Here is a 55,341-nt window from a genome sequence, read left to right as displayed (position 1 = left end):
AGCCGTTCCGGATGCTGGCGCACAATGGTGAGATCAACACGCTGAAGGGCAACGTCAACTGGATGAAGAGCCACGAGATCCGGATGGCGTCGAACAACTTTGGCGAGGCGGCGGAGGACATCAAGCCGATCATTCCGGGGGGGACGTCGGACAGTGGCGCGCTGGATGCGGTGTTCGAGGTGCTGGTGCGCTCGGGGCGGTCGGCTCCGATGGCCAAGACGATGCTGGTCCCGGAAGCCTGGTCGAAGCAGACGGTGAACATGCCGAAGGCCTGGGCGGACATGTATTCCTACTGCAACTCGGTCATAGAGCCCTGGGACGGTCCGGCGGCGCTGGCGATGACCGACGGGCGCTGGGTCTGCGGCGGGCTGGACCGGAACGGGCTGCGGCCGATGCGCTATGTGGTGACGGGCGACGGGATGCTGATCGCGGGGTCGGAAGCCGGGATGGTGCCGGTCGACGAAAGCACGATCCGCGAGAAGGGCGCGCTCGGGCCGGGGCAGATGATCGCCGTCGATATGGCCGAGGGCAAGCTTTACCACGACACCGAGATGAAGAACAAACTCAGCCAGGCCCATCCCTATGGCGAGTGGATCGAGAAGGTCGTCGACCTGAACAGCCTGCTGCGCGACGTGCCCGAGACGCAGACCTTCACAGGGGGTGAGCTGCGCAAGCGCCAGATCGCGGCGGGGTTCACGGTCGAGGAGCTGGAGCAGGTCCTGGCGCCGATGGCCGAGGACGGCAAGGAAATGGTCGCCTCGATGGGCGACGACACGCCGCCGGCTGTGCTGTCCTCGGTCTACCGGCCCTTGTCACATTACTTCCGGCAGAACTTCAGCCAGGTGACGAACCCGCCCATCGACAGCTTGCGCGAAGGTCGGGTGATGAGCCTCAAGACGCGCTTCGGCAATCTGCGGAACGTGCTGGACGAGAACAACAGCCAGACGGAAATCCTGGTGCTGGAAAGCCCCTTTGTCGCCAACCGCGAGTTCGAGGTGATGGTGGAACGCTTCGGCGATCAGGTGGCGTTCATCGACTGCACCTTCCCGGTGGGCGAGGGGCTGGACGATCTGCGCACCGGACTGGAGCGTATCCGGGCCGAAGCCGAGGATGCGGTGCGGTCGGGCGCCGGGCAGCTTGTCCTGACGGATGAGCATCAGGGGCCGGAGGCGGTGGGGATGCCGATGATCCTGGCCACCAGCGCGGTGCACAGCTGGCTGACGCGCAAAGGGCTGCGGACCTTCTGCTCGATCAATGTGCGGTCGGCGGAATGCATCGACCCGCATTATTTCGCGGTGCTGATCGGGTCGGGCGCGACGACGGTGAACCCCTATCTGGCGCAGGATTCCATTGCGGATCGGATCGACCGGGGGCTTCTGGATGGGTCCATCACTGACGCCATGCGGCGGTATCGGGATGCCATCGACGCGGGTCTTCTGAAGATCATGTCGAAGATGGGGATTTCGGTGATCTCCTCCTATCGCGGGGGTCTGAACTTCGAGGCGGTGGGCCTCAGCCGTGCCATGGTGGCGGAATATTTCCCGGGGATGCAGTCGCGTATCTCGGGCATCGGCCTGACGGGGGTGGAGCAGAAGCTGGAGGAGGTCCACCGCAAGGGCTGGCTGGGCGGGGCGGATGTGCTGCCCATCGGCGGCTTCTACAAGGCGCGGCGGTCGGGCGAGAAGCACGCCTGGGAAGCGCAGACGATGCACATGCTGCAATCGGCCTGTGACCGGGCGTCGTATGACATCTGGAAGCAATATTCCGCCGCGATGCGGGCCAACCCGCCGATCCACCTGCGGGATTTGCTGGACATCAAGGCGTTGGGCAAGCCGGTGCCCATCGAGGAGGTCGAGTCGATCACCTCGATCCGCAAGCGCTTCGTGACGCCGGGCATGTCGCTGGGGGCGCTGTCTCCGGAAGCGCACAAGACGCTGAACGTGGCGATGAACCGGATCGGGGCGAAGTCGGACAGCGGCGAAGGCGGTGAAGACCCGGCGCATTTCCTGCCGGAGCCGAACGGGGACAACCCGTCCGCCAAGATCAAGCAGGTCGCCAGTGGCCGGTTCGGCGTGACGGCGGAATACCTGAACGCCTGCGAGGAACTGGAGATCAAGGTCGCGCAGGGGGCGAAGCCGGGTGAAGGCGGGCAGTTGCCGGGAATGAAGGTCACGGCGCTGATCGCGCGCCTGCGGCATTCGACGCCGGGGGTGACGCTGATTTCCCCGCCGCCGCACCACGATATCTACTCCATCGAGGACCTCGCGCAGCTGATCTATGACCTGAAGCAGATCAATCCGCGCGCCAAGGTGACGGTGAAGCTGGTGTCGTCGTCGGGCGTGGGCACCATCGCGGCTGGGGTCGCGAAGGCCAAGGCCGACGTGATCCTGATTTCGGGCCACAACGGCGGGACGGGGGCTTCTCCGGCCACCTCCATCAAATACGCGGGGCTGCCGTGGGAGATGGGCCTGACCGAGGCGCATCAGGTGCTGGCGATGAACAACCTGCGCGAGCGGGTGACGCTGCGCACCGATGGTGGCCTGCGGACGGGCCGGGATATCGTGATGGCGGCGATGATGGGGGCCGAGGAATACGGCATCGGCACCGCCGCGCTGATCGCCATGGGCTGCATCATGGTGCGGCAGTGCCAGTCGAACACCTGCCCGGTGGGCGTCTGCACGCAGGACGAGAAGCTGCGGGCGAAGTTCACCGGCAGCGCCGACAAGGTGGTGAACCTGATCACCTTCTACGCGCAGGAAGTGCGGGAAATCCTCGCCCAGATCGGCGCGCGGTCGCTGGACGAGATCATCGGCCGGGCGGACCTGCTGACGCAGGTGTCGCGCGGGGCGGCGAACCTGGATGATCTGGACCTGAACCCGATGCTGATTTCGGTCGATGGCGCGCGGTCGATCACCTATGACCGGACGAAGCCGCGGAACGCCGTGCCGGACACGCTGGACGCCGAGATCATCAAGGACGGGCATCGCTTCTTCGAGGACGGCGAGAAGATGCAGCTGTCCTATGCGGTCAGGAACACGCTGCGCACCATCGGGACGCGGGCGTCGAGCCATATCGTGAAGAAGTTCGGGATGCGGAATGCGTTGCAGCCCGACCATCTGACGGTGAAGCTGACCGGCTCTTGCGGGCAGTCGCTGGGGGCGTTCAGCGTCCGGGGGCTGAAGCTGGAAGTGCAGGGCGACGCCAACGACTACGTCGGCAAGGGCCTCTCGGGCGGCACGATCACCGTGCGGCCGCTGATGTCCTCGCCCTTGAAGGCAGAGGAGAACACGATCATCGGCAATACCGTGCTGTACGGGGCTACCGACGGTTTCCTGTTCGCCTCCGGCCGGGCCGGGGAGCGGTTCGGGGTACGGAACTCCGGCGCTTCGGTGGTGGTCGAGGGCTGCGGGTCGAACGGCTGCGAATACATGACCGGCGGCGTCGCGGTGATCCTGGGACGGATCGGCGCGAACTTCGGCGCCGGGATGACGGGCGGGATGGCCTATGTCTACGACCCGAATGACGTGGCCGAGGACATGATGAACCTGGAGTCCATCCTGACCTGCGCTGTCGGGCATCCGCATTGGGAGATGCAGTTGAAGGGCCTGATCGCGCGGCATCTGGAGGAAACCGGCAGCCGGATCGCGGAGCGTATCCTGTCGAACTGGGACCGCGAGCGGCTGAACTTCCTGCAGGTCTGCCCGAAGGAGATGGTGGATCGCCTGCCCTATCCGCTGTCCGACGAGGTGGCGAAGGTTCCGGCGGAATGAGAGGAGCGCCCCGGGTTTGATCCCGGGGCCTTCATCGACATGCGAGGCCCCGGATCAAGTCCGGGGTGAGGTCTCGGTCAATCCTCCGACGAATTGGCCCAGAGGTTGATGGCCTTCTCCTCGGAAATGGCGTCGATCTGCGCCAGTTCTTCGGCGGTGAAGTCCAGCTTGTCCAACGCGCCGACGCAATCGACGACCTGCTCGGGCTTCGACGCGCCGATCAGCGCCGAGGTGATGCCGCCGTTCCGCAGCACCCAGGCCAGTGCCATCTGCGCCAGGGTCTGTCCCCTTGCGGCGGCCATGTCGTTGAGCTTCCTCACCGAGGACAGGGCCTTTTCCACCACGGACGGGTGCAGCGACTTGTCCTGCGATGCACGGCTGCCCGCCGGGATGCCGTTCAGGTACTTGCTGGTCAGGATGCCCTGTGCCAGCGGCACGAAGGCGATGGAACCGATGCCAAGCTCGGCCAGCGTGTCCTTCAGCCCGTCGGTTTCCACCCAGCGGTTCAGGATGTTGTAGCTGGGCTGGTGGATGAGCAGCGGCGTCCCCAGATCCTTCAGGATCGCCACCGCCTCGCGCGTGCGCTGGCTGTTGTAGCTGGAGATGCCGACATATTGCGCCCGGCCCGAACGGACGATGTGGTCGAGCGCACCCATGGTTTCCTCAAGCGGGGTGTCGGGGTCGAAGCGGTGGGAATAGAAGATGTCGACATAGTCGAGACCCATCCGCTTGAGGCTTTGGTCGCAGGAGGCGATGACATATTTCCGGCTGCCCCATTCGCCGTAGGGGCCGCCCCACATCTCGTAGCCGGCCTTGGACGAGATGATCAGCTCGTCGCGCAGGGAGCGGAAGTCGGTTCTCAGGAGTTCCCCGAAGGCCTCTTCGGCGCTGCCGGGGGGCGGGCCGTAGTTGTTGGCGAGGTCGAAATGGGTGATGCCAAGGTCGAAGGCGGTGCGGCAGATCGCCTGCTTGGTGGCATGCGGCGTGTCGTGGCCGAAGTTGTGCCAGAGGCCGAGGCTGATCGCCGGAAGCTTCAGGCCCGAGACGCCGCAGCGGTTGTAGGTCATGTGCTCATAGCGGTCGGCGGCGGGGGTATAGGTCATGGCGTCCTCCTGTTGGCGCTACCATTCCACGCGGGGCATCCGGCTTCAAGTTGCGTCGCGCGGCAATCCGGGGGATGCTTGGGCGCATGAGGCTGGTGCGGCAGGTCTGGGAGTTTCTGGTATGCGTCTGGCTGCGGGTGGGCGACGGGCATTTCGGCCTGATCGCCGCCGGCGTGGCCTTCTTTGCAATGTTTGCGGTCTTTCCCGGCTTGGCCGCCGCCGTGGCGGTCTGGGGCATGTTCGCCGATCCCGGCGTGATCCAGGGCTATCTCGCGGTGGCCGAACGCTTCCTGCCGCCCGAGGCGCGCACCCTCATCCATGACCAGGTGATGGGGCTGATCACCGCGCCTCGCGGGGCCTTGCAATGGACGACCGTGCTGTCGTTGCTGATCGCTCTGTACTCGGCGCGGGCCGGGGTCTCGGCGCTGGTGCAGGGGCTGGACGTGGTGCACCGCTCGCAGCCCCGAGGCTGGCTGAAGGGTTGGGCGGTGGATTTCGTCCTGACCGGCGCGCTGATCGGGGCGTTGTTCGTCGCGCTGGTGACCGTCGTGGTGGTGCCGGTGCTGCTGTCCTATGTCCCGTTCGACACATTCGAGGCCTGGCTGACCAAGGTCCTGCCCTGGGGGGCGATGTTCCTGCTGGTCGTCACATGCCTGTCGATCCTCTACCGCTTCGGGCCGAACGTGCCGGGCGGGTTTCGGTCGCCCTGGATCACGGTTGGCGTGCTCGTCGCGGCCCTGGCCTGGGCGGGGGTGTCGATCGGGTTTTCGGTCTATCTGGCGAATTTCAACAGCTACAACGCGATCTACGGTTCGATCGGGGCGGTGATCATCCTGATGATGTGGCTGTACCTGTCGGTCTGGGCCGTGCTTCTGGGCGGGGCGATCAACGCGGAACTGGACGCGCGGATGCGGGCTCGTCGGTAACTTCGTTCCCCCTTGGGGGGCCTTCTTGCGACGAGAAGACGAAGTCGAACGAGGAGCGTCAGAACGCGCGTCGGGCAAGCCGCAGAACGGGTCGACCGGGCTTTTCCCCTGGAATTCGGCGCGGCCCATCAGGCAGTCGACCGTTGCCCGCTGCATCGTGTCCATCGTGGCATAGGCGTTGACCACGCAGGGTATCCGTGGCGCGTCGTAGAGGTAATAGGGATAGCCGCCGGATCTTCGTTGCCCGATCCATCCCGGCGAGCGTCGTCCGCACCCAGTCGCGGGCGGCTGCATCAAGGCTGAACGGCGCGGCGGAAAGGATGCGGTCGATCTGGTCCATGGAGGTTGCCTATTGTGCGGCGATTTCACGCGCTGCCGGAGAGAGGATCGCCTCGGTCACTTCCGAGAGCGCCAGCGCTGCGGCACCATGCGCCCAGAGCAGATCGCCCCAGGCGTGAATCTCGATCGGAGGGCGCGGGCGGCCGGTGTTGATCGCCAGGTTGTCCATCTCGGACAGGGTTTCGGCGGCGTAGAGGTAGTCGTACCGCATCCGCTCGCCCGACAGGATGATCAGCGAGGGGTCGAAGAGGTTGATCACGTTGGACAGACCAACGGCCAGATAGCGTCCGGCCCGGCGGAAGATCGATTTGGCGGTCGCGTTTCCGGCCTTGGCATGGTCGTACAGGCTTTCCAGCAGCACATTGATCGGCTGGCTTTCCTTGTGCCCCCAGTTCAGCGCCGTCGTCGCCTCGCGGGCGAGGGCATAATCAGCGACATAAGCTTCCAGGCAGCCGCGCTGGCCGCAGCGGCACAGCGCGCCGTCGAGCTGCACCTTCATGTGGCCCAGTTCCATCCCCAGTCGCTGTGCACCGCGATAGATGCGGTGGTTCATCACGAAGCCCATGCCGACGCCGTGTTCGATGGTGACGACAGCGAAATCAGACAGGCTGCGCCCTGCGCCGAACCACAGCTCGGCCAGGGCCACGAGGTTCGCGTCGTTGTCGACATAGACCGGAAGCCCCAACCGCGCGGTTGCGGCTTCGGCGAGGGGCACCGTCCGTTCGGCCAGAATCGAGGACCAGAAGACGATACCCTCGGCGCAGTCGACAAAGCCCGGCAGGCCGATGCCCACTGCGGCCAGGTCGGTGCGTTCGACTCCTGCCTTTGCGCAGACCCGGGCGAGCAGCGTCGCGATGGTTTCCAGGATTTCGGGCAGCGACATCGGGCCGGGGCGGCGGGGGATGGCCTCGTCGGCGATCAGCTTGCCGGCAAAGTCCACGATCACCGCAGTATGCTCGCGGTCGGAAAGCTTCATGCCCGCGACCCGGTGCGCCTGCGCGCGGACACCCAACGCCACGGCGGGGCGACCGCGCCCGGCGTCGTTGTCGCGGGGGGCGGCGACCTCCTCGATCAGGCCGGCCTCGATCAGTTCGGACGATAGGGTGGTGACGCTGGCCGGGCTGACGCCGAGGTCCTTCGCCAGTTGCACCCTTGGAATCAGCCCAGCGGCGCGGACCAGTTCGAACACCTGTTGGCGCAAAGGGCGCTGGGTTTCGGTCAGCGGTGGAATCAGCGGGCCGACGCCCTTGCGCCCTTCGCTGCTGGACGACCGAGTGAGCTTCGGTGCCATTTATTTGCTCTCCGAAGTAAAAATCCCGCCCTTTGTCGAGTTTGCGCCTGCAGAATACCGAGTGACAGCAAAATCCGGCTTCGAACGCGGGCATTTCCAGAATTATCCAGCAAAATTATTTTGACAACTGAAATTATGCCGGTCAATTTCGGGTGGTTCCGCCGATTCTGTCGGTTCGCCGACAACAGACAGAGGCGACGGATCGAAACTGCAAGGTTTATTGCGGGAAATCAAAATTGACAACTGACGCGGATATGCGTCAGATCAGTGCAGGCGATGGTCGCCAAGTCGGGCACAAGCCCGGCGATTCCATGGGAGGAACAGGAATGAAGAAGTCTCTTCTGCTCGCATCTGTCGCGGTTGCGGGCCTGGCGTCGACGGTTTCGGCGCAGGATCTGAAGGTCTGCGTGAGCTGGTCGAACTTCCGCGAAGAGCGCTGGAAGACCGACGAAGCCGCGATCAAGGGCGCGCTGGATGCCGCTGGTGCCGAATACATCTCGGCCGACGCGCAGACATCGGCCTCGAAACAACTTGCCGACATCGAGGGGATGATCACCCAGGGCTGCTCAGCGCTGATCATCCTGGCACAGGATTCGGCTTCCATCGGCCCGGCGCTGGATGCCGCCGCCGATGCGGGCGTGCCGGTTGTGGGCTATGACCGGATGATCGACGACCCGCGCGCCTTCTACCTGACCTTCGACAACGTCGAAGTGGGCCGGATGCAGGCTGCCGAAGTGCTGAAAGTGGCGCCGAAGGGCCGCTACGTCATGATCAAGGGCTCGCCGGTCGACCCGAACGCCGACTTCCTGCGCGGCGGTCAGCAGGAAGTGCTGCAGGCGGCAATCGACGCCGGTGACATCACCATCGTCGGCGAGGCCTATACCGACGACTGGCAGCCGGCCAACGCCCAGAAGAACATGGAGCAGATCCTGACCGAGACCGACAACGGCGTCGATGCCGTGGTCGCCTCGAACGACGGCACCGCCGGTGGCGTGGTCGCGGCGCTGACGGCGCAGGGCATGGCCGGGATCCCGGTTTCGGGCCAGGACGGCGACATGGCGGCGCTGAACCGCGTGGCGCTCGGCACGCAGACCGTGTCGGTCTGGAAGGACAGCCGGGCGCTGGGCAAGGCAGCGGGCGAGATTGCCGTGGCGCTGGCCTCGGGCACCGCGATGGCCGACGTGCCGGGCGCGGCGGTCTTCAAGTCGCCGGGCGGCAAGGACCTGACCTCGGTGCTGCTGAAGCCGGTTCCGGTGACGAAGGACAACCTGAACGTCGTCCTCGACGCGGGCTGGATCACCAAGGACGTACTCTGCGCCGGGGTTTCGGGCGTGGCCGTCTGCGAATGATCTGAAAGCGGGAAACGCCCCGGTCCGGTCACGGGCCGGGGCGCTTTCTTCGGGGGAAAGGGTGCCGCAAGGCAACCCGTGAGGGAGGAATTCACATGACGGATCAGGGGCTTGCCACCCAAGGATCGGGGCCGCGTCGCAGCGTGATCGACACGCTGGAGATCGACGTGCGGCTTCTGGGGATGCTGATGGCCTTCGCCGCGGTGGCGCTGGTCTTCACGATCTGGACCGGGGGCACCTTCGTGGGTCCGCGCAACGTGTTCAACATCGCGGTGCAGACAGTTCCGGTGGCGATCATGGCCTGCGGCATGGTCTTCGTGATCGTGGCGCGGCACATCGACCTCTCAGTCGGCTCGATGCTGGCGATGTGTTCCGCCGTGATGGCAATGAGCCAGGCACAATGGCTGCCAAAGCTCTTCGGCCTGGCCTATGGCAACCCCGTGATCCTGGTGGCAACGATCCTGATCGGGCTTGTCGTGGGCACCGCCATGGGGGCCCTGACGGGCTGGCTGGTCGGCTACCAGCGCATTCCCTCGTTCATCGTCACCCTGGGGGGCCTTTTCGTCTGGCGCAACGTCAACTGGTTCACCACCAACGGCCAATCGGTAAGCCTGACCGACCCGAACCTCCTGATGTTCGGCGGGACGGAAGGCGTTCTTGGCGCCACGGCAAGCTGGGTGCTGGGGCTGATCGCCGCCGCTGTCGCGGTCTGGGCCATCATCGCAGCACGGCGCACCAAGCAGCGCCACGGCTTCATGGTCAAGCCGGTCTGGGCCGAGACGGTGATGGCGGGCCTGATCGTCGGTGCGATCCTGTTCTTCGTAGGATGGCTGTCGCGCTATCCGATCCCCGCAGCCAAGCTGAAGCGCCTGTTCGAGGCGCGGGGCGAGGTGATGCCGGAAGGCTATACCGCGATGCACGGCCTGCCGATTTCCGTCCTGATCCTGATCCTGGTCGCGGTGGCGATGACGGTCACGGCGAAGAAGACCACCTTCGGGCGCTACATCTTCGCGATGGGCGGTAATCCGGATGCGGCTGAACTTTCGGGGATCAACACCCGCCTGCTGACGGTAAAGATCTTCGCGCTGATGGGCTTCCTCTGCGCGCTGGCCGGCCTGATCGCCCAGGCCCGGCTGCAGAGCCATGGCAACGACATCGGCATGTTGGAAGAACTGCGGGTGATCGCCGCTGCGGTGATCGGCGGCACGGCCCTGGCCGGTGGCGTCGGTACGATCTACGGCGCGGTGCTGGGGGCGCTGATCATGCAGTCGCTGCAATCGGGGATGGCGATGGTCGGCGTCGACACGCCGTTCCAGAACATCGTCGTGGGCCTGGTGCTGGTCATCGCTGTCTGGGTCGACATCCTCTATCGCAAACGTCTGGGGCTGACCAAATGAACCAGTCTGCACGCACTCCCCTGGTCGAGATGCGCGACATCTCGATCTCGTTCGGCGGGATCAAGGCCGTCGACCATGTCTCGATCGACCTCTATCCCGGCGAAGTCGTGGGCCTTCTCGGCCACAACGGCGCGGGGAAATCGACGCTGATCAAGTGCCTCTCGGGCGCCTATCAGAAGGACGCGGGGCAAATCCTGATCAACGGCGAGGAGGTCGCGATCAACAACCCCCGCGACGCCCGCGCCCAGAACATCGAGACGATCTACCAGACGCTCGCGCTGGCCGACAATCTCGACGCCGCCTCGAACCTGTTCCTCGGTCGCGAGATCAAGCGGAACGGACTGGTCGACGACGCGAAGATGGAGGCCGAGACGCGGAAGATCATGGGGCGGCTCAACCCCAACTTCCGCAAGTTCAACGTGCCGGTTTCGGCCCTTTCGGGTGGGCAGCGCCAGTCGGTGGCCATCGCCCGGGCGGTCTACTTCAACGCCAAGATCCTGATCATGGACGAACCCACCGCCGCGCTTGGCCCGCACGAGACACAGATGGTCGCGGAACTGATCCAGGAGCTGAAGGCGCAGGGCCTGGGCATCTTCCTGATCGAGCATGACATCCACAACGTCATGAAGCTCTGCGACCGGGCCAGTGTGATGAAGAACGGCCAGCTTGTTGGCACGGTGAACGTGAACGAAGTCACGGACGACGACATCCTGGGCATGATCATCCTCGGGAAACGCCCGGCGCATCTGGCGGCGTGATGTATATCGGGCTTGATCTCGGCACCTCCGGGTTGAAGGGGGTTCTGATCGGCGAGGACCAGACGGTCCTTGCCGAGGCCACCGCGCCGCTGACGGTCCAGCGCCCGGCAGAGGGGTGGAGCGAACAGGCCCCGTCCGACTGGATCCACGCGGCCGAGACGGTGTTCGACAGGCTGGCGGCGCAGAAACCGCTGGGGCAGGTGCGGGGGATCGGACTCTCGGGCCATATGCACGGCGCGACCCTGCTGGACGCGCGGGACGAGGTGCTGCGGCCCTGCATCCTGTGGAACGACACGCGCAGCCACGCGGAAGCCGCCGAGCTGGACGGCGACCCGATGTTCCGGCGGTTGACCGGGAACATCGTGTTCCCCGGCTTCACCGCGCCGAAGCTCGTGTGGGTCGCCCGCCACAAACCCGCGATCCGCGACCGGGTGGCCAAGGTGCTGCTGCCGAAAGACTACCTGCGGCTCTGGCTGACGGGGGAGCATGTCGGCGAGATGTCGGATGCCGCCGGGACGTCCTGGCTGGACACCGGCAAACGGGACTGGTCGGACGAGCTGCTGGCGGCGACTGGTCTGGACCGCAGTCACATGCCGGGCCTTGTCGAGGGGTCGCAGGTCTCGGGCACTCTGCGCGAGGCGCTGGCGACGCGCTGGGGACTGCCGAAGAGCGTGGTCGTGGCGGGCGGTGGCGGCGACAATGCCGCCTCCGGCGTGGGCGTGGGCGTGGTGCGGGCGGGGGAGGCCTTCGTCAGCCTCGGCACCTCGGGCGTGCTGTTCGCCGCAAACGACGGCTATCAGCCGGACCCGGACACTGCCGTCCACACCTTCTGCCACGCGCTGCCGGAGACCTGGCACCAGATGGGCGTGATCCTGGCGGCGACCGATGCGCTGAACTGGTACGCAAAACTGATCGGCACCGATGCCGCCCGGCTGACCGGAGAGCTTGGCGAATTGCAGGCCCCCGGCAAGACCCTGTTCCTGCCCTATCTCGGCGGCGAGCGGACGCCCCTCAACTCCGCCACCGTGCGCGGGGCCTTCACCGGGCTGGAACACGCCACCGACCGCAAGGCCGCCACCCGCGCGGTGCTGGAGGGCGTGACCTTCGCCATCCGCGACAGCCGCGATGCGCTGGCGGCCACCGGAACGCGGCTGGAGAACCTGCTTGCGGTCGGCGGCGGCTCGCGGTCGGACTACTGGCTGCGACTGATCGCCACCGTGCTCGACTGCCCCGTCCAGCTTCCGGTCGCGGGGGATTTCGGCGGCGCCTTCGGGGCGGCGCGCCTTGGCCTTATGGCTGCGACCGGAGCCGGGGCCGAGATTGCCACCCTGCCGCCCATCGCCCGGGTTATCGAGCCCGACCCGTCCCTCACCGACGCCTTCGACGCCGGAGCCGCAAGGTTCCGCGCCGCCCAATCCGCCATCAAGGACCTGACATGACCGATTTCTTCAAAGGCATCCCGCAGATCAAATACGAAGGCCCGGCCTCGTCGAACGAATTCGCCTTCCGCCACTATGACGCGAACGAGGTGATCCTCGGCAAGCGGATGGAGGACCACCTGCGCTTTGCGGTGGCCTATTGGCACAGCTTCGCCTGGCCCGGCGGCGACCCGTTCGGCGGGCAGACCTTCGAGCGGCCCTGGTTCGGCGACGGGATGAAGCTGGCGAAGCTCAAGGCCGACGTGGCTTTCGAGATGTTCGATATCCTGGGCGTCCCGTTTTACTGCTTCCACGATGCAGATGCCCGGCCAGAAGGCGCGACCTTTGCGGAAAGCCTGAAGAACCTGAACGAGATCGCCGATTACCTTGGCGAGAAGCAGGGCAGGCACAAGGCCAAGCTCCTCTGGGGCACATCCAACCTGTTCAGCCACCGCCGCTGGATGTCCGGCGCGGCGACGAACCCCGACCCGGATGTCTACGCCTATGCCGCCGCGACGGTGAAGGCCAACATGGACGTGACGCACCGGCTGGGCGGGCAGAACTACGTCCTCTGGGGCGGGCGCGAGGGCTATGAGACGCTGCTCAACACCGACCTGAAGGCCGAGCGCGCCCATGCCGGGCGGTTCCTGCAGCAGGTCGTCGAGTACAAGCACAGGATCGGCTTCAAGGGCACGATCCTGATCGAGCCGAAGCCGCAGGAGCCATCGAAGCACCAGTACGACTATGATGTGGCCACCGTTTACGGCTTCCTCAAGGAGTTCGGGTTGGAGGGCGAGGTCAAGACCAACATCGAGCAGGGCCACGCCATCCTCGCCGGGCATTCCTTCGAGCATGAGATCGCGCTGGCCGCCGCTTTGGGCATCTTCGGCTCGATCGACATGAACCGGAACGATTACCAGTCCGGCTGGGACACCGACCAGTTCCCGAACAACCACGCCGAAAAGGCGGTGGCCTTCTACGAGATCCTCAAGGCGGGAGGCTTCACCACCGGCGGCGTCAACTTCGACGCCAAGATCCGGCGGCAGAGCCTTGATCCCGAGGACCTGATCCTGGCCCATGTCGGCGGAATGGACACCTGCGCCCGCGCGCTGAAAGCCGCTGCGGCGCTGCTGGAGTCGGGCGAGATGGAGGCTGCGGTCAAGGCGCGCTATGCCGGGTGGAACGACCCGAAGGCACAGGAGATGCTGAAGGGCTCGCTGGAACAGGCCGCTGCGCGGGTGATCAACGAGAAGCTGGAGCCACAGCCCCGGTCCGGGCGGCAGGAACGGCTGGAGAACCTCTGGAACCGTTACGTCTGACGCCCTCCTCGTGCGCCTTCGGCTTCTCGTCGCTTGGCGAGGAGCGCCGAAGGCGACGACGAGCGGTTCAGTCGCCCCCCGCCAGCAGCGCCGCCAAACCCTGCGGGTAGTCGGGGTAGAGGAGCCTCACCCCAAGCTCGTCCTTGATCCGGTCGTTCCGCACCTTCTTCGATTCGTTGTAGAATCCCCGCGCCATCGGGGTCATCGTCGGTTCCACTTCGGCGAAGGGCACGGCGGGCGGTTCCGGCATCCCCAGCAGCCGCGCGGCATAACCGATCACCTCGTCCGGCGGGCAGGGGTTGTCGTCGCAGACGTTGTAGGCGGCATCCGGATTGGGCTGGCGGATCGAGGCTTCCAGCACCTGCGCGATGTCCTCGACATGGATGCGGCTGAACACCTGCCCCGGCTTGATGATCCGCCGCGCGGTCCCGTCGCGGACCTTCTCGAACGGTCCTCGGCCCGGACCATAGATGCCCGCCAGCCGGAAGATATGCAGCGGCAGGCCGGTCGCCCGCCACTGGCTTTCGGCGACCACCCGCTGCCGTCCCCGGTCGGATTGCGGGGTCAGCGGCGTCGCCTCGTCCACCCAGCCGCCGTCATGGTCGCCATAGACGCCAGTGGTCGACAGATATCCCACCCAGACCGCCTTCGCTCCGGCGATCCCAGGAACCGCCCGCAGGAACGGGTCGCCCTGCGCGTCCGGTGCGGCGGAGCAGAGGATATGCGTCGCCTCCTCCAGCGCAGGCCCAAGGTGTCCGGGCCAAATCAAGGGCTCCACCCCTTCGGCGCGGAAGGCCTCGGCCTTCTCCGGTTTGCGGGTGGTGCCGATCACCCGCCAGCCCTGCGGAACCAGGCGGCGGGCAAGGGCGCGGGCGGAATAGCCGTGGCCAAGGGAGAGAAGCGTGGACATGGGCCGGACTATCGGGGCGCGGGCGGGGGGAGGCAAGGGCTTGCGGCAAGGGGTCGCGCATTCCATGCTGGCAGGCGGGAGGTGGCGCATGGACAACGGCAAGGATGGGGGATTGAAAGGCGCGCTCGCCCTGACCGGACCAGAGGCCTGCCTCGCCTATTACCGCGACTGGGCTGCAAGCTACGACCAGGGCTTCGCGACCGAGATGCAATACCTACTGCCCGCTCATGTCGCGGCGGCCTTCATGGGCGCGCGGGGGCAAGGCCCGGTGCTGGACGTCGGCGCGGGCACCGGCCTTCTGGCCGAGGCCTTGTGGCAAATGGGCTTTGCCGATCCCATCGACGCGGTGGATTTCTCGGTCGAGATGCTGGAACGCGCGGCAGAAAAGCGTATCTACGCCGGGCTCTTCCAGGCCGACATTACCAGGCCCCTTTCCCTGCCGCGTCGATACAGCGGGATCGTCTCCTCCGGCACCTTCACCGCCGGCCATGTCGGGCCCGAAGCCTTGCCGAACCTCCTCGCTGTCGCCGCCCCACAGGCGCAGTTCGCCCTCTCGATCAACCGCCGGGTCTGGACCTCTGCGGGCTTCGACCTGGCGCTGGACGCGCTGGCCACGCAAAGCCGCATCACCGGCCTGCAACTCATTGAGGTCGAGGTCTATGGCGCCGCCGCTACCCGGATCGACAGCGAACATGCAGCCGACCGGGCCATGATCGCGCTTTTCCGCGCCGCCTGACCTGTCGCACGAGCTTCACTTGCGGAACAGCGCCGGTTTCGGCTTATATGCCGGATCACATTTCAGGACCCGCGATGCTGGAAGACGCCCACTCCATCCTTACCCCCGACGCCCCGCCCGCAGAGAGCTTTACCAGCGCCGCCGCTGCCGTGGACAGGCTTGAGGTGCTTTATTCCCAGGCCACCCGTTTCCTGTCCGACCAGTTCCTGCGCACTGTCGCCAAAGGCAATCCGGGCCGCCGCATCCGCGCCTTCTACCCGGAGATTCGCATCACCATCACCAGCTTCGACAAGGTCGATACCCGACTGGCCTTCGGCCATGTCTCGGCCCCCGGCACCTATGCCACCACGGTCACGCGGCCCGACCTGTTCCGCAACTACCTGATCCAGCAGATCGAGCTTCTGATCCGCAATCACGGGGTTTCGGTCGACGTGGGCCTGTCGGACACGCCGATGCCCGTCCATTTCGCGGTCTCGGGCAGCACCGTCGCCATTCCCCAGGAAGGGGTGATGGACTTCTCGCTTCGCGACGTGTTCGACGTGCCGGACCTCGTCACCACCAACGACGACATCGTCAATGGCGTGATGACGCGCTATGACGACGGCTCGGCCCCGCTTGCCCCCTTCACGGCGCAGCGGGTGGATTATTCGCTGGCCCGGCTGGCGCATTACACCGCGACCGACCCGACGCATTTCCAGAACCACGTCCTCTTCACCAACTACCAGTTCTACGTCGACGAGTTCGAGGCCTATGCCCGCGCGATGCTCGGCGATCCGGCTTCGGGCTACACCGCCTTCGTCGCGACCGGCAACCAGTTGATCACCACGCCCGACGGCGCGATCCTGCCTTTCGACAAGATGCCGCAGATGCCGACCTATCATCTGAAACGGGCCGACGGGAACGGGATCACCCTGGTCAACATCGGTGTCGGTCCGTCCAATGCCAAGACCGCCACCGACCATATCGCCGTCCTCCGCCCGCATGCCTGGCTGATGGTCGGCCATTGCGCGGGCCTCAGGAACAGCCAGAGCCTTGGCGACTTCGTCCTGGCGCATGCCTACCTGCGCGAGGACCATGTGCTCGACGACGACCTGCCGGTCTGGGTGCCGATCCCGGCGCTGGCCGAAATCCAGATCGCGCTGGAGAAGGCCGTGGCGGAAGTGACCCAGCTGGAAGGCTACGAGTTGAAGCGCATCATGCGCACCGGCACCGTCGCCACCATCGACAACCGCAACTGGGAGCTGCGCGACCAGTCCGGCCCGGTGCGCCGCCTGTCGCAATCGCGCGCGGTGGCGCTGGACATGGAAAGCGCCACCATCGCGGCGAACGGGTTCCGCTTCCGGGTGCCCTACGGCACGCTCCTTTGCGTCAGCGACAAGCCGTTGCATGGTGAGCTGAAGCTGCCCGGCATGGCGTCGGATTTCTACAAGACCCAGGTCAGCCGCCACCTGCAGATCGGCATCCGGGCGATGGAGCGGCTGCGCGACACGCCCATAGAACGGCTTCACAGCCGGAAACTTCGCTCATTCGAGGAAACAGCCTTCCTTTAAGCAGCGAAAAAGCCGTCAAACGCCCCAGTTTCGCGGTTCGGGGGTTGATTTTGGCCCCCAAACATTGTGTCTGGGCCGTGGCCCCGGAACGGGGGACGCCTGCCAATTGTGGGCCGATGCGTGCATAAGACACGAAACGAATAACAACGAAGGATGATCCAATGTCCAAACCGATGACCAAGACCCAACTGGTGGCTGCCGTCGCCGAAGCCATGGGTGGTGACAAGAAGACCGCGAACGCGGCTCTGGATGCAATCGCTGCGGTGGTGTCGCGCGAAGTCGCCGCTGGCGGCACCGTGACGATCCCCGGCCTCGGCAAGTTGGCCTGCAAGGCCCGGCCGGAGCGCATGGTCCGCAACCCCGCCACGGGCGAGCAGATGAAGAAGCCCGCCGACAAGCAGGTCAAGTTCGCCATCGCCAAGGCGCTCAAGGACGTGGTCAACGGCTGAGGCTTCTGCACGACCGGATTTCGTGAGAGGGTCGCCTTGGGGCGGCCCTTTTGCTTTCGGGAGGTGGACATGGCCAAGGTCACGGGCATCGGCGGCATCTTCTTCCGGGCGCGAGACCCGGCGGCCCTGAACGACTGGTATCGCGCCCACCTCGGCATCACCCAGCCCGATGTCGCGGTCTGGATGCAGGAGGCCGGGCCGACCGTGTTCTCGCCGTTCAAGGCCGATACCGACTATTTCGCCCAAGACAAGCAGTGGATGCTGAACCTGCGCGTCGACGACCTGTCCGCCCTGATCACCCGACTCCGCGCCGTCGGGATCGCGGTCGAGACGCGGCCGGACTGGGACGGCGACGGCAGCTACGGTACCTTCGCCCGTATCCACGATCCCGAGGGCACGCCCATCGAGCTGTGGCAGCCGCCGGGGTGAAGAGCCCCAAGAATTTTCGCGAGAATTCTTGGGCACCTCCCTCACGCCGCCGCCAGCTGCGCCATCCGCGCCCCGTCGGCCTCGCGCACCTTCACGCTTGCGGGCCGTGCCTTGCAGCGCTCGATCCAGTCCCGGATCAGCGGGTCATGCGGTGCGGCCTCGGGGAACCAGACATAGGGACCATGCAGCAGGATATCCGCCGCACTGAACCTCTCGCCCATGATCCAAGGCCCTTTCTCCAGCGCCGCGTGCAACCGGGCGACGGCGGTCTTGTGGTCGCGCACCGCCGCCGTCATCCAGGGGTGCGAGAAGCCCGCAGCCTCCATGATGAAGGTCGGCTCCAGCACGCCCTGATACCAGGCCATCCACATCGCGAAGACGCCCCAGTCCGGCGTGCCGACCTTCGGCGCGAGGCCGGTGTCGGGGAAAAGGCTGGTAAGGTGCAGGATGATCGCGCCCCTTTCGGTGATCACCCGACCGTCATGCACCAGCGCGGGCACCTTGCCCTCGGGATGCGGGTTCGCCGGATCGCGCCTGCCCGAACCATCCATGCGCGGGATCGTCACTTCGCGGATGTCGATCCGGTCCTGGATGCCCATCTCCTCGATCAGGGTCAGGATGGCGGTGGACCGGCTGCGCGGTGAATGGAACAGGGTCAGCATCTCTCTCTCCTTTGCTTTCCGATGGGATGAGATTAACCTCCCCCTCCTGCCAGAACCTGTCAGGATGCCATGCCGAAATCCGACCGCCTGTTCCGCCTTCTCTCTGCCTTCCGGTTGCTGCCCCAGCCGGTCACGGCGGCGCGGCTGGCCGAGGAAACCGGCGTCTCCGAACGCACGCTCTACCGCGACATCCAGTCCCTGCGCGCTGCCGGGGCGCTGATCGACGGCGAGGCGGGGGCGGGATACAGGCTGACAGAGGACCCCGCGCTGCCGCCGCAGATGTTCACCCGGCTCGAAGTTGAAGCGTTGGTCCTCGGCCTTGCCGAAGTCGCGCAATCCGGCGACGCGCTGCTGGCCAAGGCCGCCGCCGAGGCGCAGGCCAAGATCATCGCCACCCTGCCCGACCGGGTTCAGCGTCAGGCGATCCATGCCGTCACCCGGTCCTACCGCTACGAACGCCGCACCCCGGCGCCCACGCACCTGCATCTGCTTCGCGAGGCTGCATGGGAGGAACGCGCCGTGGACATGACCTATCGCGACGCCAGTGGCCGGGAAACCGCCCGCCGGATCTGGCCGCTCGGCACCGTCTTCCTTGACCGCGAGGTGCAGGTGCTGGCCTTCTGCTGCCTCCGTCAGGACTTCCGCCGCTTCAAGGTCGCTCAGATGTCCGGCGTCAGGGCCACCGGCGAAAGCTTCCGCCCCCGCCGTGTGCCGCTGTTGCGCGCCTTCCTCGACCGGCTGCGCGGCGAAAGCCGCCCCTCCACCCGCGCTTGAAAGCCGTCGAATCCGCGTGATACCGTCCGGCGGCACACCCAAGGAAGCCCGGATGTCCGAACCCCCCGCCACGCTTGACCCGACGAAAAAGCCGGCCGGGGCCGTGACGATGGTCTACGACGATCATTTCTTTCTGGAACGCTGGGTCGACCACTACGGGCGCCAGTTCGGGCGCGAGCACCTGTATATCCTGTCGCACGGCGGCGACCCCGAGCATCGCCGCATCGCCGAAGGCGCCAATGTCATCGCCCTGCCGCGCGATCCGACGCTGTTCCGCCTGACCCGGCGCCGCTGGATGATGAAGTCCAGCTTCGCTTCCGGCATGCTGCGCTATTACAACTGGATCATCGTCGGCGATGTCGACGAGATCGTGATCGTCGACCCTGCCGCAGCACCCGATCTTGTCACCTATCTTGGCCGCTACACCAATCCGAAGACCACCCCCGCCTCGCTCTGCCCCTTCGGGATCGAGCTGATCCACAACCCCGAGGTCGAGCGCGACCCGATCCTGCCTGGCCAGCCGATCCTGACCCGCCGCCGGGTCTTCCGCGCCAATGCGAACTACGCCAAGCCCTGCGTGATCCGCAAGGACGCGCTGTTCACCATCGGCGGGCACGCGAACAACCACCAGCCCCGCGTGCTGGACCCGCATCTCTACCTCTTGCACCTGCGCTTCGTGGACTATGAGACCTCGATGGCCCGCCTGGAATCGCGCCGCGAGATGCGGCGGCTGATGACCGCAGGAGCTGACGAGGCGCAGGGCACCGGCCAGTGGGGCAGGAACCTCGACGATTTCCGGCGGCTGTCGAACGGCACCGCCCTGCGCGAGGATGCCGAGCTGCCCGACTTCCGCAAGAAGATGGTCGAGGGCCAGCAGCACCTGCACGATGGCAAGATCACCTTCTTCGGCGGCGGCCGCAGCAAGGAGCTTTACCGCCTTCCCGACCGCTTCGCCGCCGTCTTCTGACCCCTCACCCAAAGGCCCCCGCATGACCCTGAACCGCCGCCCCGTCGCCTCGCTCTGGATTGGCGACAGACTGCATTACATCAACCAGCTCTGCCTCAAGTCGCATCTGGCGATGGGCCATCCGGTGACGCTCTACACGATGGGCCCCGTCGCCAATGTCCCCGAGGGCGTCGAGATCCGCCCCGCGGAAGAGATCATCGCGGTGGACGAAACCCTGCTGGCGCTGACCAAACCCGCCTTCGTGGCGAACGTCTTCCGCATCAAGATGATCCGCAAGACCGGGGCGATCTGGGTGGATTGCGATGCCTTCTGTCACCGACCCTTCCCCGAGGATTTGGACTATGTCTTCGGCTTGCACGGCATGTCGGGCGCGCTGAACAACGGCGTCGTCGGCTTCCCGCCCGAAAGCCGGATCGTCGACCTCCTGCTCGATTTCTTCGACAACCCGCCGGACTATCCGGGCTGGTGGGGCAAGCGCCAGCGCCGCAAGATGGACGAGATCGACCGCTCGATCCCCCAGGCCGCCCGCATCTTCGAGGTCGAGCGCACAGCCTTCGGCCCACAGGCGCTGACATGGTGCGCCCAGCAGGCCGGCGTCTTCGACAAGGCGATGAGCGTTGATTGCCTCTATCCCGTGCCCTTCCAGTTGAACGATGTGTTCTTCGACCCGCATTCCAACGTCGAGGGCCATTTCACCGACGCCACCCTCTCGGTCCATATCTACACCAACGCCACCCGGCCCTGGTGGCGCAAGAACCCGCCGCTCAAGGGCAGCTACATGGCCCGCATGTGCGAAAAGATCGGGATCGACCCCGCCGCCGCGCTGGAAGAATGAGCTTCACCCGCCAGACCAGCCCGCACGGCAGCCTTGTCGCGCTTTCCACCATGAAGGACGAAGGCCCCTTCGTGGTGGAATGGGTCGCGCATCACCTGGCGCTCGGCTTCACCGAACTGATGGTCTACACCAACGACTGCTGCGACGGCACCGACACGCTGCTGAAGCGGCTGGAAGCGATGGACATCGGCATCCACCACCGCGACAACGTGATCCCCGAAGGCATGAAGCCGCACCCCTCGATGCTGAAAAGCGCCGCCGAGGAAGAGCTGATCATCAATTCCGACTGGCTGCTCGTGCTCGATGCCGACGAATTCATGTGCATCAACCATCCCTCCGGCACGCTGGACGGCCTGGTCGCCGACCTGACCGCGATGGAAGCGCAGGCCATGGTGCTGACCTGGCGCATCTTCGGCTCTTCCGGCATCCGCGACTGGTCGCGCGCACCCGTGACCGATCAGTTCACCCGCGCCGCGCCCGAGTTCTGGAACAAGGGCTGGGGCACCAAGACCCTGCTGCGCTTCGACCCGAAATACCTGCGGCTCGGGATGCACCGTCCGATCATCAAGTCGCAGTTCAAGGACACCGACTACCCGGAACGCGTGCTCTGGGTGAACGGCTCGGGCCGCCCGCTGGAAGACTGGTTCAAGTTCCGCGGTTGGCGCTCGATCCGGCGGACGGTGGGCTATGACTGGGCACAGATCAATCACTACGCCATCAAGTCGATGGACGCCTATTCCCTGCGCAAGTTCCGCGGCAACGCCAACCTCAAGAAGGACAAGTACAATTCCGACTACTGGTCGCTCCAGGACCGGAACGAGGTGGAGGATACCCGCATCTTCCGCCACTGCGAGCGCCGGGCCGAGATCATGGCCACCCTGCTGGAAGACCTTGACGTCCGCCGCCTGCACGAAGCCGCCCATGCAAGGGCCGAGGCGCGGCTGGCAGACTACCAGACCTCGCCCGACTACCAGGCCTATGTCGCCAACCTCGTCGCCGCCTCGAACGTGCCGATCAGCCAGGTCACAGCCAAGCCGCCCAAGGCGCGCGACCCGGAGGCGGTGAAGGCGGTCCAGACCAAACTGGAACAGCGCCGCAATGCGCTTCCGAAAGAGGAACGCCGCACCCCGCCGCCGCCCGGCTGGGGTTCGCCCTTCGCCTCGCCCTATGTCTCCGGTTCCGCCGACCTCTCCGCCGAAATCCCGCTGGAACTGGTCGAGAACCAGGGCCTGAAGATCCCGCTCGATCCCCGCGTCTTTACCGCCGCGACGCTGGAGGTCCTCAAATCCGGCAAGTTCGACCGCCGCCATGCCCGCAATATCGCGGGCTTCCTGACCGGCTGCACCCGGTTTCTCGACCTCGACTGCGGCATCGGTTTCGTTGCCCTCCGCGCCAGGGCGGCCATCCCCGGGCTGCAAGTGACAATCCACGACGAACGCCCCGCACTCCTCACCCTCTCCCGCCGGATCGCCGCGTTGAACTTCCCCGACCCTGCGGGCATCGCCTGGTCGCAGGCGACGCTCAACCCCGATGGCCTCTGGTCCGGCCTGCACAAGCTCCTCGCCGATACCCGGCCCGAAGTCCTCCGCCTCTCCGGCCCGCTCCTGCCGCCCGAGGCTTTGCCCGAAGCCGCCCTCACCAGCCTCCGCCGCATCCTGATCCCCTTCCTCGACCCCTCGGAGGTCGCGGCCACCCGCACCAAACTCGCCCCCGCCCTCGCCACCCTCGGTTTCAGCGAGGACAGGAACGGCGAACCCAACGGCGCGATTTACCTGCGCCGCGAATAGCCCTTCACCTCTCCCCTTGCACATGCCGCGCATTCGCCTATCTTCCTCCCCACCTCGGGGAGCCCTCACCGGCTGAGATGCGCAAGCGAACCCGTCGAACCTGAACCGGATCATACCGGCGGAGGGAAGGTGCATGGGTTCTCCATCCCCGACCAATCCGTCGCAACTTGGAGAAAACGATGCAGAAACACCTCCTTGCTGCGGGCCTTCTGACCTTGGCGCTGCCCGCCATGGCCGAAACCCCCGTCCTGACAGTCCTCACCTACGACAGTTTCACCTCGGAATGGGGCCCCGGCCCGGCAGTGGAAAAGGCCTTCGAGGAAACCTGCGCCTGCGACCTGCGCTTCGTCCCCGCCGGCGACGGCGCTGCGCTCCTCGCCCGCATCCAGCTGGAAGGCGCGGCCTCCGATGCCGATGTGGTCCTCGGCCTCGACACCAGCCTGACTGGTGCCGCCTCTGCCACGCAACTATTTGCACCGCATGGGAAAAATCCGGCGCTGAACCTGCCCGTCGACTATGCCGATCCGCTGTTCCTGCCCTTCGACTGGGGCTGGTTTGCCTTTGTCTACGACAAGACCAAGGTCACTGAACCTCCCAAATCCTTCGAGGCCCTCGCCGCGTCCGACCTGAAGATCGTCATCCAGGACCCCCGGTCCTCCACCCCTGGCCTCGGCCTTCTCCTTTGGGTCAAGGCGGCCTACGGCGACAGGGCCGGTGAAGTCTGGAAAGCCCTCTCCGACAACATCGTCACCGTCACCCCCGGCTGGTCCGAGGCCTATGGCCTCTTCCTCGAAGGCGAGGCGGACATGGTTCTCAGCTACACCACCAGCCCCGCCTATCACCTGATCGCCGAGAGCGATGACAGCAAGGCCGCGGCGCTGTTCGACGAAGGCCATTACATGCAGATCGAGGTTGCCGGGAAACTGGCGGCGACGGATCAGCCGGAGCTGGCGGACAAGTTCCTCGACTTCACGCTGACCGACGCCTTCCAGTCGGCCCTGCCCCAGACCAACTGGATGTATCCCGCCGTCACCCCGGCCTCCGGCCTGCCGGAAGGCTTCGACAGCTTCCGCCCCGCGAAATCGCTGCTGATGACCCCGGAAGAAGCCCAGGCCGCCCGCGACCCGGCACTGGCCGAATGGCAAGCCGCGCTCGCCCGCTGACCCTTGCCGCACCGGCGCTGGCGGCCCTGCTGCTGGCGCTGGTCGCGGCCCCCCTCGCCGCCGTCGGCTGGCGAGGGGCGGGGCTTTCCCTTGGCCCTGCCGACTGGGCCGCCGTGCGGTTCTCGGTCACGCAAGCCATACTTTCGGCTGTCTTTTCGACCCTCCTCGCCATTCCCGTCGCCCGCGCCCTCGCCCGCCGCCGGTTCACGGGACGCACTGCGCTGATCACCCTGATGGGCGCCCCCTTCCTCCTCCCCGCCGTGGTCGCCGTCCTCGGCCTCCTCGCGGTCTTCGGCCGCTCGGGTCTCCTCAACCAGCTCCTCATCGCCCTCGGCCTGCCACCGATCTCGATCTATGGGTTGCACGGCGTGGTCCTCGCCCACATCTTCCTGAACCTCCCCCTCGCCACCCGGATGATCCTGCAAGCCTGGCTCGCCCTCCCGTCCGAGCGCATCCGCCTCGCGCAATCCCTCGGCTTCGGCCCCGGCGAGACCTTCCGCCACCTGGAAAGACCCATGCTGCGCGAGGTCCTGCCGGGCGTCGCGCTGGTGATCCTGGTGATCTGCCTGACCAGCTTTGCCGTGGTCATCACCCTTGGGGGTGGCCCCTCCGCCACCACCATCGAGCTGGCGATTTACCAGGCGGTCCGATTCGAATTCGACCTCGGCAAGGCGGCGGCGCTGGCGGGGGTGCAGCTGGCGCTGGGGACGGGTGCCGCGCTGGCGGCCTGGTTCCTGACCCGGCCCGCAGGTTTCGGCGCGGGACTGGACCGCGAGCTTCGGCTGACCGCTTTCGGGGGGTGGCGGCTCTGGGGGGACGCCGTTGCCCTGACGGCGGCGGGGCTGTTCCTGGCCCTGCCGCTTGCCGCGGTGCTTCTGCGGGGTGTGCCGGGGCTGGCCGATCTTCCCGCCTCGGTCCTGCCTGCCGCTGGCCGATCAATCCTCGTGGCCCTGGCCTCGGCCCTTCTGACCACCACCACCGCGTTGACCCTGGCGCTGGCCGCGGCCCGCAGGTCCCGCCCGCTGATCGAGGCGGCTGCGACCCTGCCGCTCGCGACCTCCGGCCTTGTGCTGGGGACCGGGCTTTTCCTGCTGATCCAACCCCTTGCCCCGCCGACGACGCTGGCGCTGCCGGTCACGATCCTGGTCAACGTGGCGCTCTCGCTGCCCTATCTCTACCGCATCCTTTTGCCCGAGACGCGCGCCCTGCACGAAGACTATGGCCGCCTCGCCGACAGCCTGTCGCTGCAAGGCTGGCCCCGGCTGCGCTGGCTGGTGCTGCCGCGCCTTGCCCGTCCGCTGGGGTTTGGCGCCGGGATCGCGGCGGCACTGTCGATGGGTGACCTCGGCGTCATCGCCCTTTTCGCCGGAGAGCATCAGGCCACCCTGCCCCTGGTGGTCAGCCAACTGACCGGCGCCTACCGGATGGAGGCCGCCGCCTCGGCCGCGCTGATCCTTGTCACCCTGTCCTTCGCCCTCTTCTGGGCTTTTGACGCCGGAGGCCGCCGTGCTGCAGCTTGACCGCCTGACCATCACCCAGGGCGACTTCCGCCTGGCCGCCGACTGGTCCGCCCCCGCGGGTAGCCGGATCGCGGTGATGGGGCCGTCCGGCGCGGGGAAGTCGACGCTGCTGTCGGTGATTTCGGGCTTCTTCCCGCAGACCTCGGGCCGGGTGCTGTGGCAGGGGCAGGACCTGTCCCCGATCCCGCCGGGAGAGCGTCCGGTGACGATCCTGTTCCAGGACCAGAACCTGTTCCCACACCTGACGGTCGCACAGAACCTCGGGCTCGGCTTTCGCCCAGACCTGCGCCTGACCGCCGCCGACAACGCCCGGATCGAGGAAGCCTTGCGACGGGTCGGACTGGAAGGCCTCGGTCCCCGCCGCCCGGCGCAGCTTTCGGGCGGTCAGGCCAGCCGGGCGGCCCTGGCGCGGGCTTTGCTGCGCGCCCGGCCGATCCTGCTCTTGGACGAGCCCTTCGCCGCGCTCGGCCCTGCGCTTCGGGGCGAGATGCTGGGCCTGGTGCGCGAGGTGGCGGACGAGACCGGGGCGCTGGTGCTGATGGTCACGCATGACCCACAGGACGCCCTTGCGCTTGGCGGCGAGACGGCCTTCGTCGCCGAGGCGGTCGTCCATCCGCCGGTTTCCACAGCGGAGCTTCTGGCGAACCCGCCGCCAGGCGTGCGGGACTACCTCGGCAACAAATGAAAAACCCCGCGCGACGGCGGGGTTTTTCGAACGCAAGTGCCGATCCGGTCAGGCGTGCTTCTTGCCCTTGATCCCGGCCCAGATCCGCTTGTTGGTCAGGTAGAGCAACGTCGACAGGACCAGAAGGAAGATCACGCTGACGAAGCCCGCATTCTTGCGGTCCATCAGCTTCGGCTCGGCGGCCCACATCAGGAACGAAGCCACGTCCATCGACATCTGGTCCACCGTCGCCTTCGTCCCGTCGGCATAAGTCACCTGGTCGTCCGACAAGGGCGGCGGCATCGAGATCCAGCCGGTCGAGAACGCGTGGTTCTCGTAGAAGGTGGTGCCGAATTCCTCCTTCTCCTCGCCGGTATAGCCGGTGAGGACCGCGTGGATGTATTCCGGCCCGCCCATGCCGCGGAAGAGCTGGTTGATCCCGGTGCCATAGGGCCCGTGGAACCCCGCGCGCGCCTTGGCCATCAGCGAAAGGTCGGGCGCGCCCGCGCCGGTGTTGGCGGGGAAGTTGTCGGTCGGCAAGCCCTCGCGGTCCTCGCCGGTTTCCTTGTCGGTGACGGTGAACTGCTTGGCATAGGCCCGGACCTGGTCTTCCGGAATCCCCGGCCCGCCCTCGTCCGAGAGCGTGCGCAGCGGCACGTATCTCAGCCCGTGGCAGGCCGAGCAGACCTCGGTATAGACCTGAAGGCCGCGTTGCAGCTGGAACTGGTCGAACGCGCCGAACGGGCCTTCATGGGCGAAGGCCACGTCCTCGACATGCCCGCCTTCTCCGGCGGCGAGGGCGGCGCCGGTGGTCAGGGTCAGAACCGAAGCGGCGGTGAGTACGATCTTGCGGAACATGCTGGATTTCCTCTCACTCGGCCGGATGGGTTTTGGAGCCGTAGTGGGCGTTGAAGTCTTCCTCGATGGTCGCGGGCTGGGCCAGCGGCTTCTCGATCACGCCCAGAAGCGGCAGGATGACCAGGAAGTAGGCGAACCAGTAGGCCGCCGCGATCAGCGAGATCGTGGCATAAGGTTCTTCCGCAGGCATCGCGCCGCACCACATCAGGACCACGAAGTCGATGCAGAGAAGCGCGAACCACCACTTGAACATCGGGCGATAGCGGCCGGAGCGCACCGAGGAGGTGTCGAGCCAGGGTGCCAGTGCCATGACCGCGATGGCGCCGAACATCGCCAGCACGCCGAAGAACTTGGCGTCGATGATGCCGAACGACAGCCAGTTGGCCGCGATCACGACCCAGACGTCTGCGGTGAAGGCGCGCAGGATCGCGTAGAACGGCAGGAAGTACCATTCCGGCACGATATGCGCAGGCGTCGCCAGCGGGTTCGCCTCGGTATAGTTGTCGGGGTGGCCGAGGAAGTTGGGCATGAAGCCGACGACCGCGAAGAACACCGCCAGGATCACCGCCAGCGCGAAGAGGTCCTTGATCACGAAATACGGCCAGAACGGCACGGTATCGCGCTCGGCCTCTTCCTTCGAGCCCCGGCGCACCTCGACCCCGGTCGGGTTGTTGTTGCCGGTGCTGTGGAAGGCCCAGATATGCACGGCGACCAGCGCCGCGATCACGAAGGGCAGCAGGTAGTGCAGACTGAAGAAGCGGTTCAGCGTGGCATTGTCCACCGCCGGGCCACCCAGAAGCCAGGTCTGGATCGGCTCGCCCACGCCGGGGATCGCGCCGAAGAGGCCGGTGATCACCGTGGCGCCCCAGAACGACATCTGCCCCCAGGGCAGAACATAGCCCATGAAGGCGGTTCCCATCATCACCAGGTAGATGATCATCCCGACGATCCAGGTGATCTCGCGCGGGGCCTTGTAGCTGCCGTAGTAGAGACCGCGGAAGATGTGCAGGTAGACCGCGAAGAAGAACAGCGAGGCGCCGTTGGCGTGCAGATAGCGCAGCATGTGCCCGCCGTTCACGTCACGCATGATGTGCTCGACCGAGGCGAAGGCCATGTCGATATGCGGGGTGTAGTGCATCGCCAGGACGATGCCGGTGACGATCTGCAAGGCGAGGCAGAAGGTCAGCACGATGCCCCAGATCCACATCCAGTTCAGGTTCTTGGGCGTGGGGATCATGATGGTGTCGTAGAGAAGCCCGACGATCGGCAGCCGCGAATGCAGCCAGCGCTCGGCTCCGGTCTTGGGCTCGTAATGGTCGTGCGGAATTCCGGCCATGATTCTGGTCCTTACCCAAGCTTGATCGAGGTTTCGTCGGTGAAGGCGGCAACCGGCACCGGCAGGTTGCGCGGCGCGGGTCCCTTGCGGATGCGGCCGGCGGTGTCGTAGTGCGAGCCATGGCAGGGGCAGAACCAGCCGCCGAACTCACCCGCGCCGTCGCCCAGCGGCACGCAGCCAAGGTGGGTGCAGACGCCCATCATCACCAGCCACTCGCCCGCCTCGTCCAGCGTGCGGTTCGCGTCCGAAGCATCGGTGCCCGGCTTGTTGGCGTTCTCGGAATTCGCGTCGACCAGGTCGGTCAGCGCGGTGCCGCGCGCCGCCTCGATCTCCTCGGGGCTGCGGCGACGGATGAAGACCGGCTTGCCGCGCCACTTGACGGTGAGCTGGGTGCCGACCTCGACCGCCGAGACATCGACCAGGATCGAGGCCAGGGCGCGGGTGTCGGCCGAGGGGTTCATCTGGTTGACCAGCGGCCAGACGGCGGCCCCGGTTGCAACCACCCCGGCGCCCGCCGTTGCGTAGTACAGGAAATCCCGCCGAGTGCCTTCGCCGGTGCCTGCGTGATCGTCTGCGTGGGACACGAGATCTTCTCCCCTTTCAGGTCGGTGGTGCCGACCCCCATATACCTTGAGGGGCAATGGAAATCCACGCCCCGCCGGGCGCGTGTTTAGCCAAGGCTTTTCCCTTCGTCCAGCGGACAAAGGCGCACAGCGGACGGATTGGTACAGGAAACCGTCCGAGTGTGGTGTGAAGGTGTCGCCGTGGCGGCTTGCGACGCAAGTTTCACCATGACGCCGGTTGAGAAAACGGGACCAAGCCGATATCGCATGGACCGAGCAGGAGCGACGGGCAGGAGCGCCGAAGGTGGCCAGATACGCAGCCTTGACCATGGTCCATCAGGAAGAGGCCTATCTCCGGCTGTGGCTGGGTCACTACGGCCCGATGCTGGGGCGCGAGAATCTCTATGTCATCACCCACGGCGGCGATCCGGGGATCGTCGCACTGGCAGAAGGCTGCCGGGTGATCTACCTGCCGCGACTTTCGGTCGGCGGTGATTTCGATTCCAGCCGGTTCGAGGTGCTGAACACCTACGCAAATTTCCTTCTGACGCAGTATGATGGCGTGATTGCGGGGGATGTCGACGAACTGGTCTTCGTCGATCCGGCGCTTGGCCTGTCGCTGGTCGAATTTGCCGAGCAGCACCGCAGCGCCGCCCCGGCCCTGCGTGCCTTCGGCTTCAATGTCTTCGAGCGCGAGGGCGAGGCCCCGCTGGACCTGGGGCGACCGATCCTCGCCCAACGCCGCCATGTCCGCTGCGAGCAGGACTATTGCAAGCCGCTGATCGTCTTTTCCCGCCCCGGCTGGTCGGTCGGCTTTCACGCGGTTCAGGGGCAACCCTATCTTCCGGACGGGCTCTATCTGGCGCACCTGCACTATGTCTCCGCCGGTCTCGTGGCCGATATCGCCGGACAGCGGGCCGAGACGCTGGCCGACAACCCGCAGATCCGCGAAGCGCGGGCATTCCGCGCGAAATGGTGGGCCAACCGGGCCAAACATGCCCGCGATTACATGCGTCTGATGAGCAGCCGGCCGGTGGAAGAGCTGGACAGCCGCATCGAAGAACTGCGGGCCGAGCTGCGGGGAAACATCGTGCAAAGCCGCTGGGGCGGGCGGGGTTATACCCAGATGGCCTTCGACAAGCGGCAGGACTATGTGCTCCGCCTGCCCGAGCGCTTCCGCCGGGTGTTCTGACCCCGCGGTTCAGGTCGGGGCGGTCAGCTGCATCGCGGGCCGGGCGCTGAACGACGCCAACCATTCGGCCAGCGCGGGGCGGGTCTCGCGCCAGTTCCGTTCGGCATGGCGGAAATCCAGGTAGCCGAGCGCGCAGGCGACGGCGATCTGGCCCATGTCCAGCGGGCCGGAGAGATGGCTCATCCAGCGCTCCTCCAGCGCGGTCAGCGCACGGTCGATCTTCTGCCACTGCGCCCCGGCCCAGTCGGAGGAGCGGGTGGGTTCGGGCCGGACATGCATCTCGTACCGCATCAGGACCGCGGCCTCGGCGATGCCGTCGCCGGTGGCCTCGATCACCAGCGTGTCCCAGAGGCGCGGGGCGGGCGGGTAGAGGCGGGCGTGCAGCGTCTCGTCGAGGTAACGGGTGATGACCCGGCTGTCATAGAGGGTGGGGCCATCGGGCCGTTCCAGGGCCGGAATCTTGCCCAGCGGATTGCGGTCGATGGGCAAGGTGCCGGGGTCGAGCGGGTTGCCGAGCGCCGGGACCAGGGTGACACGGTCGCTCGCCCCGGCCTCGTGGAGAAGGATCATCACCTTGCGGACGAAAGGCGAGGCGGGGGCGTGGTAGAGCTTCATTCCCCGGTCGCCCGCAGGCGGAAGCGGGCCAGCAGGCCGGCGTCGAGTTCATAGGTCCGGCCCCGGAAGCGGATCACCCGGCGGACCCGCGCGGTGGCGTTGGTCTGCCGGTCCTCGGCCCGGTCGGCGGGGCGGTGCAGGGAGAGGCCCTCGCCCAGGTCGTCCAGCGCGTCCTCGGCCCGCTGGTCGGTGCGTCCGGGGTGGCTGGCGGACTGGACCAGCCGGGTCAGGGCGAAGGTCGTCGTCGCGACGAGGCCCAGGCGGACGGCGAGGGGGATCAGGGGGGCGAGGGGCAAGGGCATGGCGACCTCCGTTTCAAGGAAAGGATAGGGGGCGGGGGTGGCCGTTGTAAACGGGTCAGCGCTTCCTGTTCAGCCAGGAATTGACGGCGGAGGCGAGCGTTTCAAGCGGCGCCCTGGCCCCGGACTGCCCGCGCTGCGGACGCTGGTAGGCGCCCTGAAGCGGGAAGGGAGGCGCGCCGGTCTTCCACACAAGCTCCAACCGGCGGTACGGCTGGCCTTCGCGTATCTTCTCCTTCGGGTCGGTCGCCGCGCGGATCGAGGCGAGATCGGCCAGCGCCCAGTCCCTCTCCTGCCAGCCACGCAAGGTGAACCGGCTGTAGGTGACGCGGCCCGAGCTGCGGTCGAGGGTGAGGCGAACAAATGCGCAGATGAACACCCCGCCGATCAGGACGGCGAAGGCGAACAGGAACAGCACGCCCGCCTCGTTGCTGGCTCCGTCCCGTTGCTTTCCCACGGCGGCGGCCAGCATCGTCACCACGATAGCCGCGAAGAGAACCGTCATCAGCCAGGGCGAGGCGCTGAGCCTCAGCCGGTCGGCGGTCTTTTCCACGATCTTCATGGTGGCGTTCCGATGGCTGGGTCCTGAGGGTGATCCTGCCACGTTTCGTTGCCGATTTCATCCGTGTCGCGCGGCATCACCCCGTCGGCAGGCCCTGCATCAGCGCGGCAATGGCCTGTGCCGCCGGGTCGCCCCGCGACAGCGCCTGTGCCGCGCGCGCCCGGATTTCCGGCGTCTTGTTCTGGTTCAGCTTCCAGGTGCCCTCGACCGAGGTCACGCGGAAGCGGAAGGGCAGGATCATCCGCAGCATCCGGGGCAGCGCGCCTTCGGTCATCTTGGCGCTGGTCCAGGGGCTCTTGCCCGCGATCCGGGTCTCGTGCTCGGCGGAGAGGGCATCGACATGGGGGTGGAGCGCGTCATCGGGCAGGGGTTCCAGCAAGCCTCGCAGGTGGACGGCGACGTAGTTCCAGGTCGGGACCTGGTCGGGGACCTCATCATGCGGGCCATACCAGTCGGGGGAGATATAGGCGTCCGGCCCCGAGACGGCGATCAGCGCGGGGGCGGGCAGCGTAGCGCGGGCGATGGGATTGGAGCGGGCGAGATGTAGCTCGGCGAAACCGGCGTCGTCGTTCAGCAGGAAAGGGACATGCGCAGCCAGAGGTCCTTCGGGGCCGTTGACGGTTAGAATGCCGAACCCACGGGCGCGGGCGAAGGCAAGGTTCCTGTCGGTGGGCTCCTGACGAAAGGCGGGGTTCGGGTGCATGGAGAAGTCCTTCTGCCACTCGGGCAGGATCAGATCCCTTGGAGAATCCGGGCCTGGACACGTCAATGGCGTGCAGTGGCAAGTCAACCTAGTGCCAGTTCATCGTGGAGTCTGGCGCCAGGTGCGGACCTGAACCTTGCACCTCCCGACGAGATCACCCTTGCGCCGGTTCTTCGAGCAACTTCGTCCCGTCGTCCTGAGCCGGATAATCGGGGGCAGGGTTCGACGGCGGCCCGCGTGAAAAGAAGAGGCCGCCGAGGTTTCCCAGGGCGGCCCATGATCCGTCTGCTGAAGCAGCCTCAGCCCTGGCGGGCCTTGTAGCGCTTCTGCGTCTTGTTGATCACATAGACGCGGCCCTTGCGGCGCACGACCTGGCAATCGCGGTGACGCGTCTTCAGCGAGCGGAGCGAGTTGGCGACTTTCATGTCGACCCTCCTTCTGCGCGGCGCATCACGCGCCAGATTGAAACCCATGCCCCCGGAGGAGGCGGCGAATGGTGGGCGGTACTGGGATCGAACCAGTGGCCACTACGATGTCAACGTAGTGCTCTACCGCTGAGCTAACCGCCCACTTGAGCCTTGCAGCCACCCTGTCCCTTCCGGTGAAACGAAAAGGACGCGGGGCAAACCGCGTCGGTCGCGGGTGCTATACTGGCAAGCGCCACGGGCTGCAAGGGGTTTCGGCTTTGCGGATTATCGGTCTATATCGGAGGAGTGAAAGCGAGGTGAACCTTGGCGCGGACCGAGACCGAGGCCTATGTCCTGACCCGCCCCGCGGCGCGGACCTGCCCGGTGATCTTCGCCTCGCCGCATTCGGGGCGCGACTATCCGGCAGAGTTCCTGACCCAGGCGGTGCTGGACCGGCAGACGATCCGGTCCTCAGAGGATGCCTTCGTCGACGAGCTGTTCGGAATGGCGCCGGGCATGGGGGCACCCCTTCTGGCGGCACGGGTGCCGCGGGCCTATCTCGACCTGAACCGGGCGGCGGACGAGCTGGACCCTGCGGTGATCGAGGGGCTGGCGCGGGTGCCGCACAACCCGCGAATCTCTTCGGGCCTCGGGGTGATTCCCCGGGTGGTGGCCGGGGGGCGGGCGATCTATTGCGGCAAGCTGCCCCTGGCTGAGGCGGAGGATCGGCTGCGGCGGTTCTGGCATCCCTATCATCAGGCGTTGTCGGCGCTTGTCGAGGAAACGCGGACGGCCTTCGGGCAGGCGGTGTTGATCGACTGCCATTCCATGCCGCACGAGGCGATCGAAGCGCATACAAGGCCCGGCCAGCCGCGGCCCGAGGTGGTGCTGGGTGACCGTTACGGGGCGACGGCCGGGCGCGAGGTGATGGAGCGGGTCGAGGCGGCGTTCTCTGCCGCGGGGCTGCGGGTGGGGCGGAACGCGCCCTTCGCCGGGGCCTATGTGGCGCAGGCCTATGGCCGCCCCTCGCGCGGGGTGCATGTGGTGCAGGTCGAGATCGACCGGGCGCTCTACATGGACGAGGTCCGGGTGGAGCCACTGGCGGGGTTCGGGGCGTTCCGCGACCTGATGGCGGGCGTGGTGGCCGAGATCGTCCGGGGCGCGGCCGGAGAGGCCCGGCTGGCGGCGGAGTGAGGGAATCGATTGACGGGGGCCGCTGCTGAGGCAGTCTGGGAGCCTCTGACAGGAGGAACCCGAGATGCGCCCGATGCTTGCTGCTGCTTTCGTCGCCTGTGCGACCGTCGCGAATGCCGAGGACCGCTGGATGGTGATCCCGAAGCCCCCGGCGATGCCGGAAGCGGCAAGTTCCGGGATGGCCGAGGTCAACGGAATCCAGATGTATTACGCGACCTATGGCGCGGGGGACCCGGTGCTGTTGATCCACGGCGGGCTGGGGAACGCCGACATCTGGGCGAACCAGGTGATCGACCTGATGCAGGACCATCTGGTGATCGTGGCCGACAGCCGGGGGCATGGGCGCTCGACCCGGACCGAGGAGCCCTTCGGCTATGACCTGATGGCCTCGGACTATCTGGCGCTGCTGGATGTCCTGAAGGTCGACAAGGTGGATCTGGTGGGCTGGTCGGATGGCGGGATCATCGGGCTGGACATCGCGATGAGCCACCCTGAGCGGCTGGATCATCTCTTCGCCCATGCCGCCAACATCACCACCGACGGGGTGGATCCGTCGGTGGAGGACGATCCGGTGTTCATGGGGATCTATGTGGGGTGGATGGCCGAGGACTATGCCCGGCTGTCGCCGACGCCGGACCAGTTCGATGCCTTCGTCGAGCAGATTTCGGGCATGTGGGCGAGCCAGCCGAACTGGACGGATGATCAGGTGAAGGCGATCACCGTGCCGGTGGCGGTGGTGGTGGGGGATCATGACGAGGCGATTCTGCCCGCCCATACCGAGAAGATCGCCGCGCTGATCCCGGGGGCGAAGCTGGTGATCCTGCCGGATGCCAGCCACTTCGCGATGCTGCAGGCGCCCTCGGAGTATACGGCGGCGATCCGGGCCCTCATCGACGGGTGAGGCGGCTGTCCACGGTGGACGGATTTTTCGATCCTTTGAAATCAAGGGGTTGGGCGTGGGCGTTTACTAGATGTTAGGATGTTTGGTGGGCGGCCCCCACGCCCGGCCCTCCCCACGGAGGCGCTTCTTGTCGGAGGGTGTCTCGGGTTGGGACGGCTTTTGAGTTGAGCGCTGACGGGCAAGCTGGTGTCTCGCCTCTGGCCTGCGGCCAACCGGCTCGGGCGTGCCTCCGGCGGGGATATTTGGAGCCAGGTGAAAGGTCAGGGGTTCAGGAGGGGGCCGGCGGATGGCGGTGTGGTAGGTTGGGTGAGCGGTTGAGGTTGGGTGGGTCGGGATGCGGGTGGTTGTCGGTCTCGGGGCGGTTGCCCTAGTGTTGTTCCTGACGTTGCGGGCGCTGTTCGGTGGCGGGACGGTCAGCTGGAACCAGCGGCTGACCCTGGTGATCGAGACGCCGCAGGGCGAGGCGCGCGGGTCGGCGGTGACGCGGGTGGAGAACGTCACCTCCAAGGGCGCGCTGGTGCTGGCCGAGGCGTGGGGGACGCGCAGCTATTGGACCGGAGAAGCTGTGGCGGTGGAGGTGCTGCCTGGCAAGTGGCTCTTCGCGCTGCTGGAGGGTGAGAGCGGAACTGACACCGGGCACTGGGTCTACGCGGCCTATGACTTGAACGAGGCACTCGCGCCGAATGGCCACCCCAGTATCGAGGCGGCGACGTCAAAACTGTGGGCCCAGCCAATGAATGTGCCCGTTCCGCTGCCTGCGGACAGAATGCCGATGATGGTGAGCTTCGGCGACATCACCAAGCCCGAGACGGTGCGGAAAGTGGACCCGGAGGGCCTTGCGGCGGTGTTTGGCGAAGGGGTCCGGTTGAAGGCGGTGACGCTGGAGATCACAGACGAGCCGGTGACGGAGGGGCGGGTTGGGGAGGTGTTGGGGTGGTTTGGACCATATCCTGAACCGGCCCTTGGATCGGCCACCGGAAAAACGACAGACATTCCGTTCTATCGCCGAGTGTACATGGGCGACTTCATCCGGCGGCCCTGACTGGATGCGTTGGAGCGGTGCGCTGTAGCTTGTAGGGTGGGTGCCAACCCACCGTTTGCGAGGGAATGGAGGGTTTTACCCACCCTACCGAAAACGGGCTCCCACTTCGCCTGCATGCGTGGGCAGATTGCCAACCCTGCAAAGCTGTCATCCCCGCGAAAGCGGGGACCCACAGGCCCGGCACATGGGGCCCCGCTTTCGCGGGGATGACAGGTGGGAAGGCAGTTAACCCTTCGCCGATAAGCACCCCAGGACGGTCATCAGCGCCCCTGCCCGGCCGTCAGCGAGGAGCGAAGCAGGACGCGAGCGAGGAGCGGGTCAGCGGAGGGCTCGGCCTTTGATGATCGCTTCCGCTCCGAACTTGGCGCGGATGGCGTCGGTGGCGCGTTCGGCGGCGGCGCGGCGGGTGGCCTGGGGGTCGAGGAGGTCTCCGCTCAGGTCGGCCTGGTCCTCGGGGGCGAGGTCGGAGATGCCGACGCCGATCAGGCGGAACGGGCCGTTCGTTCCGGCATGGTCGAAGAGGTCCTTCGCGGCGCGGTAGATGCGGTCGGTCAGCTGGGTCGGATCGATCAGGGCGTGGCGGCGGGTCACCAGCTGGAAGTCGCCCTTCTTCAGCTTCAGCGTCACGGTGCGGCCCGAAAGGCGCTTGGCCTTGGCGCGGTCGGCGACCTGTTCGGACAAGCGCCAGATATGGCCGTCGAGGAGGTCTGGGTCGGAGGTGTCTTCGAAGAAGGTCGTCTCCTTCGAGATCGACTTCAGCTTCTCGTCGCGGTTCACCCGGCGGGTGTCGAGGCCCCGCGCCAGGTGCCAGAGCCGGTCGCCCATGCTGCCGAAGCGGGCGGTCAGGTCGGTGCGGTCCCAGCGCAGGAGGTCGGCGATGGTGCGGATGCCTGCGGCCTCCAGCGCGGTCTGGGTCGCGGTGCCGACGCCCCAGATGATGCGGACGGGCCTGGGTTTCAGGAAGGCCTCGGTCTCGGCCTTGCCGATCACCGAAAAGCCGCGCGGCTTGTCGAGGTCAGAGGCGATCTTGGCTAGGAACTTGTTGTGGGAAAGGCCGATGGAGCCGGTGAGGCCAAGTTCGTCCTCCATCCGCTTCGTCAGCCTTGCCAGCAGCACTGCGGGCGGGGCGCCGTGCAGGCGTTGGGTGCCGGTGAGGTCCATGAAGGCCTCGTCCAGCGAAAGGGGTTCGATGGCGGGGGTCAGGTCCTCCATCATCGCGCGGATGGCGCGGGAGGCCTCGATATAGGCGGAGAAGCGGGGTTTGACGACCACGGCTTCGGGGCAGAGCTTCAGGGCCTGGAACATCGGCATGGCGGAACGGACGCCCTTGATCCGGGCGATGTAGCAGCAGGTCGAGACGACGCCGCGTTGCCCGCCGCCGACGATCACCGCCTGGTCGCGGAGGGCGGGGTTGTCGCGCTTTTCGACCGAGGCATAGAAGGCGTCGCAGTCCATATGGGCGATGGAGAGCTGCGCCAGTTCCCCATCCGCGACCACGCGCGGCGACCGGCAGGACGGGCAGCGCGGGGCGGTGCTGTCGGTCAGGGTCAGGCAATCGCGGCAGAGGCTGGGCATGATGGGGCGAGGCTACCACGCGCCACGGGGCCTGTGGAGAGCGGCAAAGGAAAGCGGTTGACCTTCCCGCAACCTCTTCGTCCTATCCGGGGACAAGACCAAGGACCGCCCGCGCATGCCGCATCCCTATGACAGCCTGCCCGAGGACCGCTTCTGGCGCACCGCCGTCGCCGACCGTGACGCGCTGGAGATCGCGGGGCTGTGGAAGCCCCGGCACCAGATCGGGCGCCGTACCGGGATCGTGACGGCGGGGTCCTGCTTTGCGCAGCATTTCGCCAGGGCGCTGGCCGCGCGGCGCTATCGCTGGCTGGATTTCGAGCCGGGACCGGCGGGTCTGACGCCGGAGCAGCGGAAGGATTACCACTACGGCACCTTCAGCTTCCGGACCGGCAACATCTACACGCCCCGGATGCTGCGGCAATGGCTGACCTGGGCGCTGACCGACGCGCCGGTGCCAGAGGAGGTCTGGGAAAGGGACGGTCGCTTCTACGACCCGTTCCGTCCGGGGGTGGAGCCGGGGGGGTTCGTCAGCCGCGAGGAGCTCTACGCCTCACGCCGGGAAACGCTGGCGGCGATCGCGGCGGCGGTGCGGGGGGCGCAGGTCTTCGTCTTCACGATGGGGTTGACCGAGGCCTGGCAGGACAAGGCGACCGGGGTGGAATATGCGGTCTGCCCCGGCACGGTGGCGGGGCGGTTCGACCCGGAGGCGCATGGCTTCGTGAACCACGGCTTCGCGGCGCTGATGGCGGACATGACCGCGGCGCTGCGGCTGATGGTGCGGGCCAACCGGCGTCTGGCGCTGCTGCTGACGGTTTCGCCGGTGCCGCTGACGGCGACGGCTTCGGAGAACCATGTGCTGACGGCGACCAGCCATTCCAAATCTCTGTTGCGGGCGGTGGCGTCGGAACTGGTCGCGGCGCACCGGCGGGTGGATTACTTCCCGTCCTACGAGATCATCACCCATCCGGCCTATCGCGGACGCTTCTTTGCGCCGAACCTGCGGTCGGTCCTGCCGGAAGGGGTGGATCATGTGATGGCGCAGTTCTTCCGCGACCAGGCGGCGGTATTCGGCGGGGCGGCGGGCCTGCCGTCTCCGGCCTCGCCGCCCGTCCCGGACGCGGCGCCGGAGCCCGAGATGACCGAGGCCGAGGAGTTGCGCTGCGAGGAGGAGATCCTCGCCGCCTTCGCGCCGGACCAGCGCCATGGCTGACCGGCCCCGGCTCTGCATCTTCGGCGACAGCCACTATGCCTGCCTGAAACAGGCCGAGGTGCAGGGGCTGGTCGATTATTCGGGCGTCGAGCTGGAATACTGGGGCCATGTCGGGGGCCGGTTCCGGCATCTGGAGGTGCGCGACGGGGCGATCTGGCCGACCGACGATTTCACCGCGATGCGCTTCGCCAAGTTCAACGAGAAGGGGCGGACCTTCCTGCCCGCCGCCGATTTCGACGTGATCCTGGTGACGGGCGCGCGGGTCTATATCTGGCGGCTGTTCCTGCGGGTACTGACCCTTCTGTCCGCCGGGCCGATGGTCAGCGAGGGCCTGCTGCGGCGCATCCTGACCGACGACCTGCGCCGCCATCTGGGCTATCGGCTGGCGCGGGGGCTGGCCGAAAGCGGGACGGCCCGCATCCTCCTGGCCCCGACAGCCTATTACACCGAGGGCGACACGCCGCTGGTCCCGGCGATCCCGCCCGAGGTCGCGGCGCTGATCCCCGACCGGGTGCCGGGCTTCTGGCGCGTGCTGGAGGAGGCCGCCGCCGAGGATGGCGTCACGCTTCTGCGCCAGCCCGAGGAAACGGTGGTGCAGGGCATGTTCTCGGCGCTCGCCTATGCGGTGGACGGCCATCACGAGAAGCAGGACTACGAGCACCACAATGCCGCCTTCGGCGCGGCGGTCCTGTCGCGGGTGCTGCCGATCGTCCGCGGGGTGGCGCACCCCGGTGCGGGGGCCGGGCTTGCGGCGGCCCCCGGTGCCCGGCAAGATGGCCGGGAAAGGGAGGCCTGATGCTGGAGATCGCGATGAAGCTGCCGCCGGGCGCCCTGATCGGGGGCGAGGACCGGCTTCTGACCGAGGCGGTCCTGCGCAGCGGCGGGGCGCGATTCATCGCCCGGACGGAGGATTTCATCCGGGCGGGCGAGGCGATCACCGGCTGGCGCGAATCGTCGGGCATGGCGGTCGAGGCGGTGGCGGCGGGGCCGAACACGGGGAACAGCCGGTTCGAGGCGGGGCCACCGGGCGCGCTGATCTGTCGCGAGGGGCTGAACTGCGGCTTCACCCTGCCGGGCTTCGCGCCCGAGGTCGATGCCTTCACCGTGGCGGCGATCTACCGCTCGGAGGGCGAGGCGAAGACGCTGGCCTCGGTCTTTGCCGGGCAGGCGCACAACATGATCTTCCTGAAGGAAGGCGAGGGCTGGCTTCTGGCGATGGACAAGCAGGGCACGGTCGAGGTCAGGCTGCCGCTACCGAAGGGCCGGGAGGCGAAGCTGGCGGTGCTGGGCTTCGACGGGCGGCACCTGCGGCTGGAGCTTGGCGATGCGCTGGCCGTGGCTGCGGGCAGGGTGCCGGGCCTGGCGCAGGAGGCGGATTTCTTCATCGGCTGCCGGTCGAACCGGAGCGGGCTGACCAAGCTTCTGGGCCAGTCGCGGCTGCATGAGGTCCTGTTCTGGCCCGACCGCTGCCTGCCGGGATCGGACGACCAGGAGGATGTGGCGACGCTCGCGGCTCTGCGCCGCCATTTCCGCTGGGCCTATTGAGTGGAGGCCGAGACCCCGCCGCCCCTGGACATCCCGCCCGAGACGGGGCTGGACGGGGCTGCGGCGGCAGAGCGGTTCCTGATCCGGGGCGACCACGCGAACCTGTGGTTCGAGGGGCGGGGGGATGCTTTGGTGGTGTCCTTCGACAACCTCGCCACCATCGACGAAGGCTGGCCGCGCGGGCCCTGGGCCTGGAAGCGGCTGGAGCCGATGGGCCATTCGGTGCTGGGGGTGCAGAGCCATGCGAAGGACTGGTTCCGCCAGCCCACCGCGCCCGTGCTGTTGCGCGGGCTGGAGGAGCGGGGCTTCTTCCGCCGGTTCCGCCGGGTTGTGCTGACCGGGGCCTCGATGGGGGGGTTCGCGGCGCTGAACTTTGCGCCGCTGATCCCCGAAGCGCGGGTGCTGGCCTTCAGCCCCCAGACCACGATGAACAAGGTGATCGCCCCCTATGAGGCGCGGTTTCCCTTTGCCGTGAAGCGGTCGAACTGGGAGGGGATGCCCTTCCTCGATGCGGCGGCGGCAGTGCCCTATATTCGGCGGGCGGTGGTGGTTTATGACCCGATGGTGCCCGAGGACCGCGCCCATGCCGCGCGGCTGGCGGGGCCGAACGTGCAGCTCTTGCGGCTGCCCTTCGCCACGCATGAGGCGATCCGGGTGGTGCTGAAGACCGCGACGTTTCCGCTGCTGATCGACGCACTGGTCGAGGGTGATGGCGCGGGGCCGGAGTTCTGGCAGGCCTATCGCGCGCGGCGATCGGTGCCGAAATGGCAGCGCGCGCTTCTGGCGGCGGCGGCGAACCGGGGGCGGCATGGGCTGGTGATCCGGGCGGCGGATGTGATGCTGCGGTTGGGGCAGGGCCTGCCGGAGGAAGAGAAGGTCTTCATCCGCCGGGCGCGGCGCGGAGCGGTGAATGCGCGCAAGGCCGGGGCTGCGACCTGATCGTCGTGCCGGGTGCGGGCGGTTCTCAGATCGAGCGCTGACGCGCGAAGACTCTTTGTCTCGCCTCTGCGCGTGAAGAACGCGCAACCGGCTCGGCCATTGGGGGTTTTCCACCCCCAAACCCCGGAGGATATTTGGGCAAATGTGAAAGGCCTGGGGAGTTTCCTCTCGGCTCCCCTCTAGGCCCCGGCTTTGACCTCATGCTATGCGGGGCGGGGCTGGCAGGAACGGAGCCGATGGACACGACACGCGGCCGGATGATGGCGATGACCATGGTGGGGGGGGACCATTTCTTCCTCTCGCGCTGGGTCGACTATTACGGGCGCCAGCTGGGCCGCGAGAACCTGTTCGTCCTCAGCCACGGCGGCGACCCTGAGCACAAGCGCATCGCCGAGGGCTGCAACGTCATCTACCTGCCCTTCGACGAGACGCGGAACTGCTTCAACCAGCGCCGCTGGCAGATGCTGTCGCGGCTGACCTCGGGCTTCACCAATTTCTACAGCTGGGTGCTGGTGGGCGATGTGGACGAGATCGTCTGCGTCGATCCGGCGGTGTCGGACAGCCTGCCGGACTATCTCGAACGCTATGAGGTCCGGCGCGGGCCGCGGGTGATCACGCCCTTCGCCATCGAGATGGTGCATAATCCGGGGCTTGAGCCGGAGCCGATCAGCGAGGGGCGCAACATCCTGGACGTGCGCCGCATCTTCCGGTTGAACGCCAATTACGCCAAGCCCTGCATCACCTGCGACAAGATCGACATCGCCCCGGGCGGGCATTTCGCCAACCACCCGAAGCTGCATCTCGACCCGCATCTCTACCTCTTCCACCTGCGTTTCATCGACCATGACATGACCGAAGGACGGCTTGCCAGCCGCCGGGCGCAGCGGGTGATCCAGAGCGGAGCGCTGGAGGAGGTCGAGCGGGCGAAGACCGGCTGGGACACCGCCTGGGAGACCTACAAGGGTCTCTCGAAGGAAAAGCCGCGGGCGGAGACGGTGGACTTTCCGGAGTTCCGCAAGGAGATGGTCGAGGGCTGGAAGGAGAAGAAGGTGGTCTACTTCGCCCCGGGCGGCGCGCGGCCCAAGGGGGTCTACCGGCTGCCCGAACGTTTCAAGGTGCTGTTCTGATGGCGAAAGCTCCTACCGAAGGCGTGATCATCCGGGCCGAGAATGGCGACGTGATCCGCTATGATGAGACCGGGCTGGTCCTGCGCCTGTCGGACAAGGTGATCTCCGATATTGCCGCGCGGCTGGAGTTGAAGCCGCAGGCCGTGGCGGTGGATGCGCTGCCGCTGCCCGACCTGCCGGAGGGCATCGACCTCTGGGCGCCCCGGCGCGAGGGGGACTGGCTGTTCTTCCAGGCCAACCTCCCGGGCGCGGACTCTGCGCGGAGCTATCGGCGGCATGTCGAGGGCGGGGCGGTGATCGCCGAGGCACAGGGGCCGCTGCTGGCGGTCTTCGGAATCGGCGGGGCGCGGGCTGGGCTGGGCTCGCCCGGTCCGGCGCGGTTCCGCTGGCATGTGCTGGCCCCGGCGGACGATATTGGGGCGGTGGGTCAGGGCGGCGAAGGCGAGGCGGCGGCGACCGATGCGCTGGAGCCGCTGCGTGAGCTGACGGTCGAGGCACTCATGGCCGACGAGCTGCTGGCCCGGCGGCGCGCGGCGTTCCAGTCGCTGCCGTTGATGGTCGTGCGGGCCGAGACCGACATGGCGGCGACGGCGCATGAGCTGGGGACCGGAGCCGCTGTCGCCAATCTGGACCAGGGTTTTGCCAATCTGAAAGCGGCGGCCAGTCGGCTGGGGGTGGGCGCGCAGGTGCTGGCGGTGGTGCTGGACTATACGCTGGAGGACCTGACCGGCGACCCCGTGGCCTATCGCGACGGGATGATCGCGCTGATGGAGCGGATCACGCGCGGGATGGCGAAACAGGGGCTGGCGCGGCCGGTGTTCCTGTCGGCCTTCGACTGCGGGACGCAGAGCGTGACGCGGGGGCCGGGGCTGGAGGGGCAGTGGGAACTGTCCTGGAACCACGGCGATCACCGGCTGGTCTTTGCCGCGCCCTCCTATGCGTTCCGGATCGACGATGCCGGGCGGCTGACGGATGAGGGCCGGGCGGAAAAGGCGGTGCTGCTGGCCGAGGCGCTGCTGGCGGTGCAGGGCGGGGGCAAATGGCTGTGCCCGGTGATCCAGCTGGCGGAATGGTCAGAGGGCGGCATCCGCCTGATCTGCGAGGCGCAGGATGGGCTGGTGATCGACGGGGACGATCCGTTCGGGGCCGGGCCTTTGGCGGGGTTCGCGCTGGAGGGGGTCACGAACGGGGCGAAGATAAGCGGGGTTGCGGTCGAAGCGGGTGATGCCAAGGTGGTGGTGCTGAAGTGCTCCAAGCGGCCCGAGGGCGAGGTCTTCGTGACCTATGCCCATGCGGCGGCACCGGGCGAGGGGCCCTATCCGGCGAACCGGGGGGCCTTGCGGGGCGATTTCGGCGAGGGCGCGCTGCGGCGCTGGGCGCTGCCGGCGCGGCTGAAGCTGACGGGCCTCTGAGATGGCGTTCGACGCGGAGAGCATCGCGGGCGACAACATCTGTGTCATCTGGGTGGATGACATGATCGACGTCTTCACCTGGCGCGACACGTTCGGGATCCGCATCCAGACGCCGAACCTCGACCGGCTGCTGAACGCGGGTGTTCGGTTCGGCAACGCCTATGCGACGATCCCCTTGTGTGCCCCCTGCCGGGCGGAACTGGCGACGGGGCTCTCACCCTTCCGCACGGGTCTTGTCGACCTGAACCGCTTCTGGCGTCAGGTGCTGCCGCCCGAGAAGGCCTGGGCCTATGACCTGCGGCGGGCGGGGTTCTACACGTTCACCACGGGCAAGGTCGACGCGACCTACAAGCCGATGCCGGAACGCTATCGCCGGGTGCTGTTCCACGAGGACGTGCCCGCGCAGGACTCGGGCGGTCGGGAGAAGGTGAAGCACTACCTCGACCGGGGGCCGGGGATCGCGGGGATCAACCATCCCGACGACGACGGGTCACAGGACGCGCTGTTCTACGATTTCACGGTCGCGCAGAACGCGATCGACTTCCTGAGCCGGGCCGACCCGAAGCGGCGGCACCTGATCCAGCTGGGGTTCAAGCATCCGCATTACAACCTGGAATGCCCGGACCGGTTCTATCAGCTCTATGACCCCGCCGACATCCGCTGGCCCGACATCGCCGCGCCGGAGGATTATTACGGCCCGCCGCCGGGGTTCGCGATCTATGAAGCGGCCTATATCGCCAATGGCAACTGGACGCCGGAGAAGGGCGGCGATGACGGCTGGCGGCAGGTGGTCCGCTCCTATTTCGCCGCGATCAGCCATGTAGACCACGAGATCGGGCGGTTCCTGGACGCGCTGGAGGCTTCGCCTTTGGGCGCGAAGACGACAGTGATCTTCCTGTCGGACAACGGCTTCAACCTTGGGAACCACGACAGCTTCCACAAGATGAGCCAGTGGGATTCGGCGGCGCATGTGCCGCTGGCGATCTGGTCGCCCCGGATGACGGAAGGCCGGGTGGTGGACCTGCCGGTCAGCTTGCACAACTTCCCGAAGACGGTGATGCAGCTGGCCGGGTTGCCGCCGCGCCCGGACTGGACGTCGGGGCAGAGCCTCTTGCCGCTGATCGACCCGAGTTTCGGGGCGTTCGATGACACGAAATCGCCGATCACCTCGGTCTTCGGGACGCTGTCGGTGCGCCCGTCGATCGAGGGCTACCGCCAGTTCCGCTATTTCCGCTATCCGAACGGCGAGGAGCATGTCTATGACGTGGTCGCCGACCCCGGCGAGACGGAGAACCTGATCGCCACCGCGCCGATGGATGTGCTGCGGGGCGAGTTGGTGAGGGGCGCGCTGGACCTTGGGCTTGACCTGCGTGGGTTCGAGAACCCGGCGGATGGCGTGAATGCGATGATGGCGGTGGATGGCTCGGTCGTGCTGGAAGGACGGCGGGGCAACGACAATTACTGGGCCTACGGGGCGGAGGCCGAGAAGATCAGGGAGACGAAGGACGGCGGCAACGATACGCTGTGGTATCTGGGCGGGCCGGATGGCTATGTGCTGCATTGCCCGATGAACGTGGAGAATATCCGCATCGCCACGGTGCTGGCTCGGCACGAGGATGCCGAGGCGGCGAAGAAGACCTCGCGCATGTTGCGGATCGTCGCCCATCCCGACAGCCCGATCCATTTCGAGACGACGGAACGGGTGATGGTCAGCGTCCGCGGCTCGCGCGGGAATGACGTGATGATCGGGCCGAAATACGGCGGCGCGACCTTCTACGGCGGCGAGGGCGACGATGTGCTGCGGGCGATCTCGGTCAACGAAAGCTCGCGGCATTATTTCTACGGCGGCGCGGGGAACGACCGGTTGGTCGGTGGCGGCGGGCGCGACGTGCTGGATGGCGGCACGGGCGACGACACGATCATCGGCACGGCGGCGCGGAACAGGATCTTCGGCGGGCATGGCAACGACGAGATCCATGATGGCGACGGGTCCTCGGTGGTGCATACCGGGCCGGGGCGGAACCGGGTGCGGCTGGGGGGGGGGAACGACACGGTCCATGCCGGGACCGGGATCACCCATGTCGATCCGGGGCCGGGGGCGGTGGTCTTTGTGCTCGCCTACGGAGGGGTGACGCATGTCAGCCAGTGGCAGGCGGAGCAGGTCTATGACCTGACCGCCTGGCCGAAGCCGCCCCAGGTCTCGCGCCGCCCGGACGGGCTGGTGGACGTGACGCTGGGGCTTTCGATGCTGCGGATCGCCGGGGTGCCCGGCGACCACGATGTCTCAAGCCAGATCAGGCAGGGGACTACTCCGCCGCCTTGACCGCCGTGCCGTGCCCGTCGTCATCGCCGCGCGTCTTCCACAGCGAATAGACGATGCCCGCCACGATGATGCCGATGGTGATCGCCAGCGACAGGTAGGGGTCGAACTTGCCGAAGAAGTAGCTGTAGAAGCCTTTCATGCCGATGAAGATCAGCACCACGGCCAGCGCGTATTTCAGGTAGTGGAAGCGATGCACCAGCGCGGCCAGCGCGAAGTAGAGCGCGCGGAGGCCGAGGATCGCCATGATGTTCGCGGTGTAGACGATGAAGGTGTCGGTGGTGATCAGAAAGATGGCAGGCACCGAATCCACCGCGAAGACCAGGTCGGCGAAGTTGATCACGATCAGCGCGACGAACAGAGGCGTGGCATAGAGCATCAGCTTGCCGGTGGCGGGGCTGGGCTGGCGGACGAAGAACTTCTGCCCGTGCAGGCCCTTGGTGACGTTCATATGGGTCGAGATGAAGCGTACCACCGGGTTCTGCGACAGGTCGGGGTCGCTGTCCGGCACGACCAGCATCTTCAGGCCGGTGAAGGCCAGGAAGGCCGCGAAGACCAGCGTCACCCAGTCGTAGGCGGCGATCAGCTCGGCCCCGATGGCGATCATCAGCCCTCGCAGGATGATCACGCCGATGATGCCCCAGACCAGCGCCCGGTACTGGTATTTCCGCGGAATGGCGAAGTAGCCGAAGATCAGCGAGATGACGAAGACGTTGTCGATCGAGAGCACCTTCTCGATGATGTAGCCCTGGAAATAGCTGGCGACCGGGTTGGTGCCGTCGCTTGTGACCAGAGTGCCGTTCGACCAGGCCCACCAGATGTAGCCGCCGAAGGCCACGGCGATACCGATGTAGAAGGCGGAGAGCTTCAGGCTTTCGCGGACGCCAAGCTCGTGGTCGTCCTTGTGCAGCACGCCCAGGTCGAAGACCATCAGCGCGACGACGATGGTCAGGAACAGAAGCCACAGCCACAAGGGCTTGGCCAGAAATGTCAGGAAGAGGAATTCCATCCCCGTGTACCCTCTGAACGGGTGCGTCGAGAGGCCAGCCTTGGTGAGGGGCAGTTTGCCGGGCTGACATCGAGCACGATTTCTCGATGCGGTCCGACATCACGACTGGCGTCGTCAGAGGGGCCCGGCCCGCCAAGGGGAGGTGGGGCCCGGGCGTGGCATTTCAACCCCTGGCGGGGTGGAAAACTCACGGTTCCGTGCCTCTTCTACGCTGGCGCGCGGATTTTCCGTCGGTGAAGGGCTTGTGAGCGGGGCCGTGCGGCCTGTATGCCCATGCCCAAGCGAGGACTTGCCCATGAGCCTGAACACCTTCGGCCACCTTTTCCGCGTCACCACCTGGGGCGAGAGCCACGGGCCGGCCATCGGCTGCACGGTGGATGGCTGCCCCCCGGGGGTGCGGCTGACCGAGGCGGATATCCAGCCGTGGCTGGACCGGCGCAAGCCCGGCACCTCGAAGTTTACCACCCAGCGGCAGGAGGCGGACGAGGTTCGGATTCTCTCGGGTGTGTTCGAGGGCCAGACCACGGGCACGCCGATCCAGCTTATGATCGAGAATACCGACCAGCGGTCGAAGGACTATGGCGAGATCGCGCAATCGTTCCGGCCGGGGCATGCCGACATCACCTACCACCAGAAATACGGGCTGCGGGACTATCGCGGTGGCGGGCGGTCCTCGGCGCGTGAGACGGCCTCGCGGGTCGCAGCGGGCGGCGTGGCGCGGCAGGTGCTGGCGACGCTGGTGCCGGGACTGAAGATCACCGGCTACATGGTGCAGATGGGGGTGAAGGGGATTGATCGGTCGCGCTTCGATGTTGATGAGATCGAGCGGAACCCGTTCTGGTGCCCCGATCCGGCGGCGGCGGCGGATTGGGCGGTCTATCTCGATGAGCTGCGGCTGGCGCACAACTCGGTCGGCGCGGTGATCGAGGTGGTGGCGGAAGGCGTGCCTCCGGGGTTGGGGGCGCCGCTTTATGGAAAGCTCGACAGCGACCTGGCGGCGGCGATGATGTCGATCAACGCGGTCAAGGGGGTGGAGATCGGCGAGGGGATGGCGGCGGCCAGCCTGACCGGGGTGGAGAATGCCGACGAAATCCGCATGGGGCCGGGGGGGCCGGAGTTCCTGTCGAACCACGCGGGCGGCATCCTGGGCGGGATTTCGACCGGGCAGCCGGTGGTCTGCCGCTTTGCGGTGAAGCCGACCTCCTCGATCCTGACGCCGCGCCGGACGGTCACGCAAGCCGGGGCCGAAGTCGACCTGATCACCAAGGGCCGTCACGACCCCTGCGTCGGCATCCGCGCCGTGCCGGTGGGCGAGGCGATGATGGCCTGCGTGATCCTGGACCACTTGCTTCTCGACCGGGGCCAGACCGGGGGCGTGCGGGGCCGGATCGGCTGATCGCTTCCCCGAGGGCCGGATTTGCGGCATCCTTCCGGGAAAACAGGAGGGAGCGATGGGAATTCTGAGCGTGATCCTGGCCGCCGTGGTGGGTTTTGCCTATGGCGCGGCGCATTACATGACACTGGCGAAGCCCTGGATGAAGGCGGCAGGCATCCGGCTGGACGAAAACGGCAAGCCGATGGGCGGCGGCTCGGCCCTGCCCTTCGTGTTGTCGGCCATCGCCATGCTGGTCGTCGCGGGTTTCATGCGGCACATCTTCGCCATGTCCGGCATCGACAGCGCGGGCAAGGGCCTGCTGTCGGGGCTGGGGATCGGGCTGTTCTTCATCACGCCCTGGACGATGATCAACAATGCCTACCCCGGCCGGCCCTTCATGCTGACGGTGATCGACGGAGCCTATGCCACGATCGGCTGCGGGCTGATGGGACTGGTCCTGACGCTGTTCTGACCTGGAGCAACGTGGGCAGATTACCCGCCCTACGGGGCGCGACTTGAAGCGCGTGATCAGCGGCGACCGGCAAAAAAGAATGGAGGGCCCCGCACCCCTACGGAACCCTCCATCCACCCCACGCGCACACCCCGAAGCACCGCACGTGATCTGTATAAGGGTCCCGGGCGTCCTGCCCTGACTTTGACTGGATACCGGAATCCGCTGCGCCGCTCAAACGCCAAGCGCGCGGCTTTTGAGACAAATCCGGTTAGTCGCGCGGGTTCGGCAGGAGGAAGGCCACCAGCCCCAGGATCGGCAGGAAGGCACAGATGCGGTAGACCGTGACGATCCCCCAATGGTCGGCCAACGCCCCGAGCCCCGCCGCCCCCAGCGCGGCGATCCCGAAGGCGAGCCCGAACAGAAGCCCGGCCACCATCCCGGTGCTCTGCGGCATCAGGTCCTGGGCATAGACCACCATTGCGGGGAAGGCCGAGGCCAGGACCAGCCCGGCCAGCGAGACCGCGATCACCGAGGGGACCAGCGGCAGCCAGGGGACCATCAGCGTCAGCGGCAGGATGCCCAGGATCGACCACAGGATCACCCGCCGCCGCCCGATCCGGTCGCCGATGGGGCCGCCGATGATGGTGCCGACCGCGACCGAGGCGAGGAAGATGAAGAGGCAGAGCTGCGACTGGCCGACGGTCAGCTTGTACTGCTCGATCAGGTAGAAGGTGTAGTAGCTGGAGAGCGAGACCGAATAGACGAACTTGGAGAACATCAGCAGGATCAGGAGGAGCATCCCCAGCCGCACGGTGGCGGCCGGCAGGGGCTTGGCGGATCGCGCGCGGCTTTTCCGGGCGAGCGCACGGGCGGCGCCGACCGCGACATACCAGCGCCCGACGCCCCAGAGGAGCGCCATTCCGGCCAGTGCCACGGCGGCGAACCATTCGATCGAGAGCTGCCCGCGCTGCATCACCACGAAGGCCGCCGCCAGGGGGCCAAGGGCCGATCCGGCATTGCCGCCGACCTGGAACAGCGATTGCGCGAAGCCGGGCCGCATCCCCGCAGCAAGGCGGGCGATCCGCGAGGCCTCGGGGTGGAAGATCGAGGAGCCGAGGCCGATCAGCGCGACCGACAGCAGCACGACGCCGAAGTTTTGTGCATGGGCGAGTGCGACGAGGCCCGCCCCGGTCGAGGCCATTCCGGCGGACATGGCATAAGGCAGCGGCCTTCGGTCGGTGTAGAGCCCGACCAGCGGTTGCAGGATCGAGGCGGTGCCCTGGAAGACGAAGGTGATCAGCCCGATCTGCGAGAAGCTGAGCGCAAGGTTGCTTTTCAGCAGCGGATAGGCGGCCGGGATCAGCGACTGCATCAGGTCATTCAGGAAATGACCAAGTGCGACGGCAAGGATGACCTGCACGACGGTGCTGTCGGCAGGGCTTTGCGCGGGTTGAGGCGTGGCGGACATCGGGGCTTTCCGGCTGCGGGCGGGCCAACATGGCCCGGCCCTCGCGGAAAGACAATGTCCGCCGGTCCGCCTGGATCAGGCGTAGACCTTTTCCTTGCCGAAATGCTTGACGAGCAGGTAATAGAACACCGCGCGGAACTTGTTGCGCTCGGACTTGCCGTAGGTGTCGACGGCGGCGTTGATGCCCTCCATCAGGTTCGGGCCGTCCTTCAGGCCCAGCTTCTTGATCAGGAAATTCGCCTTGATCCGCTCCAGCTCTTCCTTGTCCGAGGCGGCGACGGTCTGCGCATCATTGTCATAGATCGACGGCCCGCAGCCGATCGTCACCTTGGTCAGCAGCGCCATGTCCGGCGTCACCTTGCACTTGTTCTTCAGGTCATCGGCATATTTGGCGATGAGATCGTCCCTCTTGCCCATCCTTTGTCTCCCTTGACTGGAACCGTGATCGTTAACGGCTGCGACGGTAGTCTGCCGGACTGGGGTAGGGAAGGGGAAATTCTCGGCCGCGCCGTCATTCGGCTGACGGGGATGGCCCGGGTCGGCGAACGCGCGGCGACCCGGGCCTGGTCGTCGGTCAGTAGCGGTAGTGGTCCGACTTGAAGGGGCCTTCCACCTTGACGCCGATATAGCTGGCCTGATCGGGCTTCAGCTCGGTCAGCTTCACGCCGATCTTCTTCAGGTGCAGCCGGGCGACCTTTTCGTCCAGCGCCTTGGGCAGGATGTAGACGCCCGGCGCGTAGTCCTTGCCCTTGGTCCAAAGCTCGATCTGCGCGAGGACCTGATTGGTGAAGCTGGCTGACATCACGAAGCTGGGGTGCCCGGTGGCGTTGCCGAGGTTCAGGAGCCGGCCTTCGGACAACAGGATGATCCGGCTGCCCGAGGGCATTTCCACCATATCCACCTGGTCCTTGATGTTGGTCCATTTGTGATTGCGCAGCGCGGCGACCTGGATCTCGTTGTCGAAGTGGCCGATGTTGCCGACGATGGCCATGTCCTTCATCGCGCGCATGTGCTCGATGCGGATCACGTCCTTGTTGCCGGTGGTGGTGATGAAGATGTCGGCGCTGGCGACCTCATCCTCCAGCAGGGTGACCTCATAGCCGTCCATCGCCGCCTGCAGCGCGCAGATCGGGTCGACTTCCGTCACTTTCACCCGGGCACCCGCGCCCCGCAGCGACGCGGCAGAACCCTTGCCGACGTCACCATAGCCGCAGACCACGGCGACCTTGCCGGCCATCATCGTGTCGGTCGCGCGACGGATGCCGTCGACGAGCGATTCCTTGCAGCCGTATTTGTTGTCGAACTTCGACTTGGTGACCGAGTCGTTGACGTTTATCGCCGGGAAGGGCAGCTGGCCGCGCTTGTGCAACTCGTACAACCGATGGACGCCGGTGGTGGTTTCCTCCGACACGCCCTTGATCGCCTCTCGCTGCTTGGTGAACCAGCCGGGGCTGGCGGCGAGGCGCTTCTTGATCTGGTTGAAGAGGCAGACCTCTTCGTCCGAGGTCGGCACGGCGATCAGGTCGGTCTCACCGGCTTCCACCCGCGCGCCGAGCAGGATGTACAGCGTCGCATCCCCGCCGTCGTCGAGGATCATGTTGCAGGTGCCGACACCAGCCTGATCGGGGCCACCGAACTGGAAGATCTTGTCGGTATAGTCCCAGTACTGCTCCAGGCTTTCGCCCTTGATGGCGAAGACCGGTGTGCCCGAGGCCGCGATGGCGGCGGCGGCGTGGTCCTGGGTCGAGAAGATGTTGCACGACGCCCAGCGCACATCGGCACCCAGCGCCTTCAGCGTCTCGATCAGCACGCCGGTCTGGATCGTCATGTGCAGCGAGCCCGCGATGCGCGCACCCTTCAACGGCTGAGAAGCGCCGAATTCCTCGCGGCAGGCCATCAGGCCCGGCATTTCGGTTTCGGCGATGGTCAGCTCCTTGCGGCCGAACTCGGCCAGGGCGATGTCCTTGACGATGTAATCCATGGCGTCCTGGGTTTCCTGTCTTCTGGGTCACGCGGGGCCATAGCAAATGCGGGCGGTCAAGACAACGTGGGGTACTTGTCAAGCAACCGGCATTGTGAAGAGTGCTGGGACCGGCAGAGAGGAGCCCGATGCCCGACCCCCAGCGCCACGACTATGCCGTCGCATTGTGCTGCGACCGCAACTACTATCACCTGGCGCTGTTCATGATCTGGCAGATCGCCCACTACAACCCGCATCGCCGGTTCGACATCGTCATCTCGTCGATGGACGACCTGGAGCTGCCCGACTGGGCAAAGGCGCTGGGCGTCATCTTCCACGCGACCGGCGCACTGCCGGACTATGCGGAAGTGGCGCGTTTCGGCGGGTCTCTGGCGATGCTTTACCGGCTGAATCTGGTAGCCGAGCTTGGGCACCGCTACCGACGCATTCTCTACCTCGACAGCGACATGTTCGTCGAAGGCGGTGACCTCAACCGGTTGTTCGAGATTGACCTTGGTCCGCATCCGATCGGGGCGGTTCTCGACGCGCCGTTCTTCTACGAGCCGAACTATCGTGCAAAGGAGTTCGTTCTCGCCGATCTGCCGGCGCTTCCCTATGTCAACACCGGCTTTCAGCTCATCAACTCCAGCGTCTATGCCGAGCAGGAGGTTGCGCGCCGATCGTTCGAGTTCTGCAAGACGCATCCGCAGGCGATTGTGCTGACCGACCAGTCGATGACCAACCTGGCCCTGCGCGGCGGCTTTGCCCTGCTCGCGCCCTGCTGGAACTGGCAGACAAACGGGCGCTACCCCTTGATCCCGATGCGCTATCCGGTCTTTTTTCGGCATTTCATCGGACGGATCAAGCCGGACCGCGAATCGAAGGGTGCGTTTGATGCGCGATTCAATCACGCCTACCGGCACTTCTTCGAGGCGATGCGGCCCGAGGCGTTGCCCCTGATCGCTTCGCCCGCCGATCCGATGCCGATGCCGTTGCGCGATCTGGCCAACATCATGCTTCGGCATCACCGGGGCGCGGGCATCCTGCGCCGGATGCTCACCCGCTTCGCCGATCCCTATCGCGCCGAGATCTAGGGGCAGATGATGACCAAACGTGCGTGGCAGAGGATGTTGTCGGGGCGTCGGCTGGACCTTTTGGACCCGACGCCGGTGGACATCGAGATCGAGGACATCGCGCACGGCCTGGCGTTTGTGGCCCGCTGGAACGGGCAGACGCGGGGCGACTGGCCCTATTCGGTGGCGGAACATTCGCTCTTGGTCGAGGAGATCTTCGCGCGGGGCAATCCCGGCATCGCGGCGAAGTGGCGGCTGGCGGCGGTGCTGCATGATGCGCCGGAATACGTGATCGGCGACATGATCAGTCCGGTGAAAGCGGCGGTGGGCCCTGGCTATGGGGAACTCGATCAGCGGCTGACGGCGGCGGTGCACCTGCGCTTTGGTCTGCCGACAGTGCTGCCCGCGCCGATCAAGAAGGCGATCAAGGCGGCGGACAGGGTTTCGGCCTGGCTGGAGGCGGTGCGGATCGCGGGGTTTCGGGAAGCGGAGGCCGACAAGCTGTTCGGACGACCCGTGCCGGAACTGGTGCACCGGCTGGAAATACGGCTTCGTCCGCCCGCAGAGGTGCGGGCGGACTATGTCTCGACGGTGGCGAGACTCCTCAAGGCGTGCTGACAGCGACCCGGCATCAGCGACCCATGTGCCGCAGGTGGTCGGCGGCACGCAGGCCTTCGTCATCCTGGAATTCGCGCGGCGACCGGCGCGGATCGTGGCGCGGCAGGTGATGCTCGGATGCGCGGCCGAAGCGGGTGGCGACCAGCAGGGCATCGGCGAAGATATTCAACATGGCCTTTCTCCTTTCAGGGCTTAGATGACCCCTTTTGCCATGAAACGCCGCATGATACGATTCAATAAGGCTTCCATATTGTAAGTTGAACTAACATATGCCGACCGATTGGCGCAGCATCCCCTCCCTCACCGCCCTGCGCGCTTTCGCGGCGACGGCAGAGTTGCGCAGCTTTTCCCAGGCGGCGCGGCTGCTGAACGTGACCCATGCCGCCGTTGCCCAGCAGGTCCGCGCGCTGGAGGATCAACTGGGCCGGTCGCTGGTGCAGCGCGAGGGGCGGGGCGTCAGTCTGACTTCGGATGGCGAACAGCTGGCCGAGGCTCTGCGCGAGGGCTTCGGTGCAATCCAGCGCGGGCTGGAGGCGCTGCGGGCGGGCGAGGCGGATCGCCCGGTGCGCGTGACGCTGACCGCCAGCTTCGCGGCGCAATGGCTGATGCCACGGCTGAAGGATTTCTGGGAACGAGAGCCCGATATCGGCCTGTCGCTGCATCCCGACAACCGGGTGGCGGACCTGCACCGCGAACGGATGGATCTGGGCATCCGCTATGGCAACGGCGAATGGCCGGGACTGGAGACGCAATACCTCGCCTCGGCCCGGCTGGTGATTGCCGGGGCGCCGTCATTGATCGGCGACAAGACCGAACTGACGCCAGCCGAGCTTGCGGAAATGGACTGGATCCTGTCAGGCAGCTGGCCAGAGCAGGATACTCTGTTGCGGCAATTGGGACTGGATCCCGATACATTGAGCCGAACCGACATCAACAGCGAGGAGCTGGCAATCGCGGCAGCACGGCAAGGGCTCGGATTGGTCGTGGAAACCGCGGCGCTGATCGAATCCGACGTGGCGGACGGGCGATTGCGTATCGTGCATGAAGGCCGTGAAAGACTTCCGGCCTATTTCATCGTGACATTGCCCGGACCGAAGCGGGCTGCGGCCCGGGCATTCCTGAAATGGCTCAAATCGCAGAGCTGACGCTCAGATCGCCATATCGTCCGGCTTCTTGCCTTTGGCCAGCGCTTCCGAGAACCAGCGCGGCTTGCGGCCGCGGCCCGACCAGGTGTCGGCGGCATTCGCCGGGTTGGCGTATTTCGCCACCGAAGGCGAACGTTTCCGTCCGGTCGTGACCCCAGTCAACTCGGACAGGGAAAAGCCCATTGCCTTGGCCTTTTCTTCCAGTTCCGCCAGCGCCTCGCGTTTGCGGCGGTCTTCATAACCCGAAATCGCCTTGGCAACCTGCGATTGCAAATCCTTCAGCTCTTTCAGGGAAAGCGTATTCAAATCGAGTTTCAATGTCT

At 66.5% G+C, this 55,341-nt stretch carries 54 protein-coding genes, 1 tRNA gene and 1 riboswitch (1 of these 56 running past the window's edge); of the genes, 35 read left to right on the top strand and 20 right to left on the bottom strand.

Going from position 1 to position 55,341, the window contains the following annotated elements; all coding sequences use genetic code 11:
* Window positions 1-3,770, top strand: partial view of a glutamate synthase large subunit gene (gltB, locus tag JNJ68_RS12150; RefSeq protein WP_294982639.1) — the 3' portion only. The gene continues 769 nt to the left of window position 1, outside the view; 3,770 of the gene's 4,539 nt are visible here — the last part of the coding sequence; its start codon lies off the left edge, out of view; it ends in the stop codon at window positions 3,768-3,770.
* 77 nt (window positions 3,771-3,847) lie between these two features.
* Here gltB and mgrA read toward each other — a convergent pair whose 3' ends face one another.
* Complete coding sequence (mgrA, locus tag JNJ68_RS12145) at window positions 3,848-4,873, bottom strand: L-glyceraldehyde 3-phosphate reductase (protein WP_294982638.1); 1,026 nt, start codon at window positions 4,871-4,873, stop codon at window positions 3,848-3,850.
* Between the two features lie 86 nt (window positions 4,874-4,959).
* Between mgrA and JNJ68_RS12140 the strand changes: the two genes are divergently transcribed.
* Window positions 4,960-5,799, top strand: a complete 840-nt coding sequence (locus JNJ68_RS12140) for a YihY/virulence factor BrkB family protein (protein WP_294982637.1) — start codon at window positions 4,960-4,962, stop codon at window positions 5,797-5,799.
* A 349-nt stretch (window positions 5,800-6,148) separates the two neighbouring features.
* Here JNJ68_RS12140 and JNJ68_RS12135 read toward each other — a convergent pair whose 3' ends face one another.
* The gene (locus JNJ68_RS12135; RefSeq protein WP_294982636.1) at window positions 6,149-7,429 is read right to left on the bottom strand and encodes an ROK family transcriptional regulator; all 1,281 of its coding nucleotides are present in this window, start codon (window positions 7,427-7,429) and stop codon (window positions 6,149-6,151) included.
* Between JNJ68_RS12135 and JNJ68_RS12130 the strand changes: the two genes are divergently transcribed.
* From JNJ68_RS12130 to xylA, 6 genes are all read left to right on the top strand, one after another.
* The gene (locus JNJ68_RS12130) at window positions 7,413-7,553 is read left to right on the top strand and encodes a hypothetical protein (protein WP_294982657.1); all 141 of its coding nucleotides are present in this window, start codon (window positions 7,413-7,415) and stop codon (window positions 7,551-7,553) included. The two genes, JNJ68_RS12135 and JNJ68_RS12130, sit on opposite strands and share 17 nt — an antisense overlap.
* Window positions 7,554-7,755: 202 nt before the next feature.
* Window positions 7,756-8,778 carry a D-xylose ABC transporter substrate-binding protein gene (xylF, locus tag JNJ68_RS12125; protein ID WP_294982635.1) on the top strand — a complete coding sequence of 341 codons (1,023 nt, stop codon included), beginning with the start codon at window positions 7,756-7,758 and terminating at the stop codon, window positions 8,776-8,778.
* 95 nt (window positions 8,779-8,873) lie between these two features.
* Window positions 8,874-10,175: a sugar ABC transporter permease gene (locus JNJ68_RS12120; protein ID WP_294982634.1), complete on the top strand. Its 1,302-nt coding sequence runs from the start codon at window positions 8,874-8,876 to the stop codon at window positions 10,173-10,175.
* Window positions 10,172-10,933 carry an ATP-binding cassette domain-containing protein gene (locus JNJ68_RS12115; protein ID WP_294982633.1) on the top strand — a complete coding sequence of 254 codons (762 nt, stop codon included), beginning with the start codon at window positions 10,172-10,174 and terminating at the stop codon, window positions 10,931-10,933. The genes JNJ68_RS12120 and JNJ68_RS12115 overlap by 4 nt, the downstream gene beginning before the upstream one ends.
* Complete coding sequence (gene xylB, locus JNJ68_RS12110; protein WP_294982632.1) at window positions 10,933-12,372, top strand: xylulokinase; 1,440 nt, start codon at window positions 10,933-10,935, stop codon at window positions 12,370-12,372. The genes JNJ68_RS12115 and xylB overlap by 1 nt, the downstream gene beginning before the upstream one ends.
* Window positions 12,369-13,670 (top strand): xylose isomerase, encoded by a 1,302-nt coding sequence (gene xylA, locus JNJ68_RS12105; RefSeq protein ID WP_294982631.1) that lies wholly within the window; start codon window positions 12,369-12,371, stop codon window positions 13,668-13,670. The genes xylB and xylA overlap by 4 nt, the downstream gene beginning before the upstream one ends.
* A gap of 67 nt (window positions 13,671-13,737) precedes the next feature.
* Here xylA and JNJ68_RS12100 read toward each other — a convergent pair whose 3' ends face one another.
* On the bottom strand, window positions 13,738-14,580 hold the full coding sequence (locus JNJ68_RS12100) for an SDR family oxidoreductase (RefSeq protein WP_294982630.1): 843 nt from the start codon (window positions 14,578-14,580) through the stop codon (window positions 13,738-13,740).
* An 88-nt stretch (window positions 14,581-14,668) separates the two neighbouring features.
* On the opposite strand from JNJ68_RS12100, the gene JNJ68_RS12095 reads away from it, so the two are divergent.
* The 4 genes from JNJ68_RS12095 (at window position 14,669) to JNJ68_RS12080 (ending at window position 17,744) form a co-directional block, all read left to right on the top strand.
* Window positions 14,669-15,316: a class I SAM-dependent methyltransferase gene (locus JNJ68_RS12095; protein ID WP_294982629.1), complete on the top strand. Its 648-nt coding sequence runs from the start codon at window positions 14,669-14,671 to the stop codon at window positions 15,314-15,316.
* A gap of 74 nt (window positions 15,317-15,390) precedes the next feature.
* Window positions 15,391-16,866 (top strand): AMP nucleosidase, encoded by a 1,476-nt coding sequence (locus tag JNJ68_RS12090; RefSeq protein ID WP_294982628.1) that lies wholly within the window; start codon window positions 15,391-15,393, stop codon window positions 16,864-16,866.
* Between the two features lie 161 nt (window positions 16,867-17,027).
* On the top strand, window positions 17,028-17,315 hold the full coding sequence (locus JNJ68_RS12085; RefSeq protein ID WP_294982627.1) for an HU family DNA-binding protein: 288 nt from the start codon (window positions 17,028-17,030) through the stop codon (window positions 17,313-17,315).
* A gap of 69 nt (window positions 17,316-17,384) precedes the next feature.
* Window positions 17,385-17,744, top strand: coding sequence for a VOC family protein (locus tag JNJ68_RS12080; RefSeq protein WP_294982626.1), 360 nt, complete (start codon window positions 17,385-17,387; stop codon window positions 17,742-17,744).
* A gap of 41 nt (window positions 17,745-17,785) precedes the next feature.
* Here the strand turns inward: JNJ68_RS12080 and JNJ68_RS12075 are convergent, their stop codons facing one another.
* Complete coding sequence (locus JNJ68_RS12075) at window positions 17,786-18,406, bottom strand: glutathione S-transferase family protein (RefSeq protein ID WP_294982625.1); 621 nt, start codon at window positions 18,404-18,406, stop codon at window positions 17,786-17,788.
* 69 nt (window positions 18,407-18,475) lie between these two features.
* On the opposite strand from JNJ68_RS12075, the gene JNJ68_RS12070 reads away from it, so the two are divergent.
* From JNJ68_RS12070 to JNJ68_RS12040, 7 genes are all read left to right on the top strand, one after another.
* Window positions 18,476-19,180, top strand: coding sequence for a YafY family protein (locus JNJ68_RS12070; protein WP_294982624.1), 705 nt, complete (start codon window positions 18,476-18,478; stop codon window positions 19,178-19,180).
* Between the two features lie 52 nt (window positions 19,181-19,232).
* Window positions 19,233-20,147 (top strand): glycosyltransferase family 2 protein, encoded by a 915-nt coding sequence (locus tag JNJ68_RS12065; RefSeq protein ID WP_294982623.1) that lies wholly within the window; start codon window positions 19,233-19,235, stop codon window positions 20,145-20,147.
* A 22-nt stretch (window positions 20,148-20,169) separates the two neighbouring features.
* The gene (locus tag JNJ68_RS12060; RefSeq protein WP_294982622.1) at window positions 20,170-20,982 is read left to right on the top strand and encodes a hypothetical protein; all 813 of its coding nucleotides are present in this window, start codon (window positions 20,170-20,172) and stop codon (window positions 20,980-20,982) included.
* Window positions 20,979-22,769, top strand: a complete 1,791-nt coding sequence (locus JNJ68_RS12055; protein WP_294982621.1) for a glycosyltransferase family 2 protein — start codon at window positions 20,979-20,981, stop codon at window positions 22,767-22,769. Before JNJ68_RS12060 ends, JNJ68_RS12055 begins: the two co-directional genes overlap by 4 nt.
* Window positions 22,770-22,814: 45 nt before the next feature.
* Window positions 22,815-22,913, top strand: a riboswitch (TPP riboswitch).
* Between the two features lie 35 nt (window positions 22,914-22,948).
* A complete protein-coding gene (gene thiB / locus JNJ68_RS12050) occupies window positions 22,949-23,932 on the top strand; it encodes a thiamine ABC transporter substrate binding subunit (RefSeq protein WP_294982620.1) in 984 nt (327 codons plus the stop codon).
* Complete coding sequence (locus tag JNJ68_RS12045; RefSeq protein ID WP_294982619.1) at window positions 23,908-25,452, top strand: thiamine/thiamine pyrophosphate ABC transporter permease ThiP; 1,545 nt, start codon at window positions 23,908-23,910, stop codon at window positions 25,450-25,452. Before thiB ends, JNJ68_RS12045 begins: the two co-directional genes overlap by 25 nt.
* The gene (locus JNJ68_RS12040; protein WP_294982618.1) at window positions 25,439-26,137 is read left to right on the top strand and encodes an ATP-binding cassette domain-containing protein; all 699 of its coding nucleotides are present in this window, start codon (window positions 25,439-25,441) and stop codon (window positions 26,135-26,137) included. Before JNJ68_RS12045 ends, JNJ68_RS12040 begins: the two co-directional genes overlap by 14 nt.
* A 48-nt stretch (window positions 26,138-26,185) precedes the next feature.
* On the opposite strand, the gene JNJ68_RS12035 is transcribed toward JNJ68_RS12040, so the two are convergent.
* The 3 genes from JNJ68_RS12035 to petA are packed head-to-tail and all read right to left on the bottom strand — an operon-like array spanning window position 26,186 to window position 28,894.
* Window positions 26,186-26,974, bottom strand: coding sequence for a cytochrome c1 (locus JNJ68_RS12035; RefSeq protein ID WP_294982617.1), 789 nt, complete (start codon window positions 26,972-26,974; stop codon window positions 26,186-26,188).
* Window positions 26,975-26,987: 13 nt separating this feature from the next.
* Complete coding sequence (gene petB, locus JNJ68_RS12030; protein ID WP_294982616.1) at window positions 26,988-28,310, bottom strand: cytochrome b; 1,323 nt, start codon at window positions 28,308-28,310, stop codon at window positions 26,988-26,990.
* Between the two features lie 11 nt (window positions 28,311-28,321).
* A complete protein-coding gene (gene petA / locus JNJ68_RS12025; protein WP_294982615.1) occupies window positions 28,322-28,894 on the bottom strand; it encodes a ubiquinol-cytochrome c reductase iron-sulfur subunit in 573 nt (190 codons plus the stop codon).
* A gap of 283 nt (window positions 28,895-29,177) precedes the next feature.
* On the opposite strand from petA, the gene JNJ68_RS12020 reads away from it, so the two are divergent.
* Window positions 29,178-30,065: a glycosyltransferase family 2 protein gene (locus JNJ68_RS12020; protein ID WP_294982614.1), complete on the top strand. Its 888-nt coding sequence runs from the start codon at window positions 29,178-29,180 to the stop codon at window positions 30,063-30,065.
* A gap of 9 nt (window positions 30,066-30,074) precedes the next feature.
* Here the strand turns inward: JNJ68_RS12020 and JNJ68_RS12015 are convergent, their stop codons facing one another.
* The 6 genes from JNJ68_RS12015 to JNJ68_RS11990 form a co-directional block, all read right to left on the bottom strand.
* Complete coding sequence (locus JNJ68_RS12015) at window positions 30,075-30,680, bottom strand: glutathione S-transferase (protein ID WP_294982613.1); 606 nt, start codon at window positions 30,678-30,680, stop codon at window positions 30,075-30,077.
* Window positions 30,677-30,982 carry a hypothetical protein gene (locus JNJ68_RS12010; protein ID WP_294982612.1) on the bottom strand — a complete coding sequence of 102 codons (306 nt, stop codon included), beginning with the start codon at window positions 30,980-30,982 and terminating at the stop codon, window positions 30,677-30,679. The genes JNJ68_RS12015 and JNJ68_RS12010 overlap by 4 nt, the downstream gene beginning before the upstream one ends.
* A gap of 55 nt (window positions 30,983-31,037) precedes the next feature.
* Window positions 31,038-31,541 carry a hypothetical protein gene (locus JNJ68_RS12005; protein WP_294982611.1) on the bottom strand — a complete coding sequence of 168 codons (504 nt, stop codon included), beginning with the start codon at window positions 31,539-31,541 and terminating at the stop codon, window positions 31,038-31,040.
* Between the two features lie 76 nt (window positions 31,542-31,617).
* A complete protein-coding gene (locus JNJ68_RS12000) occupies window positions 31,618-32,244 on the bottom strand; it encodes an FMN-binding negative transcriptional regulator (protein WP_294982610.1) in 627 nt (208 codons plus the stop codon).
* Between the two features lie 299 nt (window positions 32,245-32,543).
* On the bottom strand, window positions 32,544-32,669 hold the full coding sequence (gene ykgO / locus JNJ68_RS11995) for a type B 50S ribosomal protein L36 (protein ID WP_023666132.1): 126 nt from the start codon (window positions 32,667-32,669) through the stop codon (window positions 32,544-32,546).
* Between the two features lie 69 nt (window positions 32,670-32,738).
* A tRNA-Val gene (locus JNJ68_RS11990) sits at window positions 32,739-32,813 on the bottom strand.
* Between the two features lie 162 nt (window positions 32,814-32,975).
* Between JNJ68_RS11990 and JNJ68_RS11985 the strand changes: the two genes are divergently transcribed.
* From JNJ68_RS11985 to JNJ68_RS11975, 3 genes are all read left to right on the top strand, one after another.
* Window positions 32,976-33,845, top strand: coding sequence for an N-formylglutamate amidohydrolase (locus JNJ68_RS11985; RefSeq protein WP_294982609.1), 870 nt, complete (start codon window positions 32,976-32,978; stop codon window positions 33,843-33,845).
* Window positions 33,846-33,909: 64 nt separating this feature from the next.
* Entirely contained in the window at window positions 33,910-34,746 is an 837-nt protein-coding gene (locus JNJ68_RS11980) for an alpha/beta hydrolase (protein WP_294982608.1), read from the top strand.
* Window positions 34,747-35,080: 334 nt separating this feature from the next.
* A complete protein-coding gene (locus tag JNJ68_RS11975; RefSeq protein ID WP_294982607.1) occupies window positions 35,081-35,788 on the top strand; it encodes a hypothetical protein in 708 nt (235 codons plus the stop codon).
* Window positions 35,789-36,106: 318 nt separating this feature from the next.
* On the opposite strand, the gene JNJ68_RS11970 is transcribed toward JNJ68_RS11975, so the two are convergent.
* Window positions 36,107-37,363: a DNA polymerase IV gene (locus tag JNJ68_RS11970; RefSeq protein WP_294982606.1), complete on the bottom strand. Its 1,257-nt coding sequence runs from the start codon at window positions 37,361-37,363 to the stop codon at window positions 36,107-36,109.
* 115 nt (window positions 37,364-37,478) lie between these two features.
* Between JNJ68_RS11970 and JNJ68_RS11965 the strand changes: the two genes are divergently transcribed.
* The 7 genes from JNJ68_RS11965 to JNJ68_RS11935 all read left to right on the top strand — a co-directional run bounded on the left by JNJ68_RS11965 (window position 37,479) and on the right by JNJ68_RS11935 (window position 45,919).
* Entirely contained in the window at window positions 37,479-38,573 is a 1,095-nt protein-coding gene (locus tag JNJ68_RS11965; RefSeq protein WP_294982605.1) for a GSCFA domain-containing protein, read from the top strand.
* The gene (locus tag JNJ68_RS11960) at window positions 38,566-39,369 is read left to right on the top strand and encodes a hypothetical protein (RefSeq protein WP_294982604.1); all 804 of its coding nucleotides are present in this window, start codon (window positions 38,566-38,568) and stop codon (window positions 39,367-39,369) included. The genes JNJ68_RS11965 and JNJ68_RS11960 overlap by 8 nt, the downstream gene beginning before the upstream one ends.
* A complete protein-coding gene (locus JNJ68_RS11955) occupies window positions 39,369-40,118 on the top strand; it encodes a hypothetical protein (protein WP_294982603.1) in 750 nt (249 codons plus the stop codon). Before JNJ68_RS11960 ends, JNJ68_RS11955 begins: the two co-directional genes overlap by 1 nt.
* On the top strand, window positions 40,119-41,057 hold the full coding sequence (locus JNJ68_RS11950) for a hypothetical protein (RefSeq protein WP_294982602.1): 939 nt from the start codon (window positions 40,119-40,121) through the stop codon (window positions 41,055-41,057).
* A 236-nt stretch (window positions 41,058-41,293) separates the two neighbouring features.
* Complete coding sequence (locus tag JNJ68_RS11945; protein WP_294982601.1) at window positions 41,294-42,184, top strand: glycosyltransferase family 2 protein; 891 nt, start codon at window positions 41,294-41,296, stop codon at window positions 42,182-42,184.
* Window positions 42,184-43,596 carry a hypothetical protein gene (locus tag JNJ68_RS11940; RefSeq protein WP_294982600.1) on the top strand — a complete coding sequence of 471 codons (1,413 nt, stop codon included), beginning with the start codon at window positions 42,184-42,186 and terminating at the stop codon, window positions 43,594-43,596. Before JNJ68_RS11945 ends, JNJ68_RS11940 begins: the two co-directional genes overlap by 1 nt.
* A 1-nt stretch (window position 43,597) precedes the next feature.
* Complete coding sequence (locus tag JNJ68_RS11935) at window positions 43,598-45,919, top strand: sulfatase-like hydrolase/transferase (protein ID WP_294982599.1); 2,322 nt, start codon at window positions 43,598-43,600, stop codon at window positions 45,917-45,919.
* Here JNJ68_RS11935 and JNJ68_RS11930 read toward each other — a convergent pair.
* Window positions 45,903-46,925: a TerC family protein gene (locus JNJ68_RS11930; protein ID WP_294982598.1), complete on the bottom strand. Its 1,023-nt coding sequence runs from the start codon at window positions 46,923-46,925 to the stop codon at window positions 45,903-45,905. The genes JNJ68_RS11935 and JNJ68_RS11930 overlap by 17 nt on opposite strands.
* A 295-nt stretch (window positions 46,926-47,220) precedes the next feature.
* Here JNJ68_RS11930 and aroC point away from each other — a divergent pair, with 295 nt between their 5' ends.
* Both aroC and JNJ68_RS11920 read left to right on the top strand, forming a co-directional pair.
* Window positions 47,221-48,321 (top strand): chorismate synthase, encoded by a 1,101-nt coding sequence (aroC, locus tag JNJ68_RS11925; protein ID WP_294982597.1) that lies wholly within the window; start codon window positions 47,221-47,223, stop codon window positions 48,319-48,321.
* A gap of 55 nt (window positions 48,322-48,376) precedes the next feature.
* Window positions 48,377-48,772, top strand: a complete 396-nt coding sequence (locus tag JNJ68_RS11920) for a DUF1761 domain-containing protein (RefSeq protein WP_294982596.1) — start codon at window positions 48,377-48,379, stop codon at window positions 48,770-48,772.
* A gap of 250 nt (window positions 48,773-49,022) precedes the next feature.
* Here the strand turns inward: JNJ68_RS11920 and JNJ68_RS11915 are convergent, their stop codons facing one another.
* From JNJ68_RS11915 to ahcY, 3 genes are all read right to left on the bottom strand, one after another.
* The gene (locus JNJ68_RS11915) at window positions 49,023-50,222 is read right to left on the bottom strand and encodes an MFS transporter (RefSeq protein WP_294982595.1); all 1,200 of its coding nucleotides are present in this window, start codon (window positions 50,220-50,222) and stop codon (window positions 49,023-49,025) included.
* A gap of 75 nt (window positions 50,223-50,297) precedes the next feature.
* A complete protein-coding gene (locus JNJ68_RS11910; protein WP_294982594.1) occupies window positions 50,298-50,639 on the bottom strand; it encodes a DUF2853 family protein in 342 nt (113 codons plus the stop codon).
* 157 nt (window positions 50,640-50,796) lie between these two features.
* Window positions 50,797-52,203, bottom strand: a complete 1,407-nt coding sequence (gene ahcY, locus JNJ68_RS11905; protein ID WP_294982593.1) for an adenosylhomocysteinase — start codon at window positions 52,201-52,203, stop codon at window positions 50,797-50,799.
* A gap of 128 nt (window positions 52,204-52,331) precedes the next feature.
* Here ahcY and JNJ68_RS11900 point away from each other — a divergent pair, with 128 nt between their 5' ends.
* Together JNJ68_RS11900 and JNJ68_RS11895 are read left to right on the top strand one after the other, a co-directional pair.
* Window positions 52,332-53,276, top strand: a complete 945-nt coding sequence (locus JNJ68_RS11900) for a glycosyltransferase (protein ID WP_294982592.1) — start codon at window positions 52,332-52,334, stop codon at window positions 53,274-53,276.
* Window positions 53,277-53,282: 6 nt separating this feature from the next.
* The gene (locus tag JNJ68_RS11895) at window positions 53,283-53,873 is read left to right on the top strand and encodes an HD family hydrolase (protein WP_294982591.1); all 591 of its coding nucleotides are present in this window, start codon (window positions 53,283-53,285) and stop codon (window positions 53,871-53,873) included.
* A 13-nt stretch (window positions 53,874-53,886) separates the two neighbouring features.
* Here the strand turns inward: JNJ68_RS11895 and JNJ68_RS11890 are convergent, their stop codons facing one another.
* Window positions 53,887-54,045: a hypothetical protein gene (locus JNJ68_RS11890; protein ID WP_294982590.1), complete on the bottom strand. Its 159-nt coding sequence runs from the start codon at window positions 54,043-54,045 to the stop codon at window positions 53,887-53,889.
* 97 nt (window positions 54,046-54,142) lie between these two features.
* Here JNJ68_RS11890 and JNJ68_RS11885 point away from each other — a divergent pair, with 97 nt between their 5' ends.
* Window positions 54,143-55,018 (top strand): LysR family transcriptional regulator, encoded by an 876-nt coding sequence (locus JNJ68_RS11885; RefSeq protein ID WP_294982589.1) that lies wholly within the window; start codon window positions 54,143-54,145, stop codon window positions 55,016-55,018.
* Between the two features lie 3 nt (window positions 55,019-55,021).
* Here the strand turns inward: JNJ68_RS11885 and JNJ68_RS11880 are convergent, their stop codons facing one another.
* A complete protein-coding gene (locus JNJ68_RS11880; protein ID WP_294982656.1) occupies window positions 55,022-55,336 on the bottom strand; it encodes an H-NS histone family protein in 315 nt (104 codons plus the stop codon).
* Between the last annotated feature and the right edge of the window lie 5 nt (window positions 55,337-55,341).

The organism is Tabrizicola sp. (assembly GCF_016793705.1).
GTDB lineage: Bacteria > Pseudomonadota > Alphaproteobacteria > Rhodobacterales > Rhodobacteraceae > Tabrizicola.
Note: the sequence above shows the minus strand (reverse complement) of the source record. Positions and strands in the feature narration are given on the sequence as shown.

Bases quoted from the DNA above. Each gene is read 5' to 3' on its own strand.
- mgrA (WP_294982638.1), bottom strand. From the start codon at position 4,873: ATGACCTATACCCCCGCCGCCGACCGCTATGAGCACATGACCTACAAC.
- JNJ68_RS12140 (WP_294982637.1), top strand. From the start codon at position 4,960: ATGAGGCTGGTGCGGCAGGTCTGGGAGTTTCTGGTATGCGTCTGGCTG.
- JNJ68_RS12135 (WP_294982636.1), bottom strand. From the start codon at position 7,429: ATGGCACCGAAGCTCACTCGGTCGTCCAGCAGCGAAGGGCGCAAGGGC.
- xylF (WP_294982635.1), top strand. From the start codon at position 7,756: ATGAAGAAGTCTCTTCTGCTCGCATCTGTCGCGGTTGCGGGCCTGGCG.
- JNJ68_RS12120 (WP_294982634.1), top strand. From the start codon at position 8,874: ATGACGGATCAGGGGCTTGCCACCCAAGGATCGGGGCCGCGTCGCAGC.
- JNJ68_RS12115 (WP_294982633.1), top strand. From the start codon at position 10,172: ATGAACCAGTCTGCACGCACTCCCCTGGTCGAGATGCGCGACATCTCG.
- xylB (WP_294982632.1), top strand. From the start codon at position 10,933: ATGTATATCGGGCTTGATCTCGGCACCTCCGGGTTGAAGGGGGTTCTG.
- xylA (WP_294982631.1), top strand. From the start codon at position 12,369: ATGACCGATTTCTTCAAAGGCATCCCGCAGATCAAATACGAAGGCCCG.
- JNJ68_RS12100 (WP_294982630.1), bottom strand. From the start codon at position 14,580: ATGTCCACGCTTCTCTCCCTTGGCCACGGCTATTCCGCCCGCGCCCTT.
- JNJ68_RS12095 (WP_294982629.1), top strand. From the start codon at position 14,669: ATGGACAACGGCAAGGATGGGGGATTGAAAGGCGCGCTCGCCCTGACC.
- JNJ68_RS12090 (WP_294982628.1), top strand. From the start codon at position 15,391: ATGCTGGAAGACGCCCACTCCATCCTTACCCCCGACGCCCCGCCCGCA.
- JNJ68_RS12085 (WP_294982627.1), top strand. From the start codon at position 17,028: ATGTCCAAACCGATGACCAAGACCCAACTGGTGGCTGCCGTCGCCGAA.
- JNJ68_RS12080 (WP_294982626.1), top strand. From the start codon at position 17,385: ATGGCCAAGGTCACGGGCATCGGCGGCATCTTCTTCCGGGCGCGAGAC.
- JNJ68_RS12075 (WP_294982625.1), bottom strand. From the start codon at position 18,406: ATGCTGACCCTGTTCCATTCACCGCGCAGCCGGTCCACCGCCATCCTG.
- JNJ68_RS12070 (WP_294982624.1), top strand. From the start codon at position 18,476: ATGCCGAAATCCGACCGCCTGTTCCGCCTTCTCTCTGCCTTCCGGTTG.
- JNJ68_RS12065 (WP_294982623.1), top strand. From the start codon at position 19,233: ATGTCCGAACCCCCCGCCACGCTTGACCCGACGAAAAAGCCGGCCGGG.
- JNJ68_RS12060 (WP_294982622.1), top strand. From the start codon at position 20,170: ATGACCCTGAACCGCCGCCCCGTCGCCTCGCTCTGGATTGGCGACAGA.
- JNJ68_RS12055 (WP_294982621.1), top strand. From the start codon at position 20,979: ATGAGCTTCACCCGCCAGACCAGCCCGCACGGCAGCCTTGTCGCGCTT.
- thiB (WP_294982620.1), top strand. From the start codon at position 22,949: ATGCAGAAACACCTCCTTGCTGCGGGCCTTCTGACCTTGGCGCTGCCC.
- JNJ68_RS12045 (WP_294982619.1), top strand. From the start codon at position 23,908: ATGGCAAGCCGCGCTCGCCCGCTGACCCTTGCCGCACCGGCGCTGGCG.
- JNJ68_RS12035 (WP_294982617.1), bottom strand. From the start codon at position 26,974: ATGTTCCGCAAGATCGTACTCACCGCCGCTTCGGTTCTGACCCTGACC.
- petB (WP_294982616.1), bottom strand. From the start codon at position 28,310: ATGGCCGGAATTCCGCACGACCATTACGAGCCCAAGACCGGAGCCGAG.
- JNJ68_RS12015 (WP_294982613.1), bottom strand. From the start codon at position 30,680: ATGAAGCTCTACCACGCCCCCGCCTCGCCTTTCGTCCGCAAGGTGATG.
- JNJ68_RS12010 (WP_294982612.1), bottom strand. From the start codon at position 30,982: ATGCCCTTGCCCCTCGCCCCCCTGATCCCCCTCGCCGTCCGCCTGGGC.
- JNJ68_RS12005 (WP_294982611.1), bottom strand. From the start codon at position 31,541: ATGAAGATCGTGGAAAAGACCGCCGACCGGCTGAGGCTCAGCGCCTCG.
- JNJ68_RS12000 (WP_294982610.1), bottom strand. From the start codon at position 32,244: ATGCACCCGAACCCCGCCTTTCGTCAGGAGCCCACCGACAGGAACCTT.
- ykgO (WP_023666132.1), bottom strand. From the start codon at position 32,669: ATGAAAGTCGCCAACTCGCTCCGCTCGCTGAAGACGCGTCACCGCGAT.
- JNJ68_RS11980 (WP_294982608.1), top strand. From the start codon at position 33,910: ATGCGCCCGATGCTTGCTGCTGCTTTCGTCGCCTGTGCGACCGTCGCG.
- JNJ68_RS11975 (WP_294982607.1), top strand. From the start codon at position 35,081: ATGCGGGTGGTTGTCGGTCTCGGGGCGGTTGCCCTAGTGTTGTTCCTG.
- JNJ68_RS11970 (WP_294982606.1), bottom strand. From the start codon at position 37,363: ATGCCCAGCCTCTGCCGCGATTGCCTGACCCTGACCGACAGCACCGCC.
- JNJ68_RS11965 (WP_294982605.1), top strand. From the start codon at position 37,479: ATGCCGCATCCCTATGACAGCCTGCCCGAGGACCGCTTCTGGCGCACC.
- JNJ68_RS11960 (WP_294982604.1), top strand. From the start codon at position 38,566: ATGGCTGACCGGCCCCGGCTCTGCATCTTCGGCGACAGCCACTATGCC.
- JNJ68_RS11955 (WP_294982603.1), top strand. From the start codon at position 39,369: ATGCTGGAGATCGCGATGAAGCTGCCGCCGGGCGCCCTGATCGGGGGC.
- JNJ68_RS11945 (WP_294982601.1), top strand. From the start codon at position 41,294: ATGGACACGACACGCGGCCGGATGATGGCGATGACCATGGTGGGGGGG.
- JNJ68_RS11940 (WP_294982600.1), top strand. From the start codon at position 42,184: ATGGCGAAAGCTCCTACCGAAGGCGTGATCATCCGGGCCGAGAATGGC.
- JNJ68_RS11935 (WP_294982599.1), top strand. From the start codon at position 43,598: ATGGCGTTCGACGCGGAGAGCATCGCGGGCGACAACATCTGTGTCATC.
- JNJ68_RS11930 (WP_294982598.1), bottom strand. From the start codon at position 46,925: ATGGAATTCCTCTTCCTGACATTTCTGGCCAAGCCCTTGTGGCTGTGG.
- aroC (WP_294982597.1), top strand. From the start codon at position 47,221: ATGAGCCTGAACACCTTCGGCCACCTTTTCCGCGTCACCACCTGGGGC.
- JNJ68_RS11920 (WP_294982596.1), top strand. From the start codon at position 48,377: ATGGGAATTCTGAGCGTGATCCTGGCCGCCGTGGTGGGTTTTGCCTAT.
- JNJ68_RS11915 (WP_294982595.1), bottom strand. From the start codon at position 50,222: ATGTCCGCCACGCCTCAACCCGCGCAAAGCCCTGCCGACAGCACCGTC.
- JNJ68_RS11910 (WP_294982594.1), bottom strand. From the start codon at position 50,639: ATGGGCAAGAGGGACGATCTCATCGCCAAATATGCCGATGACCTGAAG.
- ahcY (WP_294982593.1), bottom strand. From the start codon at position 52,203: ATGGATTACATCGTCAAGGACATCGCCCTGGCCGAGTTCGGCCGCAAG.
- JNJ68_RS11900 (WP_294982592.1), top strand. From the start codon at position 52,332: ATGCCCGACCCCCAGCGCCACGACTATGCCGTCGCATTGTGCTGCGAC.
- JNJ68_RS11895 (WP_294982591.1), top strand. From the start codon at position 53,283: ATGATGACCAAACGTGCGTGGCAGAGGATGTTGTCGGGGCGTCGGCTG.
- JNJ68_RS11890 (WP_294982590.1), bottom strand. From the start codon at position 54,045: ATGTTGAATATCTTCGCCGATGCCCTGCTGGTCGCCACCCGCTTCGGC.
- JNJ68_RS11885 (WP_294982589.1), top strand. From the start codon at position 54,143: ATGCCGACCGATTGGCGCAGCATCCCCTCCCTCACCGCCCTGCGCGCT.